This window comes from Xanthomonas sp. LMG 12462, from assembly GCF_009192885.1.
GTDB lineage: Bacteria > Pseudomonadota > Gammaproteobacteria > Xanthomonadales > Xanthomonadaceae > Xanthomonas_A > Xanthomonas_A sontii.
Window position 1 is genome coordinate 1 of record NZ_NMPP01000006.1, and the last position, 57,671, is coordinate 57,671.

Annotated in this window: 43 protein-coding genes and 1 pseudogene (1 of these 44 running past the window's edge); 24 read left to right on the plus strand and 20 right to left on the minus strand. The window is 68.2% G+C overall.

The features are described 5' to 3' along the window. The 5 genes from CEK69_RS02005 to CEK69_RS02025 form a co-directional block, all read right to left on the minus strand. Window positions 1–10,800, minus strand: a 10,800-nt coding sequence (locus CEK69_RS02005; protein WP_152243499.1) for a non-ribosomal peptide synthetase, incomplete at its 3' end; no start/stop codon positions are given. Between the two features lie 15 nt (window positions 10,801–10,815). Beyond that, window positions 10,816–12,522 carry a cyclic peptide export ABC transporter gene (locus CEK69_RS02010; protein ID WP_152243501.1) on the minus strand — a complete coding sequence of 569 codons (1,707 nt, stop codon included), beginning with the start codon at window positions 12,520–12,522 and terminating at the stop codon, window positions 10,816–10,818. After that, the gene (locus CEK69_RS02015; RefSeq protein ID WP_193313863.1) at window positions 12,519–14,972 is read right to left on the minus strand and encodes a penicillin acylase family protein; all 2,454 of its coding nucleotides are present in this window, start codon (window positions 14,970–14,972) and stop codon (window positions 12,519–12,521) included. The genes CEK69_RS02010 and CEK69_RS02015 overlap by 4 nt, the downstream gene beginning before the upstream one ends. A gap of 567 nt (window positions 14,973–15,539) precedes the next feature. Next, window positions 15,540–17,507, minus strand: coding sequence for a S9 family peptidase (locus tag CEK69_RS02020; RefSeq protein ID WP_193313864.1), 1,968 nt, complete (start codon window positions 17,505–17,507; stop codon window positions 15,540–15,542). 211 nt (window positions 17,508–17,718) lie between these two features. Further along, complete coding sequence (locus CEK69_RS02025) at window positions 17,719–18,726, minus strand: LacI family DNA-binding transcriptional regulator (RefSeq protein ID WP_152243505.1); 1,008 nt, start codon at window positions 18,724–18,726, stop codon at window positions 17,719–17,721. Window positions 18,727–18,824: 98 nt separating this feature from the next. Here CEK69_RS02025 and CEK69_RS02030 point away from each other — a divergent pair, with 98 nt between their 5' ends. Genes CEK69_RS02030 through CEK69_RS02050 form a run of 5 tightly spaced genes read left to right on the plus strand, consistent with a single transcriptional unit; the run spans window position 18,825 to window position 23,447 of the window. Further along, window positions 18,825–19,877 (plus strand): sugar phosphate isomerase/epimerase family protein, encoded by a 1,053-nt coding sequence (locus CEK69_RS02030; RefSeq protein WP_152243507.1) that lies wholly within the window; start codon window positions 18,825–18,827, stop codon window positions 19,875–19,877. 27 nt (window positions 19,878–19,904) lie between these two features. Then, window positions 19,905–21,122 (plus strand): nucleoside permease, encoded by a 1,218-nt coding sequence (locus CEK69_RS02035; protein ID WP_148829047.1) that lies wholly within the window; start codon window positions 19,905–19,907, stop codon window positions 21,120–21,122. 11 nt (window positions 21,123–21,133) lie between these two features. After that, window positions 21,134–22,258 carry a Gfo/Idh/MocA family oxidoreductase gene (locus CEK69_RS02040; protein ID WP_152243509.1) on the plus strand — a complete coding sequence of 375 codons (1,125 nt, stop codon included), beginning with the start codon at window positions 21,134–21,136 and terminating at the stop codon, window positions 22,256–22,258. A gap of 19 nt (window positions 22,259–22,277) precedes the next feature. Continuing rightward, window positions 22,278–23,132: a sugar phosphate isomerase/epimerase gene (locus CEK69_RS02045; protein ID WP_152243511.1), complete on the plus strand. Its 855-nt coding sequence runs from the start codon at window positions 22,278–22,280 to the stop codon at window positions 23,130–23,132. Between the two features lie 36 nt (window positions 23,133–23,168). Further along, window positions 23,169–23,447, plus strand: coding sequence for a cytochrome c (locus CEK69_RS02050; protein ID WP_017913243.1), 279 nt, complete (start codon window positions 23,169–23,171; stop codon window positions 23,445–23,447). Between the two features lie 95 nt (window positions 23,448–23,542). On the opposite strand, the gene CEK69_RS02055 is transcribed toward CEK69_RS02050, so the two are convergent. From CEK69_RS02055 to CEK69_RS02080, 5 genes are all read right to left on the minus strand, one after another. Next, window positions 23,543–24,286 carry a DUF1080 domain-containing protein gene (locus CEK69_RS02055; protein WP_193313865.1) on the minus strand — a complete coding sequence of 248 codons (744 nt, stop codon included), beginning with the start codon at window positions 24,284–24,286 and terminating at the stop codon, window positions 23,543–23,545. Window positions 24,287–24,329: 43 nt separating this feature from the next. Next, window positions 24,330–24,902: a gluconate 2-dehydrogenase subunit 3 family protein gene (locus tag CEK69_RS02060; protein WP_152243513.1), complete on the minus strand. Its 573-nt coding sequence runs from the start codon at window positions 24,900–24,902 to the stop codon at window positions 24,330–24,332. Continuing rightward, window positions 24,902–26,587 carry a GMC family oxidoreductase gene (locus CEK69_RS02065; RefSeq protein ID WP_043095703.1) on the minus strand — a complete coding sequence of 562 codons (1,686 nt, stop codon included), beginning with the start codon at window positions 26,585–26,587 and terminating at the stop codon, window positions 24,902–24,904. The genes CEK69_RS02060 and CEK69_RS02065 overlap by 1 nt, the downstream gene beginning before the upstream one ends. A gap of 30 nt (window positions 26,588–26,617) precedes the next feature. Further along, on the minus strand, window positions 26,618–27,514 hold the full coding sequence (locus CEK69_RS02070; RefSeq protein ID WP_152243515.1) for a TIM barrel protein: 897 nt from the start codon (window positions 27,512–27,514) through the stop codon (window positions 26,618–26,620). Window positions 27,515–28,371: 857 nt separating this feature from the next. After that, window positions 28,372–28,899 carry a single-stranded DNA-binding protein gene (locus tag CEK69_RS02080; protein WP_048489408.1) on the minus strand — a complete coding sequence of 176 codons (528 nt, stop codon included), beginning with the start codon at window positions 28,897–28,899 and terminating at the stop codon, window positions 28,372–28,374. A 281-nt stretch (window positions 28,900–29,180) separates the two neighbouring features. Between CEK69_RS02080 and CEK69_RS02085 the strand changes: the two genes are divergently transcribed. Further along, a complete protein-coding gene (locus tag CEK69_RS02085; RefSeq protein WP_150411084.1) occupies window positions 29,181–30,179 on the plus strand; it encodes a polyprenyl synthetase family protein in 999 nt (332 codons plus the stop codon). Window positions 30,180–30,192: 13 nt separating this feature from the next. Continuing rightward, complete coding sequence (locus tag CEK69_RS02090) at window positions 30,193–30,456, plus strand: helix-hairpin-helix domain-containing protein (protein WP_017913939.1); 264 nt, start codon at window positions 30,193–30,195, stop codon at window positions 30,454–30,456. Between the two features lie 206 nt (window positions 30,457–30,662). On the opposite strand, the gene CEK69_RS02095 is transcribed toward CEK69_RS02090, so the two are convergent. The 5 genes from CEK69_RS02095 to CEK69_RS02115 all read right to left on the minus strand — a co-directional run bounded on the left by CEK69_RS02095 (window position 30,663) and on the right by CEK69_RS02115 (window position 37,489). Next, complete coding sequence (locus CEK69_RS02095; RefSeq protein ID WP_152243517.1) at window positions 30,663–31,466, minus strand: dienelactone hydrolase family protein; 804 nt, start codon at window positions 31,464–31,466, stop codon at window positions 30,663–30,665. Between the two features lie 208 nt (window positions 31,467–31,674). Beyond that, the gene (murD, locus tag CEK69_RS02100; protein WP_152243519.1) at window positions 31,675–33,111 is read right to left on the minus strand and encodes a UDP-N-acetylmuramoyl-L-alanine--D-glutamate ligase; all 1,437 of its coding nucleotides are present in this window, start codon (window positions 33,109–33,111) and stop codon (window positions 31,675–31,677) included. Then, complete coding sequence (gene murL, locus CEK69_RS02105) at window positions 33,092–34,447, minus strand: UDP-N-acetyl-alpha-D-muramoyl-L-alanyl-L-glutamate epimerase (protein WP_152243521.1); 1,356 nt, start codon at window positions 34,445–34,447, stop codon at window positions 33,092–33,094. The genes murD and murL overlap by 20 nt, the downstream gene beginning before the upstream one ends. Then, complete coding sequence (locus tag CEK69_RS02110) at window positions 34,444–34,896, minus strand: hypothetical protein (RefSeq protein WP_152243523.1); 453 nt, start codon at window positions 34,894–34,896, stop codon at window positions 34,444–34,446. The genes murL and CEK69_RS02110 overlap by 4 nt, the downstream gene beginning before the upstream one ends. Next, window positions 34,880–37,489 (minus strand): bifunctional aspartate kinase/diaminopimelate decarboxylase, encoded by a 2,610-nt coding sequence (locus CEK69_RS02115; RefSeq protein ID WP_152243525.1) that lies wholly within the window; start codon window positions 37,487–37,489, stop codon window positions 34,880–34,882. Before CEK69_RS02115 ends, CEK69_RS02110 begins: the two co-directional genes overlap by 17 nt. Window positions 37,490–37,569: 80 nt before the next feature. Here CEK69_RS02115 and CEK69_RS02120 point away from each other — a divergent pair. Together CEK69_RS02120 and CEK69_RS02125 are read left to right on the plus strand one after the other, a co-directional pair. After that, window positions 37,570–37,812 (plus strand): annotated as a pseudogene (locus CEK69_RS02120) (PhzF family phenazine biosynthesis protein); the annotation flags it as partial. Between the two features lie 166 nt (window positions 37,813–37,978). Next, window positions 37,979–38,857 (plus strand): PhzF family phenazine biosynthesis protein, encoded by an 879-nt coding sequence (locus CEK69_RS02125; RefSeq protein ID WP_152243527.1) that lies wholly within the window; start codon window positions 37,979–37,981, stop codon window positions 38,855–38,857. Between the two features lie 96 nt (window positions 38,858–38,953). On the opposite strand, the gene CEK69_RS02130 is transcribed toward CEK69_RS02125, so the two are convergent. Both CEK69_RS02130 and CEK69_RS02135 read right to left on the minus strand, forming a co-directional pair. After that, window positions 38,954–39,565 (minus strand): glycine zipper 2TM domain-containing protein, encoded by a 612-nt coding sequence (locus CEK69_RS02130; RefSeq protein ID WP_152237776.1) that lies wholly within the window; start codon window positions 39,563–39,565, stop codon window positions 38,954–38,956. A 232-nt stretch (window positions 39,566–39,797) separates the two neighbouring features. Further along, window positions 39,798–40,229 carry an OsmC family protein gene (locus CEK69_RS02135; RefSeq protein ID WP_017910837.1) on the minus strand — a complete coding sequence of 144 codons (432 nt, stop codon included), beginning with the start codon at window positions 40,227–40,229 and terminating at the stop codon, window positions 39,798–39,800. A 285-nt stretch (window positions 40,230–40,514) separates the two neighbouring features. Here CEK69_RS02135 and CEK69_RS02140 point away from each other — a divergent pair, with 285 nt between their 5' ends. The 5 genes from CEK69_RS02140 to CEK69_RS02160 all read left to right on the plus strand — a co-directional run bounded on the left by CEK69_RS02140 (window position 40,515) and on the right by CEK69_RS02160 (window position 43,412). After that, window positions 40,515–40,913 (plus strand): HU family DNA-binding protein, encoded by a 399-nt coding sequence (locus CEK69_RS02140; RefSeq protein WP_026143706.1) that lies wholly within the window; start codon window positions 40,515–40,517, stop codon window positions 40,911–40,913. Between the two features lie 143 nt (window positions 40,914–41,056). Beyond that, a complete protein-coding gene (locus CEK69_RS02145) occupies window positions 41,057–41,761 on the plus strand; it encodes a tellurite resistance TerB family protein (protein ID WP_152243528.1) in 705 nt (234 codons plus the stop codon). Between the two features lie 4 nt (window positions 41,762–41,765). Then, the gene (locus CEK69_RS02150; RefSeq protein ID WP_152243531.1) at window positions 41,766–42,332 is read left to right on the plus strand and encodes a M23 family metallopeptidase; all 567 of its coding nucleotides are present in this window, start codon (window positions 41,766–41,768) and stop codon (window positions 42,330–42,332) included. A 94-nt stretch (window positions 42,333–42,426) separates the two neighbouring features. Next, entirely contained in the window at window positions 42,427–42,726 is a 300-nt protein-coding gene (locus CEK69_RS02155; RefSeq protein WP_152243533.1) for a DUF3861 family protein, read from the plus strand. An 89-nt stretch (window positions 42,727–42,815) separates the two neighbouring features. Next, window positions 42,816–43,412 carry a DUF1439 domain-containing protein gene (locus CEK69_RS02160; protein ID WP_152243535.1) on the plus strand — a complete coding sequence of 199 codons (597 nt, stop codon included), beginning with the start codon at window positions 42,816–42,818 and terminating at the stop codon, window positions 43,410–43,412. A 136-nt stretch (window positions 43,413–43,548) separates the two neighbouring features. Here the strand turns inward: CEK69_RS02160 and CEK69_RS02165 are convergent, their stop codons facing one another. Both CEK69_RS02165 and CEK69_RS02170 read right to left on the minus strand, forming a co-directional pair. Then, a complete protein-coding gene (locus CEK69_RS02165) occupies window positions 43,549–44,094 on the minus strand; it encodes a type 1 glutamine amidotransferase domain-containing protein (RefSeq protein ID WP_017913834.1) in 546 nt (181 codons plus the stop codon). Between the two features lie 97 nt (window positions 44,095–44,191). Then, complete coding sequence (locus CEK69_RS02170; RefSeq protein WP_010342011.1) at window positions 44,192–44,659, minus strand: SET domain-containing protein-lysine N-methyltransferase; 468 nt, start codon at window positions 44,657–44,659, stop codon at window positions 44,192–44,194. 196 nt (window positions 44,660–44,855) lie between these two features. Between CEK69_RS02170 and CEK69_RS02175 the strand changes: the two genes are divergently transcribed. From CEK69_RS02175 to upp, 9 genes are all read left to right on the plus strand, one after another. After that, on the plus strand, window positions 44,856–45,314 hold the full coding sequence (locus tag CEK69_RS02175; protein WP_017913833.1) for an SUF system Fe-S cluster assembly regulator: 459 nt from the start codon (window positions 44,856–44,858) through the stop codon (window positions 45,312–45,314). A 15-nt stretch (window positions 45,315–45,329) separates the two neighbouring features. Beyond that, window positions 45,330–46,772: a Fe-S cluster assembly protein SufB gene (gene sufB / locus CEK69_RS02180; RefSeq protein WP_017915889.1), complete on the plus strand. Its 1,443-nt coding sequence runs from the start codon at window positions 45,330–45,332 to the stop codon at window positions 46,770–46,772. A gap of 165 nt (window positions 46,773–46,937) precedes the next feature. Further along, a complete protein-coding gene (gene sufC / locus CEK69_RS02185; protein ID WP_017909660.1) occupies window positions 46,938–47,705 on the plus strand; it encodes a Fe-S cluster assembly ATPase SufC in 768 nt (255 codons plus the stop codon). Further along, the gene (sufD, locus tag CEK69_RS02190; RefSeq protein ID WP_152243537.1) at window positions 47,702–48,964 is read left to right on the plus strand and encodes a Fe-S cluster assembly protein SufD; all 1,263 of its coding nucleotides are present in this window, start codon (window positions 47,702–47,704) and stop codon (window positions 48,962–48,964) included. The genes sufC and sufD overlap by 4 nt, the downstream gene beginning before the upstream one ends. Continuing rightward, window positions 48,961–50,211: a cysteine desulfurase gene (locus CEK69_RS02195; protein WP_152243539.1), complete on the plus strand. Its 1,251-nt coding sequence runs from the start codon at window positions 48,961–48,963 to the stop codon at window positions 50,209–50,211. Before sufD ends, CEK69_RS02195 begins: the two co-directional genes overlap by 4 nt. A 161-nt stretch (window positions 50,212–50,372) precedes the next feature. Continuing rightward, complete coding sequence (locus CEK69_RS02200; protein ID WP_017909657.1) at window positions 50,373–50,909, plus strand: GNAT family N-acetyltransferase; 537 nt, start codon at window positions 50,373–50,375, stop codon at window positions 50,907–50,909. Then, the gene (locus CEK69_RS02205; RefSeq protein WP_017909656.1) at window positions 50,906–51,238 is read left to right on the plus strand and encodes a non-heme iron oxygenase ferredoxin subunit; all 333 of its coding nucleotides are present in this window, start codon (window positions 50,906–50,908) and stop codon (window positions 51,236–51,238) included. The genes CEK69_RS02200 and CEK69_RS02205 overlap by 4 nt, the downstream gene beginning before the upstream one ends. Before the next feature lie 331 nt (window positions 51,239–51,569). Next, the gene (locus CEK69_RS02210) at window positions 51,570–53,750 is read left to right on the plus strand and encodes a methyl-accepting chemotaxis protein (protein WP_152243541.1); all 2,181 of its coding nucleotides are present in this window, start codon (window positions 51,570–51,572) and stop codon (window positions 53,748–53,750) included. A gap of 137 nt (window positions 53,751–53,887) precedes the next feature. After that, on the plus strand, window positions 53,888–54,520 hold the full coding sequence (upp, locus tag CEK69_RS02215) for a uracil phosphoribosyltransferase (RefSeq protein ID WP_048489430.1): 633 nt from the start codon (window positions 53,888–53,890) through the stop codon (window positions 54,518–54,520). Between the two features lie 184 nt (window positions 54,521–54,704). Here the strand turns inward: upp and CEK69_RS02220 are convergent, their stop codons facing one another. Then, window positions 54,705–56,435, minus strand: a complete 1,731-nt coding sequence (locus CEK69_RS02220; protein WP_226975006.1) for a glycoside hydrolase family 9 protein — start codon at window positions 56,433–56,435, stop codon at window positions 54,705–54,707. Window positions 56,436–56,622: 187 nt separating this feature from the next. Between CEK69_RS02220 and CEK69_RS02225 the strand changes: the two genes are divergently transcribed. Further along, window positions 56,623–57,671 carry the 5' portion of an efflux transporter outer membrane subunit gene (locus CEK69_RS02225; RefSeq protein ID WP_226975007.1) on the plus strand. 439 nt of this gene lie beyond the right edge of the window, so the window shows 1,049 of its 1,488 coding nt (coding positions 1–1,049); it begins with the start codon at window positions 56,623–56,625; its stop codon lies off the right edge, out of view.

Here is a 57,671-nt window from a genome sequence, read left to right on the forward strand (position 1 = left end):
CAGCAGTGCCTGCGTGGCGGCATTGCCTTGCAGCGGGAGACGCTCGAACGGCAGCGCGGGGGATGCCAGTGCGGCCTGCAACAGGCAAACATAGGCCTGCGCCATGCGCTGCACGGTGACCGCGTCGAACAGTGCGGTCTGGAAGCTCCAGTACATGCGCAGCCGCCCCTCGACCTCGATCGCGGTGACATCGAAATCGAAGCGAATGCTGTCAACGCCAAGCTCGATCTGCTCCACGTCCAGCCCAGGCAAGGACAGATCGCCGGTCTCCTGGGTCTGCAGTACGAACTTGATCTGGCATACCGGGTTGTAGGCCAGCGTGCGTTCCGGTCTGAGATCGTCGACGACCAGGTCGAAGGGCAGGTCCTGGTGCGCGAACGCGGCCAGGGCGCGTTCGCGCACCTGCGCAAGCAATTCAGCGAATCCAGTGCCGGCAGAAAGCTCTGTCCGCAGGGCGACCGTATTGACGAAAAACCCGATCAGCGGCTCGACTTCCTGCAGCGTGCGTCCAGAGACCGGCGTACCGACCACGATGTCGCGCTCGCCGCTCCACCGCGACAGCAGCGCCGCGAGCGCCGCCTGCAACACCATGAAGACGGTGGCGTCATGGGCAGCGGCGAATGCCTTGCATGCCTGCAACAACGGCGATGGCAGCCAGCACTCGACCGCCTCGGCCACGAAGTCCTGCTGCAGCGGTCGCGGCCGATCCAGCGGCAACGCATGCACCGGCGGCACACCCTGCAGACGTTCGCGCCAATGCGCACGCAAGCCCGCAGCGGCATCGGTGCCCAACCAGTTCTGCTGCCAGACCGCGTAATCGGCATATTGCACGGGCAATGGCGGCAAGGGATCGGCAGCACCGCTGCGGAACGCGCGATACAACGCACCGAACTCCCGCACCACTACGCCCATCGATTCGCCGTCGCTGGCGATGTGGTGCAGTGTCAACAGCAACAGATGTTCTTCCACCGCTAGGTCGACCAGCGCGCCACGCAGCATGATGTCGGCGGAGAGGTCGAACGCGGCGGACGCCTCGTCTCGCAGGAGTTGGGCGACGTGCATGTCCAGTTCGGAACGCGCGATCGCGGCCAGATCGAGTCTGGCCAACGGCACGGGTGATGGCGGCAACACCCGCTGCACCGGCTCGCCGTGTTCGACGGCGTACACCGTGCGCAACACCGCATGCCTTGCCACCAACGCATCCAACGTCGCCTGCAGCGCAGCGAGATCCAGGACCCCGCGCAGGCGCAATGCGCAGGGCACGTTGTATTGGGTGCTGCCACCTTCCAACTGGTCGGCGAACCAGATCCGCCGCTGCGCGAACGACAGCGGTGCGCAGACGCGGCCGGGCTCGGCAGCGATGGGCTGCATCGGCTCCACGACCGCAGTGTCCAGATGCTGCGCCAGGCGGCGCACGCTGGGGTGCTCGAACAGCGCCCTCACCGGCACCCGCCGCCCCAACGCCTGGCCGATCTGGCCAGCGAGACGCATCGCCAGCAGCGAATGCCCACCGAGCGCAAAGAAGTCCTGCTCCACATCGATGGACGATCGGCGCAGTGCCTGTTGCCAGATGCCGGCCACCAGCCGCTCGGTCGCGGAAGCCGGTTCTGCCAGGCCATCCGCGGCCTGCGGTTCCGGCAGCCGGCGCCGATCGATCTTGCCGTTGGCGGTGAGCGGCAACGCATCCAGTTGCACGAAGGCTGCTGGAATCATGTAGTCCGGCAGATGCTCGGCCATGTGGGCGCGCAGTTCGGCGGGGGACGCCGCCGCATCGTCGGCGGCCACCCAGTAGGCCAGCAGGCGCTTGTCCTCCGCGCCACCGGACGCGATGACGACCGATGCGCGCACCGACGGATGTGCCGCCAGACAGGATTGCACACCCGCCAGCTCGATGCGGAATCCGCGCAGCTTGACCTGGCCATCCCTGCGCCCGACGAATTCGAGCATCCCGTCTGCACGCCAGCGCGCCAGATCGCCGCTGCGGTACATACGTCCGCTGTCGGCGGCGAACGGATCGAGCAGAAAGCGTTCGGCGGTCAGGTCCGGCAGATTGACGTAGCCTGCGGCGACACCGTCGCCACCGATGTACAGCTCGCCGATGGCCCCGACGGGGACGGGTTGCTGCGCCGCATCCAGCACATAGAGACGGGTATTGCGGATCGGGCGTCCGATTGGGATCGACTGCCCCGGGACAACCGAAGGTATCGCATAGGTCGCGGCAAAGGTGGTCGTCTCGGTCGGGCCGTAGCCATTCAACAACTGCGCGGGCCGGTGCCGCTGCAGGAAGCGAGCGACGATGGCCGCATCGAGCACGTCGCCGCCGATCAGCAAACAACGCAGCGCGCCCAAGGCCTGTCCGATCGCATCGGCATACTGGTTGAACAAGCCGACGCTGAGCCACAGCACCGTGACCGCTTCGCGCTGCAGGAACGCGCCGAAACGCGCAGGCTCCAGCACCGTGTCCCGGTCCGCGATCGCCACGCGACCGCCGTTGAGCAAGGCTGCCCACACTTCCATGGTGCTGGCATCGAACGCCGGATTGGCGGCGAAGGCGATGCAGTCACCAGGGCCGAACTCGGTGTAATCGCCTTCCACCACCAGGCGTCGAATGCCGCGATGGGTGATGGCCACGCCTTTCGGCTGCCCGCTGGACCCGGAGGTGTACATCACGTAGGCGACCGCATCGAGTCCTGCTGCGGACGACGCCCAGGTCGGAACCGGTGCGGCAGCACCCAGCAGCACGTCGATGGCCACGCCCTGCACCGGCATGTCCTGGTCCGTCGACCGCAGCAGCAGACAGGCCGCACTGTCCTCGAGCATGAACGCACGCCGCCGCGGCGGCGCATCCAGATCCAGCGGCACATAGGCACCGCCGCATCGCAGCGTCGCCAGTTGCGCGGCCAACAGCCACGCCGATCGCGGCAGCGCGAGCGCGACCCGACCGCCCGCGCGCAATCCCTGGCCCTGCAGCCGCTGCGCCAATGTGGCAGCGTGTGCGTCGAGTTGGGCGTAGGTCCAACGAAGCTCGCCATCGACCACGGCGATCGCGTCGGGCGCGCGTGCGACCTGCTGCGCGAAACGCTGCTCCAGGCGCAGGGCATCGGCATAGGCGCGCGGACGCCCCGCCCAGTCCTGGAGCAGACGCTGACGCTGCGCCTGCTGCATCAGCGGCAGGGTCTGCACTGCGGCGTGATCGTCCCGCAGCATTGCATCCAGCAGGCACCGCCACGCCGTCAGCCAGCCCTCCACCGTCTGCCGCTCGTACAGGGCCTCGGCGTACTCGATCAGGCCGGAAAGGCCGTCGGCGGATTCGCCGACGACCAGGCTGACATCGAATTTCGCGTCGCCGGCCGCCGCAACAGGCAGCGCCGTGGCCCGCACGCCGGCAAGCTCCAGATCGGCCACATCGCCGTCCTGCCAGGCCACGAACACCTGGAACAACGGACTGTGGGCGAGGCTGCGCACTGGCGCTGCCACCTCCACCACGCGTTCGAGCGGCAGCCGTTGCCGCTGCTGCGCGTCCAGCAGCTGTGCACGCACCTGGGCGAGCCATCCGGCGACGTCCAGGTCGCGACGCATGTCCAGGCGCAGCGGTAGCGAATTGACGAACAGCCCGATCATGCCGGCAACCGCGTCGGCATCGCGATTGGCCGTGGCCGTGCCCAGCACGATCTCCTGCTGCCCGCTCATCCGCGCCAGAACTGCCGCCCAACTGGCGAGGACCGTGGTGAACAGGGTGACCCCGTGGCGACGGCTGAAGGCCTGCAGCGCCTGTGTCTGTGCGGCGTCGAATGCGACCGGCAACGTGCCTGCGGTCCCGCCGGCCTGGGCCGGCCGCGGACGATCCGCTGGAAACGTGGACAACAACGGCGCGCCGTCCAGCCTCTCGGCCCATGCCCGTTCCTGGAACGTCGCCTCAGGACTGCTCAGCCAGTCCCGCTCCCAGACGGCATAGTCCACGTAGCGCAAGGCGAGCGCCGGCAGCGATGCGTCGCGGCCGTCCCGGTGCGCGGCATACAGCGCACCCAGTTCGTCCATCAGCACACGCATCGACCAGCCATCGAACACGATGTGGTGCACGGCGATATGCAGCAGATGGGTGCCATGATCCTCCCGCAACAGCGCGATCCGCAGCAGCGGCCCGTGTTGCAGGTCGAAGCTCCGCTCCAGCACGCGCTCGGCCTCGGTGCGCTGGTGCGCGGTCGCGCCGTCGTGGACATGCCATTCGAACGCGCTGTCGGCCTCTGCATCCGTCACCTGACGCGGCCGACCGTCCTTTTCCGGGAACCGGCTACGCAGCACCGAATGCCGCGCCACGACCGCAACGAAGGCGGACCGCAAGGCGGCGACATCGAGCGTCCCCTGCAGTTGCAGGGCGGCATGCATGTGATAGGCACGGGACGCCGGTTCCAACTGCGCCAGGAACCACAGCCGCTCCTGCGCCGGCGACAGCGGCGCATCGTCGTCGACGGCTGCCCGCGCAATGGCGGGCAGCACGGCGGCGGCGGACGAGGAACGCTCGAGATGCGCAGCCAGGCGCCGCACGCTGGGATGTTCGAAAACCGCGCGCGCCGGGACGGGATGGCCCAGGGCCCGGCTCGCCTCCGCCGCCAGGCGCGCGGCCAGCAACGAATGACCGCCCAATGCGAAGAAATCTTCCTCGACGCCCACCCGGTCCAGCCCGAGCAGGCGCTCCCAGAGCGCCAGCAGGGTCCGCTCGATGGCCGTCTGCGGTGCTACCGGCGACGCCACTTCCGACACCAGCGCGGGCGGCAATGCACGCAGATCGATCTTGCCGTTGGCGGTCAACGGAAACCGCGCCATCGGCACGATCATCGGGATCATGTAGTGCGGCAACTGCTGCGCCAGTGCATCGCGCACGCGCTCCACGACTGCTACAGGCGCGAGGTGGACGTCTGCCGCGACCAGATAGGCCGCCAAGCGCGTCCCGGCAGGATGCTCTACCGCCAGTACCACCGACTCGCGCACCCAGGCAAGCGCGTCCAGCCGCGCCCGGACCTCGCCCAACTCGATGCGATAGCCGCGAATCTTGACCTGCTCGTCGGCGCGGCCAAGGAACTGCAGTTGCCCGTCCTGTGCCCAGCGCACCCGATCGCCGGTGCGGTACCAACGCCCCGGCTCGGCGGCCAGCGAGACGAAGCGCTGCGCCGTCAACACATCGTCGCCAGCGTAGCCAAGCGCCAGCGCGGCGCCGCCCAGGTACAGTTCGCCGGAAACGCCGCGCGGCACACGCTGACCGTTGCCATCCAGCACCAGGCAGCGCACATGCGGCAACGGCCGACCGATGGGCGCCACCGGCACGATCGCAGCAGACGCCGACAACTCGGCCACCGTCGCCGTGACAGTGGCCTCGGTCGGCCCATAGCCATTGAGCAGGCGCAAGGTCGCAGGCATCGCCTCGCACCAGCGCAGGATGCTGGCGGGGCGCACCGCTTCGCCACCCACCACGCACAGGCGAACATGGCGGCTGGCGATTGCCACCGCGTCCTCTGTCAACGTATCGGCCAACAGATGCCAGAACGCGGTCGGCAGATTGAGCACGCTCAGCGCATGCAGGTCCACGAAGCGCCAGAACGCATCGGCCGATTCGGCACTGGCATCGTCGCGGATCACCAGGCAGGCGCCATGGCAAAGCGCCATCAGGCATTCTTCGACGAAGACATCGAAGTTGAACGCAGAGAACTGCAATAACCGGTCCTCATGCGCGATCGCATAGACCTGCTGCAACCCGGCCAGATAGGCCGACAACGCGCCATGCCCGACCTTCACCCCCTTCGGGAAACCGGTGGACCCGGAGGTGAAGATCAGATAGGCAGGATCGTCGGCCCGGACGTGCACCGCCGGTGCCTCGGCGTCCTGCGCCGCCAGAGCCGCCAGGCCCGCCGTATCGTCCACCACCATCACGTGAGTGCCGGCCAGCGCAGGCTGGTCACGCAGATGATCCAGGGTCACCACCGCGTGCAGGGCGGAGGCCTGCACGATCTGCTGCAGGCGGGCCGCCGGCAGCCCCGGGTCCAACGGCACATACGCCGCCCCGGTCTTGAGCGTCGCCAGGACCGCCCACGGCAGCCGCCAGCTGCGTGGCAGGTACAGGCCGATCCGCTTCCCCTGCCCGGCACCCGCACTGCGCAGCCAGTGCGCCAATCGGTTGGACTCGCGCTCCAGTTCCTGGTAGCACACGGTCCGCGCGTCGTCGACGATCGCCACGGCGGTGGGATGCGCGCGTGCGACGTCCTCCACCCGCACGAAGACCGGCGCAGCACCGGCCACGTGGACGCCTTGCCCTTCCAGTTCGCGCAGGGCACCGCGTTCGCTGTCGGCCAGCATCTCCAGTCCGTGCACGGGCGCTTGCGGTTGCGCCAGGGCGGCGGCAAGCAACTGGTGGAACGACTCGGCGAAGCGTGCGACGGTAGCCGCGTCGAACAGTTCCGGCCGGTAGTGCCAGCGCACCCGCAGCGCGTCATCGCGCCGCTCCGCGGCGATATCCAGGTCGAAGTTGAGCGGCAATGGCTGCCGTTCGTCTTCGATCGCGGTCACGTCGAGGTCCGGCAAAGCGAACGCCGGCAACGGTGCGTTATCCAGCGAGAACAGGATCTGGCACAGGGGCATCGCCCCGGGCGTGCGCTCCGGTGCCGCTGCCTGCACCACATCGTCGAAGGGCAGATTGCGATGCGCCAGCGCCGCGAACGTCGCGATCCTGCAGCGATTCAGCAGCTGCTCGAAGGTCGGCATGCCGGACAGATCGGTACGCAGCGGAAGCGTGTTGACGAACAGGCCGATCATCGACTCGGTGGCCGGATGCTCCCGGCAATCCACCGGCGTCGCCACCAGCACATCCTGCTCGTCGCTCCAGCGACCGATGGTCAATGCCAGGAGCGCATGCAACGCCATGAACAAGGTGGTCTCGCAGCGAGCGGCAAAGGCCTCCAACCGTTGCACGGTCGCCGCGTCGATCAGCGTATGGAAGTGTGCGCCCAGGCCGGCATAGCGCAGCGGCCGTGGCCGATCCAGCGGCAGGCGATGCAGCGATGGCGCTCGCTGCAACGCCTCACGCCAGAACGCCAGCGACTGCGTGCGTTCGGCAACCGCCACGTCCTGCCGCTCCCAGGCCGCGTAGTCCGCATACTGCAACGGCAACGCGGGCAATGCCGTCGGGCATCCGCGCACCGCATCGCGATAGGCAGCGTTCAGATCGGCAACCAGCGTGCGCATCGATCCGCCATCGGCGGCGATATGGTGCAGGGTCAGCAACAGCACATGGTCGTCGGGCGCCACTTCGAGCAGGCTGGCGCGCAGTTTCAGCGGTTCGGCGAGATCGAACGGGACCGCCGCCTCCGCACGCCAATGCGCAAAGATCAGATCCGCCTGGCCGGGGCCACCGGCATCGATCACGGGCAGCGTTGGCAGCAGCACCGGGACAGCATGCTGGACCACGTGGCCATGCCTTTCGCGGATACTGGATCGCAACACATCGTGGCGGTCGACCACCGCCTGCAGCGCCGCCTGCAGCGCCGGCAGGTGCAAGGCGCCACGCAGACGCAGGCCGACCGGGATGTTGTACTGCGCATTCGCGCCTTCGACGCGATCGTCCAGCCACAAGCGCTGTTGCAGGAGCGACAGCGGCAGCAGATCGCGTGCCTGTGCGCGGACCATGGCGCGCTGCGTTTCCGCCAGTGGCGCCACATGCTGCGCCTGGGCGCGAATCGAGCGGTGCTCGAACACGAACCGCAGCGTGACATCCCGGGCAAAGTAGGCCGACAGCTCAGCCGCCAGCCGCGACGCCAACAACGAATGTCCTCCCGCCGCGAAGAAGTCGGTGTCGATGCCAACCTGATCCGCACCCAGCAGTGCGCACCAGATACGCAGCACCTGGCGTTCGGCATCGGTCTGCGGCTGCGCGTCCGCGCTGCCTTCCTGATCGGGTGACGGCAATGCGCGCCGGTCGATCTTGCCGTTGGCGTTGAGCGGCATCCGCTGCATCAGCACCCATTGCGCCGGCACCATGTAGTCGGGCAATCGTCGCTGCAATCGCCGGCGCAGTTCGGCAAACAGGGCGTGCCGCGCATCTACACCGGTGGGAGGAGCGACGACGCACACGTACGCGATCACCCGGCGCTGCATGCCCTCTCCCGCTGCGCCCACTGCGGCGGACAGTACTTCCGGCATGGCATGCAGGGCGGCCTCGATCTCGCCCGGCTCGATGCGGAACCCGCGCACCTTGAGCTGGTCGTCCAGACGCCCGAGAAACTCCAGCTGACCGTCCGCCCGCCAGCGCGCGCGGTCACCAGTGCGGTACCAACGCCGCCCGGCCAGGACGCCCTGCCCAACGACGAAGCGCTGTGCGGTGGCGTCGGGCTGACCGACATAGCCGCGCGCCAGGCCGACGCCGGAGATCCAAAGCTCACCGGCCGCACCGATCGGCGCGACGCCACCATGGCGGTCCACGATCCGCAGTTCGGTGTTGGGCAAGGGCGAGCCGATACTGACCTGATCGGACGGACCCAGGAGGGCCTGGCTGACCGCGACCGTGGCCTCGGTCGGGCCATAGGCGTTGAACAGGCGGCACTTCGCCGCCCACGTGCTTGCCAGCGTCGGATCGCAGGCTTCGCCGCCGACGATCAGCGAGCGCAACCGGTAGTGCCGCGACGCATCCACATGCGCCAGCGCCGCCGGCGGAATCAATGCATGGCTGATGGCATGCTGCTGCAGGTAGTCGGAAAGCTGCTCACCGGAGCCACGCACCGTTTCCGGGCACAGATAGAGCGTCGCACCGGCAACCAAGGTCCTGGCCCAGTCCCAGGTCGCCGCGTCGAACCCGATCGAAGAGAACTGCAGCACCCGATCGTTCGCGTCCAGCGCATACGTGTCCTGCAGGGTCAGCGCCAGATTGGCCAGTCCCGCATGCGTGAGCATCACGCCCTTGGGCGTTCCGCTGGAGCCCGAGGTATAGATGATGTAGGCCAGGTGCCCGGCCTCCAGCCCCAGGATGCGCGGATCGGTGTCGGCGGCGGCGTCAGATGCCGACGGCGTCTGCATCGCCTCTTCCAGGACCAGGACAGCTTCCATGCCCACCAGTCCGGCCAAGCGCCCCTCGGTCGATGCCGACACCAGGACCAGCAACGGCTCTGCATCGGAGAGCATCGCCGCGATCCGTGCATCGGGCTGCACCGGATCGATGGGCAGGTAGGCACTGCCCGCCTTCAGCACGGCCAGTATGCCGACCAGCAATTCCCGCCGCCGCTCCGTGCACACCGCGACGGGCCGATCCGGCGCCGCGCCGCGCGCGATCAACCGGTGCGCCAATCGGTTTGCCTGACGATTCAGCTCGGCATAGGAGAGGCTTCCCTGCTCGTCAACGACGGCGATCGCATCAGGTTGGTTACGCGCATGCGCTTCGAACACACGATGCACCAGGACCTCGGCGACCTCCTTGCGGGGGCCACAGGCAAGCCCGGACGCCACCTGCGCTTCCTGCGGCGGCAACGCCGACAGATCGCCCATACGCAGCTCCGGCGCCTGCAGCAGGCGGCTCAGCGCATGCTGGAAGCGGGCTGCGAACCGCTGCGACTCGGCTGGCTCCAGATAGGCCAGGTTGTAGTCGAAATGAAACTCGACCGGCTGCGTCTGTCCGTATTCCCAGACGGTCAACGCCAGCGGCGTCTGACTGAAACCATGGCTCAGGTAGTGGATCGAGGCGGCGTGGCCGCCGATCTCGAAACGGCTATCGAGCTTGAGGTAGTTGAAACTGACATCGAAGACCGTGGCATCGCTTCCGGAAATGCCGAGATCCCGGCACAGATGTCCGACTGGATAGCGCTGATGCCGGTAGTCGGCGCGTTGCCGTTCCGACAGCGCGCGTACCAGCTCGCCGAATGCCATGTGCGGTGCCAGCTCGACGGCCAACGGCATCATGCCGGTATAGACGCCGATGGCCTGCTTCTGGACCTGGCCCCTGCGATTGTGGACCGGCAATCCGATCAGGAAACGGTCGCGATCGCCCTGTGCCCCGGCGCAAAGCGCAAAGACGCCCAGCAACACCTGCGGCACACCAACGCGGTAACGCTCGGCCAAGGCCTGCACCGCGGCATACTCGGATGCCGGCATGGACACCGTCTCGCGTCCACTGGGAATTGCCGTCCCGGACCGATAGCGCGGGCGATGATAGGCCTGCAGCAGAGGCTCGGGCGCCGTTGCCACGCGTGACTTCCAGTGGCGTGCGTCGTCCTGGTAGCGGGGGCTGTCCACATAGCCGACATCGTCGGCCGCCACCGAGTGCAAGCCGGGCGGTCGCTCCGTGACGTCTCCTCGGCAATGGCATCCCAGCTTTCTGGCCAGGTTGGCGAAGCCCCAGCCATCGATGATCAGGTGGTGTGCGATCACGCAGTACCAGGTTTCCTCGGCGGACAAGCGCAGGATCCAGGCCCTGTACAATTCCTGCTCGTACAGCACGAAGGCTTCGCGAAAGCGATCGTCGAGCCATGCCAACGCGGCTGCAGCAGGGTCCAGCGCGTCGGAGAAATCCTTTTCCTCCAGCCGAGTCGTCCGCACCGACGCGACGTACTGCACGATGCCCTCGCGGGTGGCACGGATGCGCAAGCCGAAGGCGTCGTCGCCTTCCACCAGACGCGCATGCGCCTGACGCAGCACCTGCGCGTCCATCGCGCCCATCCGGATATAGCCGCCGATGTTGTAGATCGGATCGTCGGGGTAGCGCTGCTGATCGAAGTAGATGTCCGACTGCGCCAGCGTCAGCGGAAATTCAAGGGTCGCTGCGTCCATTCCGCTCTCCGTACCCTATTGCGCCAGCGCTTCGGGAAGCGCCCGTTCGCCCAGCGGCGCGGCATGCGCCTCGCTCACGATCAGGCCATCGCGCATCACGATCAGCCGATCGGCCTGGCCGAAATAGCGATCGTCGTGGGAAATGGCCAGCACCGTCTTGCCCCGCGCCTTCAGCTCGGGAAGGATCCGTTTGTAGAAGACCTCCTTGAATTCCGGATCCTGGTCGGCCGCCCATTCGTCGAACACGTACATTTCCGCGTCCTCCAGCATCGCCACCACCAAGGCGAGTCGGCGCTTCTGTCCATCGGACAGGGCCAGGGTCGAAAAGCGCCCCTGCGCGAACGACACCTTGCGGTCAAGGGCGAACTCGCGCAGATAGTCCTCGACCATCGGCGCCACGACCTGCGGATCGACGCCAAGCGGACGATCGAACAGGTAATAGTCGGAATAGATCGCGGCGATCCCCCGGCGGTAACCGGAAATGTTGGCGGCATCGACGGGCTCGGCATCGAAGCTGATCTGCCCTTCTGCCGGCAGATAATGCAGCGTCGCCAGCTTGCTGAGCGTGGATTTCCCGGATCCATTGCCGCCCACGATTAAGGTGATCTCCCCGCGCCTGAGCTCGAAGCTGAGTGGCCCGACATGGAAGCCGCGCTCGTCGGCCCGGTCGGGATAGCGGTACACCACCCGGTCGAAACGCAGCGTCGACCAGTCGCGCTTCACCGGCGCGGTGTGGTCGACCTGCTCTTCAGGAATGCGTTCGAACAGCTCGTTGAACTTCTTCAGTGCGATCTTCGCCGTGGTGAACTGCGGCACGAAGTTCAGGAGCGCACCGATCGGCCCGGCGACGTAGAGAAGGGCCATGATCACGCCGCTCAGTTCCTGACTGGTGATCGCATGGTGGTTGACGAAGACGAAACTGACCGAGCCGATCACGAAGAACACGATGAGGCCGCCGTAGTTGATGGCGACGCTCATGATCGAGTGCCCGGTCTTTGCGGTCTCGCGCACCAGCGTTTCGTTCGCGGCCAGGACATGCGCGAAGTAATCCTCGCGCTTGTCGCGGTGCAGCTTGAGCTCCTTGGCGCCATGCACCAGGCCACGAATCGATTCGTGCAGGCCATCCAGGTGACGCCGGGCACGGACCAGGTAGCGCCGACCGATCACCATCGGCAGCTGATAGGTGAGCATGCCGAAAAAGATGCAGCCCAGTACGAACCAGAACACGCTGGAATTGAGATAGAGCAGGAACCCCAGCATCCCGACCAAGGTCACGACATTGGTCAGGACTTCCGGCAACAGCCTGGCGCCGGCGATGATCACGGGAACATCGGAGGTGATCGAGGCGATGAGCCTCGGCATGCCGATGCGTTCGAGCGCGGCAATGGGCGCATTGGCGATGCGCCGGTACATCCGGGTGCGCAGATCCGTGGTCACATCCATCGAGATCCGGGTCAGGATCACCTGCGAGCCGGTCCGCGCCACCAGGATGACCGCGCAGAGCGCGACGAAGGCCAGCGCGTGCCGGTAGTTGGAGATCTGCCAGGAAAACAGGACGCCGATGTCGGGATTGACCTTCGCCAGTTTGTCCTTGGCCGGATCGATCGCATCCAGCACCAGCGGAATGATCAGCGAATAGCAGATCCCGGCGATGGCGCCAAGCACGATCGACAGGAAGACCCTGTTCGGTGCACGCCGTGCGAATGCGCCGAGCAGATTCATCGCGACACCGCTCCCGCCGCAGCGTTCGCCGGAACCAGCTGCAACCGGGTGGTCGCCTGTCCGGACTGCGGCCAGCGCGACAGCTGCCCGTCGCGGAAGTGTTCGACCATGTCGTCGTAGTGCGTGCTGGCCACATTCCCCGACTGACCGGTGGAATTCATGTACAAGTGGACATCCGGCGCCTTGCCCATGCCGATCACCTGGCGGAAGCCAGGCCCGAAGTCCTGGATGAACCGCCCCGACTTGTCGTAGCTGTAGGACGCGACATTGACCGTGTCGGGCGAACCGCCGTTGCCGATCCTGCGCTCAAACACGCTGCGGACCACGTTGATGCCGCTGAACGGAGTGTGCCGGTACACCGTGGCGTGCAGATCGCCCCACTTCCACCCATGCATGTCGGTATCGCCCGCCATCTTGCGTAGATCCCACAGTGCGTCGTTCAGCGATGCATCGATCACGTCGTCGCAACGCTGGGCCGGCATCTCGGTATCTCCGCACCAGCTGTGCGGACCGTCCACCAGCAGCCGACCGAGCGCATCCAGGTCCAGGTTGTCGGCGATGCTCTTGACGTAGCGCCCCTGGGTCTCTTGGTTGAAGTCGGTACGCAACTCGTCTGCCATCAGTTCGCGGCGGAGCGTGCGCACCCAGGCATTGAAGATCGAGGCGGCCTGGCTGGATCGCGCCATGTCGCCGTTCCAGCCGCGCAGAAAGACGAAGGCGTCGCGTTGCTGCTGATTGCTGGGATGGTGACGCAGCAGCCGCGCGAGCAGGCGCCGCGCGGGCTCGCTGACGGTGTCGTTCTGGATGCTGCCCATCGCCTCGGCGGTGACCGGCGTCCCGTGCGCGATCAATGCCTTGAGCCGCTGCTCGATCCGCCGAGCGCGATCCGGCTGCGCCCAGTCATCGCCGATGTAATGGGGATAATCTTCGCCGAAGAACCTCTCGTTGGCCGACACGAGATAGCCGTCGGTCGGGTTGTAGCGGCTTGGCAACTGCTCGGGCGACAGATGGCCGATCCACTCCCGGGTGGTGTTCCATCCAGGCGCCGGCAGATCGCCGCGGCCGCTGCGCCGCACCGGGACACGCCCCGCCGCGACGTGCCCGATGTTTCCATCACGGTCGATGTAGAGCAGGTTCAGGGCCGGCGCGACGAGCGCGCCCGCCGCATCGCGAAACGATGCCCAATCGTGCGCATAGTTGAGCTTGTAGAAGCTTTCGTAGGACGTGTCGTCCTTGTCCAAGGCAGTCCAGCGCAAGGCCACCGGCTGGTCGAATACCTTGAACAGGTCGCTCACGACCGGCCCATGCCGCGTGCGACGCACATGAATGCGCAGCGGACGCAACGGCGATCGCAGGAACGCCGGAAAATCCTGGCGCACCTGGATCGATTCCACCGAGGTGTCGAATCGCTCCCAGCCGTGCTCGGTGAGGTAGCGCCCCGTGTCGTCGGGATCGACCTGTTCCAGATACAGATCCTGCGCATCCGCCATGAAGTTGGTGCCACCCCAGGCGATGTGCTGGTTACGCCCGAAGATCACCAGCGGCAGCCCGACCAGGGTCGCGCCGCGTGCATCGATCCTGTCGCCCTTGATCTGCGCCATGTACCAAAGCGATGGCATCTGCAGGCCCAGATGCGGGTCATTGGCCAGCATTGGATTGCCGTCGGCCGTCAGACGCCCGGACACGACCCACGCATTGCTGCCGACATATCGCCCGCCCAGGCCCAATCGGCGCTGCAGATCGTCCTGGAACCTGAGGAAGTGCAACAGGGGGGCCGGCGCCGTGGCCTTGCCGAGATCTTCGCCTGCTGCCGCGCCGGCAGGATACAGGGCCGCGTACTTGTGCGGCTCCAGGATCTGCCGCGCCAGCATCCGCTCGATTTCCTCGCGATAGTTGCCGCCGAGGTTGAGCGCAAAGACCTTGATCCAGGACAACGAGTCGTAGACCGTCCACGGTTGCGGCTTGATCTGCAACAGGGCAAATTCCGGCGGCAGCGACGGATCGCGCTGCAGCCATGCATTGATGCCATCGGCATACGCCTGCAGCGAATCCTGCGCCTCCGGACTCAGTGCATTCCAGGCGTCGTGTGCGGAACGCTCCAGGCCCAGGGTACGGAACCAGATGTCCTGTTCCACGATTTGCTTGCCGAAGATCTCGCTCAAACGGCCATACGCGATGCGGCGCTGCAACTCCAGTTGCCACATGCGGTCTTGGGCGTGGGCATAGCCGAGCGCGAAGAATGCGTCGTGATCCGTGCGCGCCACGATGATCGGAACGCCATCCTTGTCGCGTCGCACGTCCGCCGGCGCTCGCAGATCCACGACATCGACGCGTCCCTGCAGCGTGGGCAAGCTGCTTCGGACCTGCCGCACTCCCCACCATCCCGCGACAGCCAGCGGCAGAAGCAGAAACACCAAGAACCGCGAAGACAACGGAAACCGTTTGAACATCGTTGCACGCTTCCCTGCACGAGCCATCTACATTCGCCGCAGGAGGACACGGGTGGCGATCTCGGGATGGACACTCTCGCCAGCGACGGATGGCGGCAACACAGAGCCGCGCGAATGCCGAGCCGCCAGCAGCTCTACCAGTCCCGAAATGCGTTATCCGGTTTTCCTCAGCTACATCCCCGGCGCCCGCCCCCCATGGCTGGCCGGTGTCGCTTCAAACATCGTCTTGCAGAATCTTTCCTGGCGCGGGTGCCAAGCACTTAACCAAGCATGAATCTGGCCAACCGATGGTGGCAGATTCAATGAGGCAAGAAAAGCCGGGATCTGTAGACAAAACGACGCGACGTTCACGTGGCACCGTTGTGACAACACGCGATGTAGGCGGCACGACCGTCGACTTCTGCAACGACAAGGACGCACAGGCTGCTGCGAACGCAACGGCGTCGCCGAACGGTGCGGTGAATCGTCATCCCTGAGCAATGCAGGGACGACCGTGAAACGCACTCTTATGAATGCACCGCAGCAACCGCCCGGCGTTCGGGCGGCGCCGCGGCAATGGTCACGATGCTACGGCTTGGCCTGCGCACCGCCCAGCGACTTGCTCAGGAACGCCAGCAGCCGGGTGTAGAACTCGCGACGATGCTCCTCGGTGTAGAAGCCGTGGCCTTCGGTCGGGACATACAGCGTCTCCACCGGTACGCCCGCCTTCTTCAGGGCGGCTTCCATCTTCTTGGAGTGCTGGATGGGCGCGCGCTCGTCCTCGCCACCCGCCGCCAGGAACACGGGCACCTTGATCTTGTCGGCCAGATTGACCGGCGAGATCGCGGCCAGTTCGCTGGTCGACCCCAGCCACTCGCGCAGATAGGTCTGACCCCCATCGCGTTGCTTGATATCGCCTCTTGCGTACATCATCGGCAGGTCGTAGACACCGACATAGCCTGCCGCGCAGCGATACAGCGTCGGCTCCTTGGCCACGCCCATCAACGACGCATAGGCGCCATAGCTGGCACCGTACATGCAGATGCGCTGCGGGTCAGCGATGCCTTGGTCGATCGCCCAGCGCGTGGCGTCAGTGAGGTCGTCCTGCATCTTGCCGCCCCATTGGCCGGCGCCGGCCTGCTGGAACGCGCGCCCGTAGTTGCCGGAACCCCGATAATTGACCTGCAGCACCGCGTAACCCGCGCTTGCCAGGATCTGCGCATCGTCATCGAACATGCCCTTGTCGAACTCGCCGAACGGGCCACCATGCGGCATCACCACCATCGGCACCTTGCCCGATTTGGCCGCCGCCGGCAGTGTCACGAAGCCGTGCAGCGCCAGACCATCTCGCGCCTGCAGCGCAATCGGCCGCACCTCCGCCAGCTTCGGCACCTGCAGTGCGGCACGGCGCGCGAACACGAAATCGGCCTTCTTGGCGACGGTATCGAACAGGTAGAACTCGCCCGGATTGCGACCGGACTGTACGTTGACCAGGTTGAGCCGGCCGTCGCGCGTGCTGGAAGTGACGTAGACCGCCTGTCCCGGGAAGGCTGCTTCGAGCGAACGCTGGGTCTTTGCTTCGGGCGAGGCGTCATCGAAAAACAGGCTACGCGGTTTGTCGCCCAGCACCTCGATCCCGACCGGGACACGGGTGCCATGGCGATACATGATCCGATAGGGATCGGCCAGTGCATCGCGCGCCACCACCTTGCGTTCCCCGCTGCCCACATTCCAGGACTCGATCACGTCGCTCCCCTTGGCCTGCTCGACCCGTAGGTAAGCGACATTTCCATCCTCGGAAAAGCCGATCGGCGTCTCGATGTGAGCGCTGACGTTTTCGTCGTTGATCAGCTTCCAGTCGCCGCCCTGCGCATCGCGATAGAACAGCTTCTTGGCATTGTCGGCATCTGCGCCCAAGGCGAAGCGCACCTTGCCTTGCTCATCGCTGTAGAAATCCGCGCCGCGCACCTTGGGCGAACCGGTCAGCAAGCGCCGGCGGCCGCTATAGACGTCCATGATTTCGGTGCGACTGTAAGGATCCTGGCTGGTGCTGAACGGCTGCGCCTGGATGATGACGTTGCGGTCGTCGCCGGGCAGCGAACCAACGAAATACGCGGCAACCTTCTCCACCTTCTTGGTCTGGATCAGCGTGCCCGGCCCGTTGCCGGTGACGCGCTGGCCCACCAATAGCTCGGCCGCCCCGCCGTCGGCGTTGATCGCAAACAGCTCTCCGGTGCCCCAGGGCCGGTCCCGCTGCCCGATCTTCTGGACCATGTTGAACAGCACGCGCGTGTCGTTGGCCCACACGAAATCGGAGACGTGCGTGTTCTTCTCCATCGAGAAGCTGCCGACGATCTTGTTGTCGGATCGGCGCATGATCGCCAGCGCGGTCCGATCCTCCAGCGGCACCGTCGCCGCATAGTATTCGCCAGTCGGCGACAATTTCAGTGTCTCGACCTGCTCCTTGACCAGATACGGCGCCAGATCCACCTGCGCCCATGCATTCCCCGCTCCCAGCAGACACAACAACGCGACTGCGCGCAGTCCCCTCTTCATTCCCTGTTCCCCTGTTCCTGTTGGCGTGACGTTCGCGTGAAGTCTAATCCAGACGCTTGTCCGATGGCCTACCGGAAGCTGGGTGCCGACCTCCGGCGACGTCGGGGCTGGAAACTGAAAAAGCGCGCTGACCGGAGGCCGCACGCCCGTCATCTGCCGCGGAAACGGCGGCGCGCACCGATCAGGCGCATCGCCGCCGCCCTGCCGTCACCTACTCTCTCGGCGCGCCGGTCGACCCGCGCACCATCAAGCTGAAATCCAGCGTCTGCTGCAGCGGCACGTCCACCCGTTCGATGATGGCAAGCAGCAGGTTGACCGCGCGGACACCGATCTCCCGCATCGGCTGCCTGATAGTCGTCAATGGCGGCGTGAAGTAACTGGACGAGGCCAGGTCGTCGAAGCCGACGATGGACAGGTCGTCCGGCACGCGGATACCCAGGTCCCGGCAGGCCGCCAGGGCACCCAGTGCCATCTGATCGCTGAAGCAGAAGATCGCGGTCGGCGCGGGTGTACGACCCAACAGCGTCATCGCCGCCGCATGGCCGGATTCCACGGAGAAGTCGCCCGGCACGACGGTCAGGTTGCGCAGGCGGCCGCGCGCCTTGGCGCAGGCGCGAACCCCTTCCAGTCGCTGCTGATGCAGGGGATTGTCGGGCGGACCGCCCACCACGGCGATCCGCGCGTGCCCCAGTCCATACAGGTGGTCCATCACGGCGCGCGCGGCGGCCGCATTGTCGATGTGGACGCTGGGAATCCCCAGCGCCGGGTCGAACTCGCAGCCGTTGACCACCGGGGCGGCGCCGCCCTGCTGCTTGACGATCTCACGCGCCGTCGGCGGCAAGCGGTGCCCCAGCACGATCAGGCCGTCCGCCTCGTTGCGTGGGAGCATCTGCGCGTAGCGCTCCTCGCGGTCGGGCTGGTGCTGGGTATCGCCCAGCAGCACGGCGTAGCCGACCGCCTGCGCGGCGTCCTCCGCCCCCTGCAGGATCTGGGCGAAGAAGGGATTGGCGATGTCCGGGACGGTGACCAGGAGCTTGCCGCTGCGCTGGGTCTTGAGCGTCCTGGCCACCGTGTTGGGGACATAGCCCAGCGCGGCGGCGGCCTGCTCGATGCGCGCGCGCGTGGCGGGCAGGACTTTTTCCGGCCGGGAGAGCGCCCGCGACACCGTGCCCGCGGTGACGCCGACGTGCTTTGCGATGTCGTAGATGGTTGTCGCCATGAACTGAACTCTTCTTCTTTTTGCTGTGCAGTGCACAACGGGTCTTGCGGGAGGCCCATGCTAGGATGATTCAATCGATTGCATGAGGGCGAATCACGTTGAAGACGCTCAAGGGTCCAGCGCTGTTCCTGGCACAGTTCATCGCCGACACACCTCCCTTCAATCGCTTGGACACGCTGGCCGAATGGGCCGCGGGCCTGGGCTATTCTGGCCTACAAGTACCGACCAGCGCGCCCCACCTGTTCGATCTGGCCCAGGCCGCGCACAGCCAGGCGTACTGCGACGACCTCGCCGGCATGCTGGCCGGGCATGGCCTGCAGATCACCGAGCTGTCCACCCACCTGCAGGGACAGCTGGTCGCGGTGCACCCCGCCTACGACAGCCTGTTCGACGGCTTCGCACCGCCGGACAAGCGCGGCAACCCCGCCGCCCGCCAGGCCTGGGCGGTGGAGCAGCTGCAGTTGGCCGCCAAGGCCAGCCAGCGCCTGGGACTGACGGCGCATGCCACGTTTTCCGGCGCGCTGGCCTGGCCCTACTTCTATCCCTGGCCGCAACGCCCGCCCGGACTGGTGGAAGAAGCCTTCGCCGAACTCGGCCGGCGCTGGCGTCCGATCCTGGATGCCTTCGACGCCTGCGGCGTGGACCTGTGCTTCGAGATCCACCCGGGCGAGGACCTGCACGACGGCGCCACCTTCGAGCGCTTCCTCGACGTGGTCGACCAGCACCCACGCGCCAATATCCTGTACGACCCCAGCCACCTGCTGCTGCAGCAGATGGACTACCTGGGTTTCATCGATCGCTACCACGCGCGCATCGGCATCTTCCACGTCAAGGACGCGGAGTATCGCGCCAGCGCGCGCAGCGGCGTCTATGGCGGCTACCAGGACTGGATCGATCGTCCGGGGCGGTTCCGTTCGCTCGGGGATGGCCAGATCGATTTCAAGGCGATCTTCTCCAAGTTCGCGCAATACGATTTCCCGGGCTGGGCGGTGCTGGAGTGGGAGTGCTGCCTGAAGCATCCGGAAGATGGGGCGCGTGAGGGGGCTGCGTTCATTCGCGACCACATCATCCGCGTGACCGAACGCGCCTTCGACGATTTTGCCGGCAGCGGCGCCGATCCGGCGTCGCTGCGCCGCATGCTGGGAACCTGAGTCATTACCGCCCTGGGAGGGGACGCCATGACGCACACCATGTCGCGCTTGGGCGCGATGATGTTTCTGCAGTTCTTCATCTGGGGGGCATGGTTCGTGACCCTGGGAACCTATCTGGTGCAGGGGCCGCTGCACGCCAGCGCGAGCCAGGTGGCGACGGCGTTCCTCAGCCAGTCCATCGGCGCCATCGTCGCGCCGTTCCTGGTCGGCCTGATCGCCGATCGCTACTTCGCGGCGCAGCGCATCCTGGGAGTGCTGCATCTCGCCGGCGCGGTACTCATGTGGCTGGCATCCACGGCGACGAGCTTCGGCGTGTTCTTCGCCTGCGTCATGGGCTACATGCTGCTGTTCATGCCGACGCTTGCGCTGGCCAACAGCGTGGCGATGCGGCACATGCAAGCGCCGGAAAAGCAGTTCCCGCCGGTGCGCGTGGCCGGCAGCGTCGGCTGGATCGTGGCCGGCGTGCTGATCGGCTGGCTGGGCTGGGAGCAGGCGCATCGGCTCGAGCTGACGTTCCGGATGGCGGCGCTGGCCTCGCTGGCCCTCGGCCTGTACGCCTTCACCCTGCCGCACACGCCGCCGCTGGCGCGACAGCGCGATGCCGGGCTGGGACAGATCCTGGGGCTGGACGCGCTGCGGCTGCTGAAGTCGCGCTCCTATCTGGTGTTCTTCCTGGCCTCCATCGCCATCTGCATCCCGCTGGCGTTCTACTACAACTTCACCAACCCCTATCTCAACGACCTGGGCGTGCGCGGCGCGGCCGGCCTGCAGTCGCTGGGCCAGGTGTCCGAAGTCCTGCTGATGCTGGCCATGCCGTTCCTGTTCGTGCGGCTGGGAGTCAAGACGATGCTGGCGGTGGGCATGGCGGCGTGGGTGGTGCGCTATGCGATGTTCGCCTTCGGCGATGCGGGCGGCGGCTTTTCCCTGCTGGTGATCGGCATCGTGCTGCACGGCATCTGCTACGACTTCTTCTTCGTCACCGGCCAGATCTACACCGATGCGCATGCCGGCCCCGCCGCACGTAGCAGCGCACAGGGCTTCATCACCCTGGCCACATACGGCGTGGGCATGCTGATCGGCACCTTCCTGTCCGGCGCGGTGGTGGAGCACTACACCACCGCGGCGGGCCCGGACTGGCGGCAGATCTGGCTGTTCCCGGCCGGCGTCGCGCTGCTCGTGCTGGTCGCCTTCCTGCTGCTGTTCCGCGACCGGCCCGCCGTCGCGGCCGCACGCTCCGCACCTTGAGGATCCCCCCGATGCCCAAGCTTGGAATCGCCATCGTCGGCACCGGCATGATCGGCGCCGTACACCGTCGCGCGGCGCTGCTGGCCGGCGCCTCGGTCCGCGGTGTCGCCGCCTCGTCCCCACACCGCGCACGCGAGGTGGCGCAATCGTGGGATGTCCCGCATGCGTATCGCGATATCGAGGAGGTGGTCGCCGATCCGCAGGTGCAGGTGGTACACGTCTGCACACCCAACCATCTGCATCGCGCCATGGCGCAGGCGGCGCTGGACGCCGGCAAGCACGTGATCTGCGAGAAGCCGCTGGCCACCACGCTGGAAGATGCGCGGGCGCTGGCGGCCCTGGCCCGCGCGACCGGACTGGTCGCCACGGTGCCCTTCGTCTACCGCTACCACCCGGTGGTCCGCGAGGCGCGCGCCCGCATCGCCCAGGGCGAACTGGGACCGCTGCGCCTGATCCACGGCAGCTATCTGCAGGACTGGCTGCTGGATCCGGCCAGCAACAACTGGCGCGTGGACCCGTCGCTGGGCGGCACGTCGCGCGTATTCGCCGACATCGGCTCGCACTGGTGCGACCTGGTGGAATGGGTGAGCGGTGAACGCTTCGCCGAGGTCAGCGCGGCGTTCGCGACGGTGATCGCCGAACGCGGCACCAATACCGGACAGAGCTTCACCACGCCGGCGGCGGGCGGCGCGATGCAGGCGGTCTCCAGCGAGGACGTGGCCATGGCGATGCTCCGAACCGGTGCGGGCACGCTGGCCTCGTTGACGGTCAGCCAGGTCTCGGCGGGGCGCCGCAATCGGCTCTGGTTCGAGATCGATGGCGCCCAAGCCAGCGTGGCGTTCGACCAGGAGGACGCCGAACGTCTGTGGATCGGCCGGCCCGACCAGCGCGAGGAAATCTTCGTGCGCGGACCGGGTGCCGGCAGCGCCGAACAACGCCGGCTGGCGACGCTGCCGGCCGGGCACGCGCAGGGCTACGGCGATTGCTTCGAGGCGTTCGTCGCCGACACCTACCGCGCCATCGACGGCGAGCGGCCGGACGGCCTGCCCACCTTCGACGACGGGCTGCGCTCGGCGCTGATCGTCGATCGCGTCATCACATCGGCCAGGACACGCGGCTGGACATCCATCGATTGACTCCCGGGAGGACTTCCTGATGAACACAGCGACACGCAGAACCGCAACCCTCGCCCTGTTGCTCCTCGCGGCCCTGCCCGCCTTCGCACACGACACCACGGGCGCGCAGGCCCCCATCGCGGTGCAGATGTACTCGCTGCGCAACGCCGGCACGCTCGACCAACAGTTGAAGATCGTCCATGACGCCGGCGTGGGCGCGGTGGAAACGGTCGGCACGCAGAACATGAGCGCGGTGGAACTCAAGCAATTGCTGGACAAGTATTCGATCAAGGCGATCTCCTCGCACGTGCAGTTGGCCGACCTGCGCAAGGACCTGGACGGTGCGGTGGCCTTCAACCGCTCGATCGGCAACACGACGCTGGTGGTGCCTTACCTGGACCAGAAGGAGCGGCCCACCGATGCCGCAGGCTGGACCGCACTGGGCAAGGAGCTGGGCCAGCTCGCGACGCGGGCACGCGCCAAGGGCATGCGCCTGGCCTATCACAACCACGATTTCGAGCTGGTCGATTTCGATGGCAAGACCGGCCTGGAACTGCTGTTCGCCGCGGCCGGCCCCGATCTCAAGACCGAGCTGGACCTGGCGTGGGTCGCGCGCGCGGGCTACGACCCGGCGACGATGCTGGGCAAGTTCAAGGGCCGCATGTTCGCGGTCCACGCCAAGGACAACGCACCGAAAGGCCAGGCCCAAGACGAAGGCGGCTTCGCCGCGGTCGGCAAGGGCGTGCTGAACTGGAACGCGATCCTGCCTGCCGCGGCGGCGAGCGGCGTGCAGTGGTACATCATCGAGCACGACCAGCCGCGCGACCCGGCCAGCGTCGTCCGGACCAGTGCGGAGTACCTGCGTGAACATCTGCCCGCCAGCACACAGCGCTAGCACGCAAAGGAGTTCCGCTTGAAAACGATCACGACGATGGCCGTGGTGCTGCTGGGGGCGACGCTTGCGCCCAAGGCCTGGTCCAAGGACGACCCGGCGGCCGGCGCGCAGCTCTATGCGAACCATTGCACGGCCTGCCATGGCGCGAATCGCGCGGGCGTCCCGCCCACCTTCCCCGCGCTGACCGACGTGGGCAAGCGCCTGCAGCCCGCGCAGATCAAGGAGAAGATCCGCAACGGCGGCGGGCTGATGCCGCCGTTTTCGCAGCTGTCGCAACAGGAGGTCGACGACCTCGCCAGCTTCCTGGCGCAGTAGGGCGCGCCCTCCATTCCCGAGTATGCCGCGTTGGGCGCGGCATACCCGGGATCGCCGACACGCCCCAGGCGATCGGCGCCGACTGCGCGCCGGCGCTACAGCTCGCGCACCCAGATGTTGCGGTAGCTGACCTTGGAATCGTGCTCCTGCAGGAAGATCGGCGCGCATCCATGCGGCGCATACGACGGCGCGCCGATGTATTCGGTCTTGCCCGCCAGCACCGTGTCGTTCTGCACCAGCACGCCGTTGTGCAGGACGGTGATGCGGGCGGGTGACGTGAGCCCGCCGCCCTGCGAGAAACGCGGCGCCTTCCAGATGATGTCGTACACCTGCCACTGGCCCGGCGCACGCGAGGCATTCACCAGCGGAATGGCCTGCTTGTAAATCGCACCGGCCTGGCCGTTGGCATAGGTCGGGTTGTCGTAGCTGTCGAGCACCTGCAACTCATACAGTTCCTGCAGGAAGATGCCGCTGTTCCCGCGCTGCTGGCCGTCGAATCCACGCGTCGCGGTGGGCGTACGCCATTCCACGTGCAACTGGATGTCGCAGAAGCCTTGCTTGGTGCGGATGCCCTTGCTGCCCGGCACCACGGTCATTGCGCCGTCGGCGACGCTCCAGGGCACGCGTCCGCCCTGCTCCGACTCCCAGGCCGACAGATCCTTGCCATCGAACAGCACGATCGCGTCGGAGGGCGCGCCGCCCGGGGGCGTGGCCACGGTCGCGGGCACGGGCTTCCACACTTCGGTCTTGGCAGGATCGCGTGCGGGGTCGCCGTCGGCCTGCGCGACCGCAGGCGCCACGGCCAGCAGGCAGGCCGCCATCAGCAGGGATTTGGTCATCGTGTTTCCAGGAAAAGGAGGAAGGGCGAAGCGTGGCGCTCCATCAGCCGGTGGCCCAGGCGGGCGTGCCGGGAACGTAGGTGATGTCTTCATAGCGGCCTGGCACGGCGACGTAGCGCAGCACTTCGGTCGCGCCGACCTCGGAGGTGAAGAAGCCGAAGATGGTCAGCTGCTTGATCATGGTGAAGGGATGCGGCATCGCGTCTGCCGCGTCGGCGGTGCCGGTGTCGGTCACGTCGATGGCCTTTGCCCTGGCCTCCGCATCCAGGGTGCGCAGCAGTTCGGCGCGCGCCTGCGGGGTGAGCGACACGAATCGGCCGCCGGCACGTTTGTCGATCTCGGCCAGGCCGGCGCGGAACGTCGCCTGCTGCCGCGGGGTGTAGCAGTCGGTGACGAATTTCGCCATGAATGCACCGGCACCGGCGTCCTTCGCCCCCGGCGTCTTGGTCCGCGGCAGGATGGTCTCGGCGATCTCGTCCAGCGTGCCGATCTCGGCGGCGGAGAACAGCACCTTCGTCCCCGCGGCCGACGCCTGGCCATGCACGAGCGCGGGCAGGCCGACCATCGCCGCGCCCGTGGCGGCAAAGATCATCTTCAGCAGTTCGCGACGTTCCATCACAGGTTCCCCGCTTTCAGTTCGCGCACGGCATGATCGGCGGCACGTGCGGTCAGCGCCATGTAGGTCAGCGAAGGATTCACGCAGCCGCTGGAGGTCATGCAGGCGCCATCGGTCACGTAGACGTTCGGTGCGTCCCACACCTGGTTGTACTGGTTCAGCACGGAGTTCTTGCGATCCCGGCCCATGCGCGCGGTGCCCATCTCATGGATGCCCTTGCCCGGCGCGTAGTCGCCATCGTGCATCTTCACGTCCTTGACGCCGGCCGCCTCCAGCATCTCGGCGGCATCGGCGGCCATGTCCTTGCGCATGGCCTTTTCGTTCTCGCGCATGGCAACGTCCATCGCCAGCACCGGCAGCCCCCATTTGTCCTTGCGCTGCGGATCCAGGCGAATCGTGTTGTCGTGGTGCGGCAGCATTTCGCCGAATCCGGTCATGCCGATGCTCCAGTCGCCTGGCACGGTCAGCGCCTCCTTCAGGTCGGCGCCGATGTTCAGCTCGGCGATCTCGCGCGACCAGCCGGTGCGGCTCGCACCGCCCTGGTAGCCGAAGCCGCGCAGGTAACCGCGCTTGTCCATGGCGACATTGCGGAACCGGGGGATGTAGAAGCCGCAGGGACGGCGGCCGAAGTAGTACTTGTCCTCGTAGCCCTCGACCCGGCCGGAGGCACCGGCGCCGAAATGATGGTCCATCACGTTGTGCCCGAGCTCGCCCGACGACGATCCCAGGCCGCCGTCCCAGACGTCGGTGGCCGAGTTCATCAGCAGCCAGGTCGAATTGAACGAGGACGCGTTGAGGAAGATGACATTGGCCGTGTACTGGTAGGTCTGTCCGCTCTCGGCGTCGATGATCTCCACGCCGCGCGCACGCTTGCGATCCTTGTCGTAGAGCACCTCCTTGACGATCGAGAACGGCCGCAGGGTCAGGTTGCCCGTCTTCATGGCCGCCGGCAGCGTGGCCGCCTGGGTCGAGAAATAGGCGCCGAAGGGACAGCCCAGGATGCACTTGTTGCGATACTGGCAGTTGACGCGGCCCTGCTCGACCTTGGGCTGGGTGATGTTGGCGGTGCGCGAGTGGATCAGGTGCCGGGTACCGCCAAAGGCCTTCTTGATCCGCGCGGCGACGTCCTTCTCGACGATGTTCAACGGGATCGGCGGCAGGAACTCGCCGTCCGGCAACACGTCCAGTCCCTCGCGCGTGCCGGCGATGCCGGCGAACTTCTCCACGTGGTCGTACCAGGGCGCGAGGTCGGCGTAACGGATCGGCCAATCGGTGGCAATGCCGTCCTTCAGGTTCGCCTCGAAATCCAGGTCCGACAGGCGATAGCTCTGCCGTCCCCACATCAGCGAGCGGCCGCCCACGTGATAGCCGCGGAACCAGTCGAATCGCTTGATCTCGGTGTAGGGCGATTCCTTTTCGTTGGCCCACATTCCCTGCAGGTTCTCGACCAGGGCGTAGTCGCGCATCAGCACCGGATAATCGGCCTTCATCGCCTGGGTCGGGCGGTTGCGATGCGGGAAATCCCACGCCTCCTTCATCGCGTTGACGTAGTCCTTGACGTGCTCGATGTTGCGTCCGCGTTCCAGCATCAGGACCTTGAGTCCCTTCTCGGTCAGCTCCTTCGCCGCCCAACCGCCACTGATGCCCGAGCCAACGACGATGGCGTCGTAATGATTGTCTGCCATGGGTTCTACTTCACCTCGGTGGATAGCGTTTCAGACATCGCAGAGGCGGATCGCCTCGCGCAGCGAGCCGACGGGATCCGGCGCGGTAGGAATGAACTCCTGCGCCAGATAGCCATCGAAACCGGTATCGCGGATCGCGCGACAGATGGCGGGATAGTGGAGCTCCTGATCGTCCCCGATCTCGTGCCGGCCCGGGACGCCGGCGGTGTGGTAATGCTTGAAGCACGCGTGATGCTTGCCGATGGTGGCGATGATGTCGCCCTCCATGATCTGCATGTGGTAGATGTCGTACAGCAGGCCGAAATGGTCCGAGCCGATCCGCTGGCACAGCTCCACGCCCCAGGCGGAGTGGTCGCACAGATAGTCGTGATGATCGACCTTGGAGTTCAGCAGCTCCATCACCAGCACGACATCGCGCTTCTCGGCATGGCCGAGGATGCGCTTGAGCCCGACTTCGGCGTGGGCCATGCCCTCCTGGGGATCCATGCCATTCCGATTGCCGGAAAAACAGATGAGGTTGCGATAGCCGGCGTCGGCCACCAGGTCGATGTGCCGCGTGTAGCGCGCGACCAGCTCATCGTGGAACTGGCTGCCGGCGAAGCCCTTGTCCAGGCCGAGTTCCGCGCCATTGCACATCGCGCTGTACACGCCATGCGCCTTCAGCGTGGGCCAATCCGCCGGGCCCACCAGATCGATGGCGGCGAACCCCAGGCCCTTCACCACCTGGCAAAGCTGTGCGGTCGACAGCTGCGGAAACGTCCAGCGGGCGACAGACTGCTTCAGGTTGCCCTTGAGCGGCGTGGCCGCCGCAAGCGCTGGCAGCATGCCCATTGCACCAAGGCCAAGGCTCCCGGCGACCGCCATGCGCAGCGCCTCGCGCCTCGTGAAGCCCGAGGCCGGCGCCGGTCCGATCGAATGGATAGACATCCACCTTCCGGCCTCCCAACCGGTCTCAAACGCTGACGATTCGCCGCGATTCAATCGATTGAACCATAGAGCAGTGAATCGCGCTTTTGCAAGACGCACTGCACGAAACCACATGCTGCAGGGCACAACGCCTGTGGCGTCAGTCGTCATGATGGCGATGGAATTCCGGTGACGTACGGAGTTGTGCAGCGGGACGTAGAGCGACAAACAAACGGGTATTTGGTGAACCTGCTCAAGCAGGCGACGCATGGCGAGATACCAACGGACCCGTGGTTCCTCCCTGGGACTAAGGCGCTAAATCGCCTGCAAGGCGGCGGGGATGGGAGGTCGGACCTGGAGCTTCAAGACACCTCCGCCGCGTTGCCATGCGCATTCATGTGGTGAGGATCGTGGTGTGGCGGCGAGCGACGCCAATGTGCTTTCCGCAGAAGCGGCTTTAGCCGCGATGGCTTTCATCGGAAAGCCTGTCGCCGCTAAAGCAGCCCCTACGACACCTTCCCCGTTGCAGCGGGGTCGGCCGGCGTTGAGCGATAGCATGGACTCGGCACGAAAGCCGCGCCAAGGCGTTGCCGAGGCGACCGGGCACGACGCGACGCTTGGCGACCGACCCAGTTTTGAAGGCAAGAACAGCGGGGCACTCGCCGCTTGCACGCACGCTCCGCCCCCAATCGCCAGCGGTGAAAAGCACGGTACGTGCGACCACTCCAGTCGACCGATACCGTCTGGCTTCATATCGCCTGCGTTGGAGGACCGGACAGACTCGCGCTAGAAAGGAAAACACCTCGCCAAAACAGAAAAAACCCCGGCAAGCACAATGGCTTACCGGGGTCTGTTTGCATCGCAGGAACGACGAAAGATCAGAACGGGATATCGTCGTCCGCGAAGTCGTCCATCGGCGCGGACTGCTGCGGGGCCGGCTGCTGCCGGCGCGGCGCGTAATCCTGCCCGCCGCCACCACCGCCGCCACCGCCCATGCCGGAGCGTTCCTGGCGCGGCGGCGCCGAGCGTTGCGGACGGTCGCCGCCGCCCATGCCGCCGCCACCGCCCTCGCCGCGGCCGCCGAGCATCTGCATCTCGTCGGCGACGATGTCGGTGGAGTACTTCTCCACGCCGTCCTGGCCGGTGTACTTGTCGTAGCGGATCGAGCCTTCGACGTAGACCGAGCTGCCCTTGCGCAGGTACTCGCCGGCGATCTCACCGAGCTTTCCGAAAAACACCACGCGATGCCACTCGGTGCGTTCCTGCTGGTTGCCGTCGCGGTCCTTGCGCACGCTGGTGGTGGCCAGGCTGATCCGGGTGATGGCCATGCCGGCCTGGGTGTACTTGGTGTCGGGATCGTTGCCGAGGTTGCCGACGAGGATGACTTTGTTGATGCCGCGGGCCATGAGCTGCTTCCGTCTGGGGTCTCCGCGGCCAGGGGGCACGCAGAGCGGTAAAGAAGATTTCGGGGAGCAATCCTAACATCGCCGGGCCGGACCGGCCTGCGCCAGGCGCCCGCGGGCGCCCCGGAAAACGCCGCATTGGGCTGTCGGAATCCTGCCGGCACGCCTCCCGCCGGGCGCTGCAAACCCAGGCACGGCAAGCTCTCCGCCCCCTGCCCCGGCCCACAACGGGACGGATGTGGCCGCGCAGCCTATACTTTGCGCACGTTTCCAGTCCTGTCCGCATGAGCATCGCCGAATCCCCCAGCTCCGCCCTGGGCCTGCCCCAGATCCAGATGCTCGCCGCGCCGGACATGGCCGAGGTGGACGCCCTGATCCGCCGCCGCCTGTCCTCGGACGTCGTGCTGATCAACCAGATCGCCGACCACATCGTCTCCGCCGGCGGCAAGCGCCTGCGGCCGATGCTGGTGGTGCTGGCCGGCCGCGCCTGCGGCGCCGGCGGGCCGATGCAGCACCAGTTGGCGGCGATCATCGAATTCATCCACACCTCGACCCTGCTGCACGACGACGTGGTCGACGAGTCGGACCTGCGCCGCGGCCGCAGCACCGCCAATGCGCTGTGGGGCAACGCGCCCAGCGTGCTGGTCGGCGACTTCCTGTATTCGCGCAGTTTCCAGCTGATGGTGGAGCTGGACAGCATGGCGGTGATGCGCCTGCTGGCCGACACCACCAACCGCATCGCCGAGGGCGAGGTGCTGCAGCTGCTGCACGTGCACAACCCCGACACCGACGAAGCCGCCTACCTGCGCGTGATCGAGCGCAAGACCGCGGTGCTGTTCGCCGCCGGCACCCGGCTTGGCGCGCTGGCCTCCGGTGCCAGCGAGGCGGTGCAGGAGCGCCTGTACGACTACGGCATGCAGCTGGGTTATGCGTTCCAGATCGCCGACGACGTGCTCGACTACACCGCCGACGCCGCCGACCTGGGCAAGAACCTGGGCGACGACCTGGCCGAGGGCAAGGCCACGCTGCCGCTGATCCACGCCATGGCGCATGCCGACGACGTCACCCGCGCGCGCCTGCGCCAGATCGTCGAACAGGGCGACGCCAGCGCGATGCCCGAGGTGCTGGCCGCGATCGAAGCCAGCGGCGGCATCGACTACAGCCGCCGCCGCGCGGCCGACTACGCCGCCGCCGCCGAGCGCGCCCTGGACGGCCTGCCCGAGAACGAGGCCGTGGCCGCCCTGCGCGGCCTGGCCCGCTACGCGGTCGAGCGCAGACACTGAGCGCTGCCCGGGCATGATCGCCTTTGACGCCGAGGACCGCGCCGTACTGCTGGCGGTGAAAGGCGTCGGTCCCACCGTGGTCGCGCGCCTGGAACAATTGGGCGTGCACTCGCTGCAGGCGCTAGCCGCTTGCGATGCACGGCAACTCACCGAACAGGCCGCGGCGCTGCTCGGCTCCACCTGCTGGCGCAACAGCCCGCAAGCGCGCGCGGCCATGAGCGGCGCCATCGCCGCGGCGCAGGCGCACTTGCTCAAGCACTCCGCCAAGACACCTTAAGGGCCTATTGGGCCCATTTAGCCGCCATCGGCGCGCAGCCGCGCGCCGGAGGGGATTGGTGATTCGGGATTGGGGATTCGCGACGGCGGCTTGGTTGACGCCCGAAGCGCTACGGGCTCGCCACACCAACCGATCAGTTGGGCGGCACCGACGGTCCGCTTTTACCAATCCCCAATCCCGCCAAGCGCGCAGCGCGAGGCACCTCCCTACTCCCGCCCGAACCGCTCCTCGAAGAAATCCTCGAGCATCCGGTAGGCACGCTTGGCCGCACGCGGGTTGTACTGGCAGCCCGGCGGGCTGTTGGCGTCGGCTTCGGCGAAGCAATGCACGGCACCGCTGAAGTTGACGAACTGCCAGTCGGCGCCAGCGCCGTTCATTTCCTGCTCGAAGGCGGCGATATCGTCGCGGCTCACGCTCTTGTCGTCGGCGCCATTGAGCACCAGCACCGGTGCCTTGGCGCTGCCTGCGGCTGCCGGGGCCGCCGTGGCCAGGCCACCGTGCAGGCTGACCACGCCGGCGAGCGGCGCACCGGCGCGGACCAGTTCCAGCACCGTGGTGCCGCCGAAGCAGAAGCCGACCGCGCCGATCCGGGCCGGATCCAGCGGCGCCTTGCCGGCCTGCGCCTTCAGCGCCGCCACCGCCGCCAACGCCCGCGCGCGCAGCGTGGCCGGATCCTTCTTCAGCGCACCGGCGAACTGCCCGGCCTCGGTATCGTTGGCCGGTCGCTTGCCCTTGCCGTAGACGTCGGCCACCAGCACCACGTAGTCGTCGCCGGCCAGGCGCTTGGCCTTCTCCACCGCGGAGTCGTTGACGCCGCGCCAGTTCGGCACCATCACCAGGCCGGGGCGCGTGTCGTGGTCGGCATCGTCGTAGACCAGCACGCCGCTGAAGGTGTCCTTGCCGACCCGCCACTCCACCGGCTTGGCCTGCATCGCCGCCCAGGCCGGCAGCGGCAGCACCAAGGCCAGCCCGAGCAGACCGGCCCACCGCAGCATCGATCGTATGCGCATCGCCCTTCTCCCGTGGAAACCAGGCGGCAGTCTAGAACCTGCCATGCACGTCGAGGTGAGGGCGACGGCGGCCGGCGATGGCGATGGGACAAGGCGCACAGCGCCGTCGCATGGCGGCCCGGCGAATGCTTCCGGGCATGCTCTTTCCGCAGCACCCACGACGGACAGCGACATCAGCGCACCGCGTGCGCCGACGCCGCGCCGAGGCTCAGGCGATGCCCAGCCCCGGAATGGCGCTGATCGCATCCGGGTCGAACCCGGCCAGCGCGGCGAAATGGCGGCCGCGCGCCACGTAGTCGCGATAGGCGCCGAAGCTGGGCGCACCGGGCGACAGCAGCACCACGCCGCCCTGCTCGCCCAGCGCCGCGCGTGCCAGCGCCACCGCTTCCGCCAGGTCGGCCGCGGCATGCAGGCCGAAGCCGGCGTCGGCGGCCAGCGGCGCCAGCAGCGCGTGGATGCGCGGGCCGTTGGCGCCCAGGGTGACGATCTCGAGCGGTGCCCCACCATCGCGCATATGGTCGGCGAAGTCCTGCCAGTCCAGGCCGCGGTCGTGGCCGCCCACCAGCAGCGCGATGCGCCGCCCGCGGAAGCACTCCAGCGCCGCGAGGCTGGCATGCGGGGTGGTGCTGATCGAGTCGTTCACATAGGTCACGCCATCGCGCGTGCCCAGGGTCTGCAGCCGGTTCGGCAGCGGCCGGAAACGATCGGCCGCCGGCGCCAACGCCGCCGCATCCAGGCCCAGCGCCTCGATCGCGGCCAGCACCGCGCACAGGTTGCCGCGGTTGTGCCGGCCCGGCAGCGGTGCTTGCGCGCTGTCGTACACCGCGCTGTCGCCGCGGTAGACCACATCGCCGCGCATGTGCCAGCCGTCCTCGCGGTTGAACCAGCGCACCTCGCTGTCGGGCAGCAGCAGGGCGGCCAGTTGCGGATCGGCGGCGTTGAGCAGGGCGATGCGCGGCCGCGCATGGGTGACCAGCTCGAGCTTGTCGGCGATGTAACGCGCCTGGCTGCCGTGCCAGTCCAGATGCTCGGGAAACAGGTTCAGCACCAGCGCCAGCTGCGGCCGTGCGCCGCTGCGGGCCACGTCCCCGGTCTGGTAACTGGACAGTTCGATCGCCCAATACTGCGGCGGCGGCATCGGCGCCAGCACTTCCAGCAGCGGCACGCCGATGTTGCCGACCAGGCCGGTGCGATGGCCGCCGGCGCGCAGCAGGTGCGCCAGCAGCGCGGTGGTGGTGCTCTTGCCCTTGGTGCCGGTGACGCAGACGCTGCCGGGCACCACGCCGTCGGCGCCGGCGTGTTCGGCGAACCACAGGGCGGTGCCGCCGATGAAGCGCGTGCCGCGTGCCGCGGCAGTCTGCGCCTCGGGCCGGTAAGGACTGATCCCGGGCGACTTGATCACCACATCGAACGCGGCCAGGCGCTCGGCGGTGGCCTCGGTCTCGACATGCAACGCAGGATCGTGCAGCGCGGCGATCTCCGCGGCCTCCTCAGCCGAACAGAACACCGTCAGCGGCAGCGCGCGTCGCGCTTCCCCGTTCCCGATTCCCGCTTCCCAGCCACGCACGGCCGCATACGCCGCACGGCCCTCGCGACCCCAACCCCACAGCGCGACGCGCTGCGCCTCAAGCTGCGAAATTCGCACGCACGCGTTCCCACAGGTCGGCCGGGATGCGGTGCTGCGCGTCCAGTTCCAGCAGCGGCTCCACGCGCAGGTCGGCGGGGTCGAGCTGCGGCTGGATCTCGCGGATGAAACGCGCCACCAGCGCGTCCTCCTTCCATTCCGCACGCGCCGCCAGCGCCGCCATCGCCGCGCGCGACTCGCGGCCTTCGCCGACGCACTCGAACGGCTTGTGGTCCTGGAACTCCAGCAACGCGTCGAAGCCTCCGGCCTGGCCGGCGTCGTCGAGCAGGTTGCGGCCGAAGATCCGCACCAGCCGCGTCTTGGGCATGAACGGCGCCAGCGCCAGGAACACGAAATGGCACTTCGGGCAGACCCCGCACCAGCGGTGCGCCGGGCGCTCGCCGAGGATGTGGAAATTGCGGTTGCAGCTGGAGAAATGCGCGTCGTAGTGATCGGTCTTGGCGAACTGCCGCGCCACCGCCAGTTCCGACAGCGGACGCAGCAGCGAGTAGTAGCGCAGGTCCGCGGCCACGTAGCGCTGCACCTGCTCACCGAAGGCCTGCTCGAAAGCCCAGCCCTTGGACCATTGGTGGTTGACCTCGCCAGTGCCGGCGATCTGGCTGCCGTAGCTGGCCGAGTGCTCGTTGGAGAACACCACCTGGCCGGCGTCGTGCAGCACCGCGGCGAACACCAGGATCGCCGAGTTCACCGCGGTCACCGGGATGTGGCCGTTCCACGCGCCCTGCCGGTTCAGCTCGAACAGCTCCGGCGCCAGCGTGCGACCAATGTTCAAGGTCGGCAGGCCGGTACGCTCGGCGCAGGCGCGGATCAACTGCGAGCCGCCGATCCAGGTCACCGTCTGCGCCACGCCGGCCGCGCGCAAGGCCTCGATGCTGACCAGCGAATCCTTGCCGCCGCCGATCGCCACCAGCGCCTGGTCGCGCAGCCCCAGCGCCGTGGCGTCGGCCGCCTCGGCGTCCGCGGCCGGGAAGCGGATGCGCCCGCGCAGGTCCAAGCCATTGCGATAGGCGAACTCGCCCAGGCCATGCAGGTACACGCTGTCCAGCAGCGCCGCGGTCTCCGCATCGATGGCGTAATCGTCGATGACGATGCGCGGCGGCACCGCCGCCTTGTAGTAGCTGACGCCGGCGATCAGGTGCAGCAGGCGCAGGGCGCGCTGCGCCGCCTGCGCGCGCGCCGGGTCGAGCGCGAACGGTGCGCCGGGCACGGTGATGGTCTCCACCAGCTCCGGGCCGTCGTCGAACGCATAGACCAGGCGCGCCACGCCGCTGTCGGCGTCGAAGCCGCAGCGCACGAAGCGGAAGGTGGCGATCTGCTGTTTGTCGAAAGCGGTCATGGACGTCCTGCAAGCACACGGGTGTGCCGCAGATAGCGGCGGCACAGAAGAAATTCGAGCATCGAAAACGGCAAGGCGGCCCACAGCAGCGGCAGGCAGCCGAACACGAAGGCCATCAGCAGCAGTTGCCAGTGCTGTCCGGCCGGCACCGACGCGGCGGAGGCCAGGACGGCCACCAGCACATACAGCGCCAGCGCCGGCAGGTAGGCCAACGCGGCCAGGAGCGAGGTGCGCAGGGCCAGCGCGCCGATGCTTGCACCGGGCGCGCGGCGCTGCCAACGCAACGCCAGCCACGACCCAGCCGCGGCCGCGGCCAACGCCGGCAACGCCCACTTCAGGCTGTCGGTCCACGGCAGCGACGTACCCGACTGATCCACCGCGGTGGCAGCCACCATCGCAAGCGCGCCGGCCGCGGCGCTGCCCGCGACGAACTCAGTCCGTGCGCGCATCGATCGCCTCCTCGCGGGGCAACTCGCGCTGGTTGTAGGTGCTGGCCATGCTGTAGCCGTAGGCGCCGGTGTCGGCGATCAGCATCACGTCGTCGGGCGCGGTGCCCGCCGGCAGGCGCCGGCGCTTGCCGAACACGTCGCTGGATTCGCAGATCGGCCCTACCACGTCGAACACAGTCTCGGCCGGCTGTTCCAGGCGGCTCAGGTTCGCCACGTCGTGCCAGGCGTCGTACAGCGCTGGGCGGATCAGCGTGTTCATGCCGGCATCCAGCCCGACCCGGCGGATGCCGTCCTTCTCGATCACCTGGGTGGCGCGGGCCAGCAGCACGCCGCATTCGGCGACCAGATAGCGGCCCGGCTCGATCGCCAGGCGGAACGCCGGATGCACGGCCTTGGCCTCGGCCAGACCCTGGGCGAAGGTCTCCAGGTCGAACGGTTCGTCGTCGGCGCTGTACGGGATCGGCAGGCCGCCACCGATGTCGATGACCTCGACGCTGCCGATGCGCCGGGCGAAGCCGGCCAGCTCGTCGCACATGCGCCGCCAGTGCTGTGCGGTCTCCACGCCGCTGCCCAGGTGCGCGTGCAGGCCGACGATGCGGATGTCCAGCGCGCGCGCGGCCTCCACGAACTCGTCGACGCGGGTCGCCGACAGGCCGAACTTGGAGGCCTTGCCGCCGGTGTTGACCTTCTCGTGGTGGCCGTCGCCATGGCCCAGGTCGATGCGCAGCCACAGGCTGCGGCCACGGAACAGTTCCGGCCAGCGCTGCAGCGCCTCGACGTTGTCCACGGTGACGGTCACGCCCAGCGCGAACGCGGCTTCGTACTCGGCGCGGGGCGCGAAGCTGGGGGTGAACAGCACGCGGCGCGACGACAGCTCCGGCACGATCTCGAACACCCGGCGCAGTTCGCCGTGCGAGACGCACTCCAGGCCGAAGCCTTCCTCGACCAGGGTCTGCAGGATCGCCGGATGCGCGTTGGCCTTGATCGCGTAGTAGCGCTGGTCCACCGCCGCGATCGCCTTCAACGCACGCGCGCGCTCGCGCAGGGTCGGCAGGTGATAGACGTAGCGCGGCGTGCCGGCCTCGGCCAGACGCAGCAGATGCGCGCGCTCGCCCTGCCACCACGGCACCGGCCGCGGCCGCACCGTGCCAGCGATCTCGCGCCAGCGCGGGCCGAACACCTCGGTCTCTTCCACCGGCATCGCGCCGCTGTCGATCAGTTCGGCGTGCAGGATCGGCAGCAACCCGTCGGCGTCGGTCTCGTCGATGACGAAGGTCAGGTTCAGGTCGTTGGACGACTGCGAGATCATGTGCACGCGCTCCTTGCCGAACGTGGCCCACACGTCCGAGAGCTTGTGCAGCAGTGAGCGCATGCCGCGCCCGACCAGAGTGATCGCCGCGCACGGCACGATGATCTTGACCCGGCAGATCTCCGCCAGGTCGGCCGACAGCGCGGCCAGCACGTCGGTATTGACCAAATTCTCGCTCGGGTCCAGCGACACGGTGACGTTGGTCTCGGCCGAGCCGATCAGGTCCACCGACAGCCCGTGCTTCTTGAACAGCGCGAACACGTCGGCCAGGAAGCCGACCTGCTGCCACATGCCGATGCCTTCCATCGACACCAGCACGATGCCGTTGCGGCGGCTGATCGCCTTGACCCCGGGCACGGTGCGGGCGTTGCCGTCGATACTGGTGCCGGGCAGCTCCGGGCGCTCGGTGTCCAGGATCGCCATCGGCACGCCGCCGTCGCGGCACGGCTTGATCGAGCGCGGGTGCAGCACCTTGGCGCCGGTGGTGGCGATTTCCTGCGCTTCGTAATAGTCCAGGCGGGTCAGCAGGCGCGCGTCCGGCACCTCGCGCGGATTGGCGCTGAACATGCCCGGCACGTCGGTCCAGATCTCGACCCGGCTGGCGCCGAGCAGCGCGCCGAAATACGCCGCCGAGGTATCCGAGCCGCCGCGGCCGAGGATGGCGGTGCCGCCGTCCTCGTGCCGGGCGATGAAGCCCTGGGTGATCAGCATGCGCGTGGGCTGGGCGACGAAGCGCGCCCGCCACTGCGGATCGGACTGCCACTGGCACGACACCGACAGGCGCCGCGACCAGGCACTCTGGTTCGGCTGCGGCGGCAGCGCGTCCAGCCACTGCCGCGCATCCATCCAGCCCATGTCCAGGCCGTTGGCGCGCAGGTAGGCCGCGCCCAGGGTCGAGGACAGCAACTCGCCCTGCCCCAGCACCTCGGCCTGCCAGTCCAGCGTGCGCTCGGCCGCGCGCGGATCGGCGAGCAGGCCGCGCAGCGCCGCCAGGCGTTCGCCCAGCACCGCCTCGGCATCCAGCTCCAGTTCGGCCAGGAACTCGCGGTGGCGCTGCTCCAGCGCGGCCACGCGCTGCGCGCTGTCGGCGCCGCCGTCGGCAATCGCGGTCAGTTCGTTGGTGACCCCGGACAAGGCCGACACCACCACCAGCACCCGCGCACCGGTCTCCTCCGCGCGTTTTTTCGCCAGCCGTCCAATCGTGTCCCAGCGATGACGACGCGACACCGAAGTGCCGCCGAACTTGAGGACGATCCAGCGATCGACAGGAGAGGAAGCTGACATGGAGTGGGGGTGTCTGGAATGTGGGGAAAACGCCTGCATGCGCGGGCGGAACCCCCGATTCTACTGCCAACAGAGCGCCGATGAGCGAGCGCCGCTACCTGCACCTGGACGCCTTTTCCACCAGCCCGGCGCCAGGGCGTGGTGCTCGATGCCGCCGACCAGGACGCACCGCGCCTGCAGCGCCTGGCGGCGTGGCTGAACCTCTCGGAGACGGTGTTGTTCCTGCCGCCGGAGGCGGGCGCGGGCTACCGTATCCGCATCTTCACCCCAAGGGCGAACTGCGATTCGCAGGCCACCCCAGCGTCGGCGCCGCCTGGGCGGCGGGCGCGACGTCGCCAGCCAGGAACGCGAACTCGGGCGCGACGGCCGCGTCGAACTCCAGGTCGATGGCGAAGAGCTGTGGAGCGGCGGCCTGGTGCAAGCGGTGATCGCTGGCAAGATCGCTTGGTAAGCTCCGGCCTCCCCCACCGCAGTCCGGAGTTCCCCCTCATGGCCGCACGCCGCTTCTTCCAGGTCGATGTCTTCTCCGCCCGCGCCGGCAACGGCAATCCGTTGGCCGTCGTGCTCGATGCCGATGGCTTGGACGCCGCCATGATGCAGGCCATCGCGCGCTGGACGCGCCTGCCGGAAACCACCTTCGTGTTCGCGCCGACGCGGCCGGATGCCAGCTACGGCCTGCGCATGTTCAGCCCGCAGAAGGAAGTGCCGTTCGCCGGCCATCCCAGCGTCGGCACCGCGCACGTCGCGCTGGAAGCGGGCATCGCCAGCCCGCGCGACGGCGTCCTGACCCAGGACGGCATCGCCGGCCTGCTGCCGCTGCGGGTCGACGTGGATGCCGGAGTGCGCAGCATCGCCATCCGCACCCCGCGCGCGCAGGTGGCCGAGATCGCCGATGCCGCGGATCCACGCCTGCAGGCGGCGCTGCGCGGCTGGACGCTGGGCGCGCTGCCGCCGGTGCGCATGGACGGCGGCCGCTGCTGGTGGCTGGTCGAAGTGGCCGACGAAGCCGCGCTGCGCGCGCTGGCGCCGGACTGGGATGCGATCGCCGCCCTGGCCGAAAGCACCGCCAGCATGGGCGTGTTCGCCTACGCGCGCGCCAGCGGCCAGGCCTATGCAGTGGCCGTGCGCGCCTTCGTCGGCAACGGCCGGCGCTTCGAGGATGCGGCCTCCGGCGCGGCCAATGCGGTGCTGGCGGCATGGCTGGATCACAGCAAGGCCCTGCCCGGCCACGGCGGCCGCTACGTCGCCAGCCAGGGCCGCGAGGTCGGCCACGATGCGCTGCTGACGCTGTGCGTCGACGAGGCCGGCGAGGTGTGGTCCGGCGGACAGGTGCAGACGGTGATCGAAGGCCGCATCGACTGGCCCTGATCGCCGGCCGCCGCCCCGCACCGCGGGCGCGAACGCACGCGCAAAAACAAAGGGCGCCTCGCAAGGAGGCGCCCTTTGTTTTAGTCGGGCAATACGTCAGTCGGGCAGGACGTCGACGCGGACGCGGATGCGATCGCCCGGAGGCGAGGCGGTGCGGGTGTGGTAGTAGCGGCCGCCGTATTCGTAGGTCACGTCGTAGCCGTCGACGCGGTCGTAGCGTTCGGTCCGATACGACACCGGGTCGCATTCGCGGACCACGCCGCCACCGTAGCCGCCGCCGTAGCCGTAGCCGCGGGTATTGGAGTCGTAGATCGAGCGGCCTGCCAGGCTGCCGAGCATGGTGCCGACGGCGGTACCGACGAAGCGGCCATTGCCGCCGCCGACGCGGCTGCCCAGCACGGCGCCGGCGATGCCGCCGACCACCGACGAGGCGGTGCGGCCGCCATCGGTACCGCGGTAACCGTAGTCGCTGGCGTAGCTGCCCGAAGCCGGGCGGTCGTAACAGCGCTCGGTGGTCTCGCGCGGGCCGTTGACCTGCACCATGATCGGATCGGCGCGCACCACGCGCGCATATTCGTAGGTGCCGGACGCGTAGCCACGGTCGCGGTAGTCGTCGTAGCGGGTGTAACCGTAATCCTGCGCGGCGGCGGAGCCGATGACGCCGACAGCGAGCGCAGCGGTCAACAGACGGGTCGAGAGCTTGTTCATGGCGATGGTTCCAAGCGCGTGGATCGCGCGACTGCATGCTCGATCCGATGCGGTGAAACCAGACTGAATAGGGACGGCTGTGGCGCGCACATTTAGTGGCGCGACAGCTAGCGATCGATCGAGCCACGCGGGACGGTGCAGAGGCGCAACGCGTCTGGCCTGCCATCGGTAGCGCCGCAGGTGCGCCGCACGCGCGCGGCCCGGCGTGCCGCCGGGCCGCGCCGGGGATTCCTCAGCCCAGTTCCGCTTCCAGGCTGATCGGCACCGCGCTCAGCGCCTTGGACACCGGGCAATTCTGCTTGGCGTCGTCGGCCACTTCGCGGAAGCGCGCGGCGTCGATGTTGGGCACCACGGCCTTGACCTTCAACCGGATCTGCGAGAGCTGGGGGCCGCCTTCCATCGACAGGTCGACATCGGCGCGGGTATCCAGCGCGGTCGGCGGGAAGCCGGCTTCGGTCAGCTTGGCCGACAGCGCCATGGTGAAGCAGCCGGCGTGCGCGGCGGCGATCAGTTCTTCCGGATTGGTGCCCTTCTCGTCGCCGAAGCGGCTGTTGAACGCATAGCGGGTGTTTTCCAGCAGGCCGCTCTGCGGCGTGTTCAACCGGCCCTGGCCGGTCTTGAGATCGCCTTCCCAATGCGCGGTGGCGTGACGCGAAATGCCCATGCGAGGCTCCTGTCGGTGAGTGGAGCGCGGACCATAGGGGAGGCGGCGTTACGGGCTTGTGCTTCCGCGCGAAGGCGGCGGCGCCGCGCGGCAGCGAAAATGCCCTGGCGCATCGCCGCGGATGTGCCGGCATCGGCGCCGTCCTCGGCAAAAAAGGCGTCGGTCGCGGCGAATATTCGCGTTTTTTGCTTCCGGCCTATTGGCGCGGCGTAGCACATGCCCTACATTTCGCCATGCCGACGGGGTCGGCGCGACCCAAACCACCAAATACGGAATCAGGACATCATGGCAAAGACCGCAAAAAAGGCTGCCCCGAAGAAGGCAGTGAAGAAGGTAGCGACCAAGGCTGCCGCCAAGCCGGCCGCTCCCAAGCCGATCAAGGACGTGCTGAGCAAGTCCGCGCTCGTCGCCCACATCGCCGAAACCAGCGGCGTGATCGCCAAGGACGTGCGCGCCGTGATGGCCTCGCTGGAGCACGCCGTGGCCGGTTCGGTCAGCAAGAAGGGCGCTGGCTCGTTCACCCTGCCGGGCCTGCTGAAGATCACCGCCGTCAGCGTGCCGGCCAAGCCGAAGCGCAAGGGCATCAACCCGTTCACCAAGGAAGAGCAGTGGTTCGCCGCCAAGCCGGCCACCACCAAGCTCAAGGTGCGCCCGCTGAAGAAGCTCAAGGACGCCGCGCTCTGAGCAGCGTCGCCTGATCCAGGCAAGCACACCGACGAGACGGCCCCGGCCGTCTCGTTTTTTTTGTGTCTGCTGCGCATTTGGGTTGACGGCCCGCTAAGGCGACGGCCGCTATACCGGTGATTCCCTTCGACAGGATCACCTGCATGAAACTACAGGGCTTTCTCGACCAACTGCTGCAATCGGCGCAGGGCGCCGCCGGCCAGGCCATGGGCAAGACCGGCACCGGTGCTCCTGCCGCACCGGCGCACGCCGGCGCCGGCGGCCTGGGCGGCCTGCTCAACGCCGACTTCGGCAAGGGAGCCCTCAGCGGCGGCGCACTCGGTCTGCTGCTCGGCAAACACCGCACCACCCGCAAGCTGGCGACCTACGGCGGCCTTGCCGCGTTGGGGCTGATGGCCTATCGCGCCTACGGCGACTACCGCCGTCAGCAACTCGGCGCCGCCGCGCCCGAACCGCAGACCCTGGACCGGCTGCCGCCGCTGGACGTCGAGCAGCATAGCCAGGCGGTGCTGCGCGCGCTGGTCGGCGCGGCCAAGGCCGACGGCCATCTCGACGAGCACGAGCGCCGCCTGATCGAAGGCGAGTTCGCCCGCCTCCACGGCAACGATGCCGACGTGCAGCAGTGGCTGCATGCGGAACTGGAAAAGCCGCTGGATCCGGCCGAGGTGGCGCGCGCGTCGACCAGTCCCGAGATGGCCGCAGAAATGTACCTGGCCAGCTTGCTCGCCGCCGACGAACAGGGCTTCATGGAGCGCAGCTACCTGGACGAACTGGCGCGGCAGCTCGGCATCGACGACGCCCTGAAGCAGCGCCTGCAGCAACAGGCGGCTGCCCTGCACGCGGACTGAGCGCATGGCCGCGACGCCCACGCTTTCGCCAGCGCAACGCCTGCGCCGCGACCTGCTGCGTGCGGCGTTGCTGGCTGCGCTGGCGCTCGCCGCCGCCTGGGCCTGGCGGCATCCGTGGGCGCAGCGCCTGCGCGTCGGCTGGGAGTTGGCGCGCGCGCCGGCGCCGACGGCCCTGCACATGCCGGTCGAAGGCGTGGATCCGCGGCGCGTGGCCGCCACCTTCGGCGCGCCGCGCGGGCGCGACCGCCAGCACGCCGGCGTGGACATCTTCGCCAGACGCGGCACGCCGGTGGTGTCTGCGACGCGCGGCATCGTCGTGGCCATCGCCGACCGCGGCCTCGGCGGCCGCCAGGTCTGGGTGCTGGGCCCGGCCCGGCAGCGGCACTACTACGCGCACCTGCAGGCGTGGGCACCGGGGCTGCAGGTCGGCGACCTGGTGCAGCCCGGCGACCCGCTGGGCGCGGTGGGCGACAGCGGCAACGCGCGCGGCACGCCGCCGCACCTGCACTATGGCGTCTACGCCGAGGGCGGCGCCTATGATCCGCTGCCGCTGCTGCGCGCGGCTCGCTGAACGGACGCACTGGAACAGAGCGTCGCGAGCGACAGGCTCGTGGTGCCGCTCGCGCGCGCCTATCTTGGAGGCACACCCCGCGTGCGCCACTGCCATGACCGCCTCCCAACGCTATCGCGTCACCGTCACCCCGATCCAGGACGACGGCCTGCCCTGCCAGGGCCGCTGCACCATCGAACTGGAGGCGCGCTGTCGGCAGGACTGGATGCGCCTGCTCGAGGCGGCACAGCGCCAGCCCGGACTGCGCGGCGACGAGCGCGCCGCACTGATCGTCGGTACGCAGTTGCTGCGCGGCCTGGGCGAGCGCAGCGGGGGAGAGGCGCGTGAACTGCTGGCGCCGCTGCAGCCGGCGCTGGACGCGCTACTGGCACGGCTGGCGCTGCCGGCCGCCTGAGCGACGACTCCCGCGCCGCCGGTTCCGCTAATCGCGCATTCACCGGCCACCGTTATGGTGAATTCCTCTCGTTCGCCCAGGGCTTCCCGATGATCTTCCGCAAGTTCACCCTGCGCGCGGCGGCGCTGCTGGCGCTCGCCGTCGCCACCCAGGCCCAGGCCGAGCCGACCATCCAGGGCCACCAGGTCAGCGTCGGTGCCGCCGACGTGCAGCATTACCTGGACAGCAGCTTCCCGCAGACGCACAAGGCGTTGGGCGGGCTGCTCAAGATGACCGTCCGCGATCCGAAGCTGAGCCTGCCGCCGGGCGACCGCCTGAAGATGCAGTTCGACCTGAGCATGGCCACCGGCGGCGGCACGCCAACGCCACTGGGCCAGGTCCTGCTGACCAGCGCCCTGCGCTATGACCAGCAGAGCCAGAGCTTCCACCTGCAGTCCCCGACCATCGATGATTTCCGCCCGGCTGCCAATGGCGGCAAGCTCGACGCCAATACGCGTGAGCTGCTCAATGCCTGGCTGGAGGATTACGCGCGCAAGGAGCCGATCTACAAGCTCGATCCGCGCCTGACCGCGATGCTGGGCGATGTGCAGATCCAGTCGGCCGGCGTGGAAAACGGTTCGCTGGCGGTGCGTTTCAACCAGGACATCGGCAAGCTGGTGCCGGCGGGCATGCTTCCCGCGCAGTAACCCACGCGACGTCCGGGGTGCGGCGGCAGCCGCCACCAGCAGCGCACGTAGAAACGGCGGCCTCGGCCGCCGTTTCTGTTTCTGGGGGGCTCCCGCATCCGCCACCATCGCGGCGGCGCAGGCGAATCGCCAGGCCTCAGCCCAGCGCTTTGGCCACCGCCTGCGCGAACGCCGGGATGTCGTCCGGCTTGCGGCTGGTGATCAGGTTGCCATCCACCACCACCTCCTGATCCGCCCAGCGCCCGCCGGCATTGGACAGGTCGGTCTTCAGCGACGGCCACGAGGTCACCTGGCGGTCGCGCACGAGCCCGCTTTCAGCCAGCAGCCACGGCCCGTGGCAGATCGCCGCCACCGGCTTGCCGGCGCTGGCGAAGGACTGGATGAAGGCGATCGCGGTCGGCTCGGTGCGCAGGCTGTCCGGGTTGATGACGCCGCCCGGCAACACCAGCGCGTCGTAGTCGCCGGCCTGGGCCTGCTGCAGGCGCTTGTCCACCGGCACGCTGTCGCCCCAGTCCTTCTTGTTCCAGCCGCGGATGCTGCTCGCGTCGCCCGGCGCGATCACGTCGACCTGGGCGCCCCAAGATTCGAGCAGACGCTTGGGTTCCTGCAGTTCCGACTGTTCGAAACCGTCGGTGGCCAGGACGGCCACTTGTTTGCCGGCAAGGGAAGGCATTGCGCTCATGGGACACTCCTCGAGTAGGGGAGCCCCACCGTAGAAACGCGCCGGTGGCAGTGCCGTGAACCGCGCGTCGGCGCGGCGTGCACGGCTGGACGCGACCTCAGCGCTTGGGCTGCAGCATGGTGCCGGTGCAGTTCTTGGCGCCGCAGCGGCATTCCCAGATCTTCTTCAGCCGCGGCGTGTGCCGCTCGGCCAGGGTGATGCCGTAGTTGTAGGTGAGTTCTTCGCCGGGCTTGATGTCGCGCAGCGCCTCGATCACCACCTTGTCCTTGCGGCGGTCATCGCCCTCGGCCTCGACGATCACCGCTTCGCAGTTCGGCGCACAGCTGTGGTTGATCCAGCGCGCGTCGTTGCCTTCGTAGTTGGCGTCGATCACGTAGTCGTCGCTGAGGGTGAACAGGAAGGTGTGCCCGGTCTCGACGTCGCCGGCCTCGTCGCGGTCGACCTCGGCGTGGCTGCGGCGGCGGCCCTTGTACTCGATGACCCGCTCGCCTTTCTTGAGCGGCAGCACGGCGAACACGCCGTTGCCATGGATGCGGGACTTGCGGGCGGCGATCTTGCGGGGCATGCGGCGATCCGGACAGGAAAGCCTAGATTCTGGCGCACATCGCCCGCGATCCCAAGTCCGCGCCTCCCGGTCCGGCGACCGCGGCCGCCGCGATCGCCCAATCGCCGCGATCGAAAGAAAAGATGAATGGCCCGGTTGGACGCTGCGGCGCAAAAGAGTACAATTTCGGTCCGCATTGAAAAACCACCGCGTCTCCATGCTCCGCGTCACCAAGCTCACCGATTACGCCACCGTCGTGCTGACCGTGCTCGCCGCGCGTCCGAACGAAGTGCTGAGCGCGACCGAACTGGCCGAACAGGCCGGGCTGGAGCCGCCCACGGTCAGCAAGCTGCTCAAGCCGTTGGCCCAGGCCGGCCTGGTCGAGGGCCTGCGCGGCGTGCGCGGCGGCTACCGGCTGGCACGCCCGGCCGACGCCATCACCCTGATCCAGATCGTCGAGGCGATGGAAGGCCCGCTGGCGATCACCGAATGCAGCCACCACGGCAGCCAGTGCAGCATCGCCCAGACCTGCGGCGTGCGTTCCAACTGGCGGTTGATCAACGACGTGGTCGCCGATGCGCTGCGCGGCGTGACCCTGGCGCAGATGCTTCACCCCCTCCCCCCCTCCGGCGATCCGAAACGGCGTCCCATCGCCGTGCGGTTCGCGACCACCTGACCTGTAGGCAGCCCCATGGCCACCGAAAACGCTGAAATCCTGGAACGGCTGGGACGTCGCTACGACGCCGGCTTCGTCACCGACATCGAATCCGATTCGTTCCTGCCCGGCCTGAACGAGGACGTCGTGCGCGCCCTGTCCGTGAAGAAGGACGAGCCGGAATGGATGACCGAGTGGCGCCTGGCCGCCTACCGGCACTGGCTGAAGATGCCGATGCCGCACTGGGCCAAGCTGGACATCGCGCCGATCGACTTCCAGGCGCTGAGCTACTACTCCGCGCCCAAGGGCCCGAAGTACGCCTCGCTGGACGAGGTGCCGAAGGAGCTGCTGGACACCTACGACAAGCTGGGCGTGCCGCTGCACGAGCGCGCCAAGCTGGCCGGCGTGGCGGTGGACGCGGTGTTCGATTCGGTCTCGGTCGGCACCACCTTCCGCAAGGAACTGGCCGAGAAGGGCGTGATCTTCTGCTCGATGTCCGAGGCGATCAAGGAACACCCGGAGCTGGTCAGGCAGTACCTGGGCAGCGTGGTGCCGGTCGGCGACAACTTCTTCGCCGCGCTCAACTCGGCGGTGTTCTCCGACGGTAGCTTCGTGTTCATCCCCAAGGGCGTGCGCTGCCCGATGGAGCTGAGCACCTATTTCCGCATCAACGCCGGCCACACCGGCCAGTTCGAGCGCACCCTGATCGTGTGCGAGGACAAGGCCTACGTGTCCTACCTGGAAGGCTGCACCGCGCCGATGCGCGACGAGAACCAGCTGCACGCGGCGGTGGTCGAGCTGGTGGCGCTGGAGGACGCGGAGATCAAGTACTCCACCGTGCAGAACTGGTACCCGGGCGACGAGGAAGGCCGCGGCGGCATCTACAACTTCGTGACCAAGCGCGGCGAATGCCGCGGCGCGCGCAGCAAGATCACCTGGACCCAGGTCGAGACCGGTTCGGCGATCACCTGGAAGTACCCGTCCTGCGTGCTACTGGGCGACGACTCGGTGGGCGAGTTCCACTCGGTGGCGCTGACCCATCACCGCCAGCAGGCCGACACCGGCACCAAGATGATCCACGTCGGCAAGCGCACCAAGAGCAAGATCGTCAGCAAGGGCATCAGCGCCGGCCGCGGGCAGAACACCTACCGCGGCCTGGTCAAGGTGGAGCGCAGTGCCGAGGGCGCGCGCAACTACACCCAGTGCGACTCGCTGCTGATCGGCAAACAGTGCGGCGCGCATACCTTCCCGTACATCGAGGTCAAGCATCCGACCGCGACCGTCGAGCACGAGGCCACCACCTCCAAGATCAGCGACGACCAGTTGTTCTACTGTCGTGCCCGCGGCATCGACCAGGAAAACGCGGTGTCGATGATCGTCGATGGCTTCTGCAAGCAGGTGTTCCGCGAACTGCCGATGGAGTTTGCGGTGGAAGCCAAGAAGCTGCTGGAAGTCTCGCTCGAAGGCTCGGTCGGCTGACGCCTTTCCTTCTCCCTCTGGGAGAAGGTGGCGCGAAGCGCCGGATGAGGGTACGTGCGCAGCCTCGCACACCCAAACCCGCGAGATGCTTCGCACCGCACCCTCACCCCAACCCCTCTCCCGGTGGGAGAGGGGCTACATCAAAGAATTCTGACGGACCATCCCATGCTCACCATAGAAAACCTCCACGCCTCCGTCGCCGGCAAGGACATCCTCAAGGGCCTGTCGCTGCAGGTGAAGCCGGGCGAAGTGCACGCCATCATGGGCCCCAACGGCGCCGGTAAGTCCACCCTGGGCAACGTGCTGGCCGGCCGCGACGGCTATGAAGTCACCAACGGCAGCGTGCGCTTCGACGATGCCGACCTGCTCGAACTGGAACCGGAGGAGCGCGCCGCTGCCGGCCTGTTCCTGGCCTTCCAGTACCCGGTGGAAATCCCCGGCGTGAACAACACCTACTTCCTGCGCGCCGCGCTCAACGCGCAGCGCAAGGCGCGTGGCGAGGCCGAGCTGGATTCGATGCAGTTCCTCAAGCTGGTCCGGCAGAAGCTGGCGGTGCTGCACCTGAAGGACGAACTGCTGCATCGCGGCGTCAACGAGGGTTTCTCCGGCGGCGAGAAGAAGCGCAACGAGATCTTCCAGCTGGCGGTGCTGGAACCGAAGCTGGCGATCCTCGACGAGACCGACAGCGGCCTGGACATCGACGCGCTCAAGACCGTGGCCGAAGGCGTCAACGCGCTGCGCTCGCCGGAGCGCGCGTTCGTGGTGATCACCCACTACCAGCGCCTGCTCGACTACATCAAGCCGGACGTGGTGCATGTGCTGGCCGACGGCCGCATCGTGCAGACCGGCGGCCCCGAGCTGGCGCTGGAGCTGGAAGCGCACGGCTATGCCTGGCTGAAGGAGCGCGTGGCGCCCGAGGCGGCGGTGCAATGAGCGCCCTGCTCGACTCGCTGGCCGCCGCGTTCCACGGCGATGCCGCACGCCGCGCGCCGCTGGAGCAGGCGCTGCGCGACGGCCTGCCCGGCACGCGCAGCGAAGCCTGGAAGTACACCTCGCTGCGCGCACTGGAACGGCGCAGCTTCGCGCCTGCACCGCAGAACGCGCCGGCGGTGGACGCGGCCTTGCTCGACGGTATCCCGGCGCCGCGCCTGGTGTTCGTCAACGGCCGCGCCAGCGATGCGCTGTCGGATCTGAGCGACCTGCCGGCCGGGGTGGAGCTGCAGCGGCTGTCGACCATCCTGCGCAGCGGTGACGATGCCATGCGCTTCCTCGGCCGCCGCTTCGAACGCAGCGACGAGGTGTTCGCCCAGCTCAACGCCGCCCTCGCCGACGAAGGCTGCGTGCTGCGGGTGGACGCCGGCGTGCGCGTGGAGCAGCCGCTGCACCTGGTCTTCGTCTCCACCGCCGCCGAGGCCGACCTGGCCTGGCACCACCGCCACCTGATCGAACTGCGCCAGGACGCGACGCTGGCACTGGTCGAGCATCATCTGCATGGCAGCGATGCCGCGCACCTGAGCAACAGCCTGGCGCACGTGCACCTGGCCGCCGGCGCGCAACTGAGCCACGCCCGCGTGCAGGACGAGGCGGCCGGCGTCACCGCGCTGCTGCGTACCGATGCGGTGCTGGCGCGCGACGCGCAGTACCGGCGTGTGGACCTCGAACTGGGCGGCGCGCTGGCCCGGCACGAACTCAACGTGCGCCTGGAGGGCGACAACGCCCGACTGGTCGCCAACGGCGTGCTGCTCGGCAACGGCCGGCGCCAGCTCGACACCCGCCTGGGCATCGAGCACATCGCCCGCGACACCGCCTGCGAGCTGCTGTGGCGCGGTGTCGCCACCGGGCGCAGCCGCGTGGCCTTCCATGGCGGCATCCGCATCCGCCACGGCGCCGACGGCACCGACGCGGCGCTGTCGAACAAGAACCTGCTGCTGTCCGCCGACGCCGAGATCGACACCCAGCCGGTGCTGGTGATCGATGCCGACGAGGTCAAGGCCGCGCACGGCGCCACCGTCGGCCAGCTCGATGCCAATGCGCTGTTCTACCTGCGCTCGCGCGGGCTGCCGCAGGAACGCGCGCAGCAACTGCTGACTGCCGCGTTCTGCCGCGAGCCGGTCGGCGCGCTGGAACCGGCGCTGGGCGAAGGCCTGCTGGCGCGGCTGGAGCGGGCGCTGAGCGACGCGGGCGTGGCATGAACGGGCCCGCCGTGCACAGCGCCACGCCGCAGGCGCCGGACTGGGATGCGGTCCGCCGCGACTTCCCGCTGCTGATGCGGGAAGTGCACGGCAAGCCGCTGGTGTACTTCGACAACGCCAACACCGGGCAAAAGCCGCTGCAGGTGATCGCGGCGACCGATGCGTTCTATCGCCGCCACAACGCCAACGTCAGTCGCGCGGTGCACGCGCTCGGCAGCGAGGCGACCGAGGCCTACGAGGGCGCGCGGACCCGGCTGGCCCGCTTCCTCAACGTGCGCGCCGACGAGCTGGTGCTGTGCAGCGGCGCCACCTTCGCGCTGAACCTGGTGGCGTACTCGTGGGCACTGCCGCGGCTGCGCGCCGGCGACACCATCCTGGTGTCGCGCATGGAGCACCACGCCAACATCGTGCCCTGGCAACTGGTCGCGCAATGCACCGGCGCCACGGTCAAGGTCGCCGAGATCACCGCCGACGGCGCGCTGGACCTGGACGCGCTGCGCGCGGCGATGACAGCCGACGTCAAGCTGCTGGCCCTGGCGCACGTCTCCAACGTGCTGGGCACGGTCAACCCGGTGCGCGAGATCTGCCGCGAGGCGCGCAAGCGCGGCATCGTCAGCGTCATCGACGGGTCGCAGGCCGCGCCGCACCGGCCGCTGGACGTGGCCGCGATCGGCTGCGACTTCTACGCCATCACCGGCCACAAGATGTGCGGCCCGACCGGCACCGGCGCGCTGTGGGCGCGGCGCGAGCACCTGCAGGCGATGCCGCCGTTCCTGGGCGGCGGCGAGATGATCAAGGAAGTCAGCTTCGACGGCACCGTGTTCAACGACCCGCCGCACAAGTTCGAGGCTGGTACTCCGAACATCGCCGGCTTCGTCGGCCTCGGCGCGGCGGTGGACTATCTGCAGGGGATCGGACTGCAGCACGTGGAAGCGCGCGAGGCCGAACTGCTCGCGCACCTCACCGAGGAACTGCAGCGGATCGACGGCCTGCGCCTGTTCGGCACCGTACCGGGCAAGGCCGCGGTGGTCTCGTTCCTGATCGAGGGCGCCCACGCCCACGACCTGGCCACCCTGCTCGACCTGGAAGGCGTGGCCGTGCGCTCAGGCCAGCACTGCGCGCACCCCCTGCTGCAGTTCTACGGCGTCGCCGCCACCTGCCGCGCCTCGCTGGCGTTCTACAACACGCACGCCGAGATCGAGCGTTTCGTGGCGGCGTTGCGGAAGGTGCGGGCGCTGTTGGGGTGATTGAAGCTGAGAATCGGGAGCAGGGAATCGGGAATCGGCAAAGCGCTCCACGTACGGACTGTGCCTAGCGGGCAAAACGTGTCCTCGCCTCCTTGAGAGCGCGAATTTCGATTCCCGATTCACCATTCCCCATTCCCGGCGGCACGCCCTAGAATCGGCCCATGCACACCCTCACCTTCCGCACCGCCACCGTCGACGATCTCGACGCCATCGCCGCCCTGGTCACCTCGGCCTATCGCGGCGACAGCAGCCGCGTCGGCTGGACCACCGAAGCCGACCTGCTCGACGGCAACCGCATCGACCGCGAGGTGCTGCGCGCCGACATCCTGCGTCCGCGCAGCCTGGTGTTGCTGGCCGAGCGCGATGGCGAATTGATCGCCTGCGCGCATGTCGCCGACGAGGACGGCGCCGGCTATTTCGGCATGTTCTCGGTGCAGCCGCAGGCGCAGGGCAGCGGCCTGGGCAAGACCGTGCTGGCCGAGGCCGAACGCATCGCCTGGCAGGAATGGCGGTTGCCGCTGATGCGGATGACCGTGATCGATCTGCGCGAGGAACTCATCGCCTTCTATGAGCGCCGTGGCTATCGTCGCACCGGCATCAAGAAGCCGTTTCCGTACGGCGACGCGCGCTTCGGCCTGCCAAAGCGCGACGACCTGCGTTTCGAGGTGCTGGAAAAGCCGCTGGGCGGTGCCGCATGAGCGAGACCTGGACCTTCGTCTGCGCCGACGGCGAACTGGCGCCCGGCGAAATGAAGACGGTGTGGGACGAAGTGACCGACACGCCGATCGTGGTGTTCAACTTCGATGGTCAGTTCTATGCGCTGGAAGACCGCTGCAGCCACGAGGACTACGAGCTGTCCCCCGGCACCTTCGACCCTGCTGCCGGCAGCATCGAATGCGTGCTGCACGGCGCCCGCTTCGACGTGCGCGACGGCCGCGCCCTGTGCGCGCCGGCCTACGGCCCGGTGCCGAAGTTTCCGGTGAAGTCCGAACACGGCGGGCTGTGGACGCGCGACGACCGCGGTTGAAGCCGCGCGTTTTCGTCGCGACCCGGCGCTGACCGCGTCCTTCGCCATCTCTGCAGCGCCGCTCACGGCGATCGCCACATCAAGCGCCCTTACCTGCAGCAAGCGCAACGCTTGCTGGCACGTTGTGCGTGCGCGCCGGCAAGGCGGCAACCGGGATGGAAAGGCCATCTCGATCGATCCGATTCAAGATCCCGATCCCTCGGCCGCTAGGGGAGACGATGTAGACGGATATGCAACTTCGTCACGATTACGTGAAATATCCGTTGCATTTCGTATCGGTTATTTATGCGACCACCCCTGGTACTCCCATCCCCCTTGCTAGGACCAGAGCATGACCGCTCTTCTGCACCGCTTTAACGTCTCCAGACGCCTCTCCATCGCGTTCGGCCTGCTCATCCTGCTGTCCTGCGGGCTGGTGGTCGGCGGCCTGGTCACCCTGTCGCAGGCGCGCAGCCAGTTGGACACCGTCGCCCGCCGCACCGTGTCCAGCATCGTCTATACCAACGAAATGCTCGATGCCAGCTCGGACATCGGCATCCAGTTGCGCAACATCGTGCTGCCGACCACGCAGGAAGAGAACATCGCCTTCGCCAAGATCATGGTGACGGAACTGCGCCGTTATCGCGAATACTGCACCAAGCTGTTCGCCATCCCCGCCACCAGCGCGCGCGATCGCGCCTTGCGCGAGCAGATGAACCGGACCTACGCGCAGGCGAGCGAGGTCAACCAGCAAGTGCTGGAACTGGGCCTGACCTACAAGTCCGACGACGCGATGAAGGTGCTGCTGCAGCAGGCGGCGCCGGCCACCCAGCGTTGGCGCGAAGCGATCGGCGCCTACGCCGGATGGCAGCGCCACAACGGCGAACAGGCCTATGCCGACGCGACCGCGGTGATGGCACGCGGCCGCTTCCTGCTGATCGCCGGCGGCCTGGCCGTGGTGTTGGTCAGCAGCCTGCTGGCCTGGCTGATCACCCGCAGCCTGACCGTGCCGCTGGCCCGCGCGACCCGCGCCGCCGAGGCCATCGCCGAGGGCCGCCTGGACAACGACGTGGCCACCGACGCGCGCGACGAGCCCGGCCGCCTGCTGCTGGCGATGGGCCGCATGCAAAACCAGCTGCAACGCTTCTCCCGCGAGACCGTTCTGATGATCGAGCTGCACGCCGACAAGGACATCAGCCACCGCATGCCGCAGGACTTCCCCGGCGTGTACGGCGAACTGAGCAAAGGCATCAACACCATGATGTTCGAGCACCTGGACGCCATCGTCGAGGCGGTCGAGATCCTCAACGAATACGCCAACGGCGATCTGCGCCGCGATGCGCGCCGGCTGCCCGGCAGCCGTGCGGTGCTGCACGAGTCGATGGATGCGGCCAAGGCCAGCCTGCTGGCGATCAATACCGAGATCAAGCGCCTGGCCGCCGCAGCGGCGGCCGGCGACTTCAGCGCCCGCGGCGATGCGGCCAGTTTCCAGCACGACTTCCGCCTGATGGTGCAGGACCTCAACGCGATGATGGAGGTCAGCGACGTCAATCTGGGCAAGCTGTCGGCGTTGCTGCAGTCCATCGCTGCCGGCGACCTCACCACCCGCATGCATGGCGACTTCCACGGCGTGTTCGCACGGATGCGCGAGGACGCCAACGCCACCACCGACCAGTTGACCGGCATCGTCGCGCGCATCCAGACCGCGGCCAGCAGCATCAGCGCCGCCGCCGGCGAGATCGCCAGCGGCAACGACGACCTGTCGCGCCGCACCGAGCAGCAGGCCGCCAGCCTTGAGGAAACCGCAGCCTCGATGGAAGAGTTGACCTCGACCGTGCGCCAGAACGCCGAACACGCCCGCCAGGCCAACCAGTTGGCGGTCGGTGCCGCCTCGGTGGCCTCGCAGGGCGGCATGGTGGTGGGCCAGGTGGTCGAAACCATGAGCGGCATCGAGGCCTCGTCGAAGAAGATCGCCGACATCATCTCGGTGATCGACGGCATCGCCTTCCAGACCAACATCCTGGCACTCAACGCCGCGGTCGAAGCCGCCCGCGCCGGCGACCAGGGCCGCGGCTTCGCGGTCGTCGCCACCGAAGTCAGGACCCTGGCGCAGCGCTCGGCCAACGCCGCCAAGGAGATCAAGACGCTGATCGACGAGTCGGTCGGCCGCGTTGCCGAGGGATCTGCCCTGGTCGACCAGGCCGGCAAGACCATGCAGGAGATCGTGGGCTCGGTGCAGCGTGTGACCGACATCATGGGCGAGATCTCGGCGGCGTCGCAGGAACAGTCGGCGGGCATCGAGCAGGTCAACCAGACCGTCACCCAGATGGACGAGGCCACCCAGCAGAATGCGGCACTGGTGGAGGAAGCCACGGCGGCGGCGCGCTCGATGGAAGACCAGGCCGGCCAACTCACCCAGGCGGTGGCGCTGTTCAAGATCGAGGCGGGCGGCAACGCGTCGCCGGGCATGGCGCGCACCGTGACCGTGCAGCGCGCCCGAGCGCACGCCGAGGCGCTCGAACCCGCGGCCTGAGTGGTGTCTCGGCATGGCCTGCGGCGCGCACGATCGGCGCGCCGCAGGCCATCTTCGCGGCATGCGCTGGCGCCCACACCTGGCGGCGCCGGAGCCGGCTGCGGCACACTGTGCGCCTCCCCCTTGCGAGCGCGCCCATGAAGATCGTCGAAGTCCGCCACCCGCTGGTACAGCACAAGATCGGCCTGTTGCGCGACGCGGCGCTGAGCACCAAGGGCTTCCGCGAACTGGTCACCGAGCTGGGCACCCTGCTCGGCTATGAGGCCACCGCCGACCTGGAGACCGAGACCCACACCATGGACGGCTGGGCCGGCCCGACCCAGGTGCAGCGCATCGCCGGCGCCAAGATCACCCTGGTGCCGATCCTGCGTGCCGGGCTGGGCATGCTGCCCGGCGTGCTGGCGCTGATTCCCGCGGCACGGGTCAGCGTGGTCGGCCTGCAGCGCGACGAGGAGACGCTGCAACCGGTGCCCTACTTCGAACGTCTCACCGGACGACTGGAGGAGCGCGACGCGCTGATCCTGGATCCGATGCTGGCCACCGGCGGCACCCTCATCGCCACCGTGGACATGCTCAAGCGCGCCGGCGCGCGGCGGATCAAGGGCATCTTCCTGGTCGCCGCGCCGGAGGGCCTGCAGGCGCTGGAAGCGGCGCATCCGGACGTGGAGGTGTACACCGCCGCCATCGACGACCATCTCAACGAGAAGGGCTACATCCTGCCAGGCCTGGGCGACGCCGGCGACCGCATCTTCGGCACCCGTCTGGGCTAGGGCGTGTCATCAATCCCCGAGCATGCCGCGCCGCGGTTGCGCATGCCTGTGGCAAGGAAGAACGAGGAAGTGGATGTGCGTCCACGCCCGAGCGATAACGCGGCCATGGGCGCGCGCAATCGCGGCGCGGCATACTCGGGAATCGGTGACACGCCCTAAGCGGCGCCATCCGCGCCGTCCAGCATCAGCGCTGCAGCACCTGCAGCGCGGCACTCACGTACACCAGCGGCGCATTCCAGTTGATCGCCACTTCGTTGGTGGCGTAGCTGCATTCCTTGTCCAGGTACGACAGCGCCGGCAACGACGACGTGTAGGCGTGCTTGCACGCGTCGGCGTCCTGCTGCCCCGGCTGCGGACCGCCCACCAGCCATCCCGGCACCGGCGTGGCGACGCCGTCGGCGATGGAGATGCGATGGTGGATGTGCATCGGCGAGCGCGCGCCGATGCCGGTGACGAAGGACATGCCCAGCGGGTTGCGGCCGAGCACGTAGTCCAGCTGCGACTGCGCGGCCTGCAGGTATTCGGGCTTGTGCTGCAGCTGGTAGGCCTGCAGCAGCATCATCGCCTGGTTCATCGCGGTGGCGTTGCTGCCCCAGTGGAAATCGGCGTCGCGCATGGTCACGCGCCAGGCCGAGCCCTGCCACACCTGCACCAGGTGATCGGCCAGACCCTCGATCTCGTCGGCGATGCGCGCCTGGTCGGCACGCGGGGTCAGCCGCGCGCGGTGCTGCGCCAGCGACATCCACGCCAGCCCGCCGACCTGGCGCCAGTCGGGCACGCTGGCCGGCACCTTGCGCGCCATCGCCGCCTCGTAGAAGGCGTCGTCGGCGGTGGCCAGGTACAACTCGGTCGCGGCCCAGGCGAACTCGTCGTCGAACCGGGTGTCCTCGTAGGCGCCGGTATGCACGTCGGCCGGTTGCTTGTAGGTCACGTCCGGATGCGCCTGCGCCCACGCCCAGGCGCGCCGCGAGGCCTCCAGCATGCGCGTGGAGATGCCGCCGAACTGCGCATCGTACGGCGCGTAGATGCGGCTGGCCTGGGCCATCACCGCGGCGAAGTCGAGCGTGGCGGCGGTGCTCTTCTGCACCACGTAGCGCGGCGCGCGCGCCTGGTCCGGCATCTGCATGCCGGCGAAGTCCAGGTTGGTGAGCTTGTGGTACACGCCGCCGTCGTGCGGGTCCTGCATCGCCAGCAGCCACTGCAGGTTCCAGTCGACCTCGCGCAGGATGTCCGGCACGTCGCCGCCGCTGTCGGGAATGCCTTCCGGGTGCGTGCTGAAGTAGGTGGGGAACTGCTCGTAGGCGGCCAGCAGGGTATAGACGGTGATGCCGGAGCTGACCACGTACTTGTTGTAGTCGCCGGCGTCGTACCAGCCCTTGGGCGCGGCGATCACGGTGCCGGCCGGGCGCTCGGGCGAGGCCGCCGAGGCATGCACCAGCACGTGGTCGTCGGGATGGCCGGCAGCGCGCGCGTGGCGGCCGGCGTAGGTGCCGTCCAGCGCGGTGCTGGCGCGGTTGTAGTAGTAGGCCTTGAGCGCGGCGCGCGACAGCGCGTTGTAGGCGTCTTCGCCGATGGCGAAGCTGTCCGAGGGCGGCAGGCCGTCGACCTGCAGGCGGTAGCGGCCCGGCGTGCGCAACGCGGAGAAATCGGCGATGCGCACGGTCTGTTGCGCCGGCGGCCACGCCGCGGCGGCGCCGAGGGTGCCGCGCAGCACCACCTCGTCGCTGTCGGCGCGCACAATTGAGAACGCGTCGCCATGCCCATCCGGCACCACCGCCAGCTTGCTCGCGGCAGGCAGGAAACCGACCTGGTTCAGGCGGATCGGCGACGGCACGGTGGTGTCGGCATGCGAGGTGCAGCCGCCCAGCAACAGGCAGGCGAGGAACAGGCAGGACAGGGCATGGGGCAGCTTCATGCGCCGATACTGGCCGGCCATGATGACGGCTGCAAGCGCCACGTTGCGGACGCGCTGGCAGCGGTTCAAGACGCGGCGTTGGACGGCCGCATGCTGCGTTTCTGACAGCGCCGTCAGTGAGGCGTCAGCGTGGGGTCGCCATGCGGCTCCTACGGTGACGGCCTGTCCCCGCTGCCGGCGCCGCCCCGTGACCGCCCTGCCCCCACCGCCCGTTTCCCGTCGCCTGGCGCCGCTCGTGCTGCTGCTGAGTGTGCTGCTGCTCGGCGGCTGCATGGCCGGCCCGGACTACGTGCGCCCGGCGCCGCCGGCCGCCGCGCAGCAGCCGTTCGAAGAGGCCGACGGCCGCTGGACGCCCGCCGCGCCGGCCGCCGCCGACCCGGCGGTGGCATGGTGGACCCGCTATGGCGATCCGCAGCTGGACGCCCTGGTCGAACAGGCCGACAGCGCCAACCAGACCCTGCGCCAGGCCGAGGCGCGCTATCGGCAGGCGCAGGCGCTGGTCGGCAGCGCGCGGGCGGCCGAGGCGCCGACGCTGGGCGTGCAGGCCGCGGCCACGCGCGAGCGCAGCGTCACCTCCAAGCCGGGGCTGCGCGACGCCGATACGCTGGGGTTCAGCGCCAGTTGGGAGCCTGACTTCTGGGGCAAGGTCCGGCGCAGCGTCGAACAGGCCGGCGACAACGCCCAGGCCAGCGCCGCCGATCTGGCGCAGGCGCGGCTGTCGCTGCAGGCCGCGGTGGTCGCCGATTACCTGCAGCTGCGCTTCGACGACCAGACCCTGGCGCTGTACCAGCGCACCCTGGCCGGCTATCGCGACGCGCTGCGGCTGACCCAGGCCCGTGTGCGCGCGGGAGTCGCCAGCGCCGCCGATGTGGCTGCGGCCGAAGCCACCCTGCACAGCACCGAAGCCGCATCGACCGATCTGGCGCTGTCGCGCCGGCAACTGGACCACGCGCTGGCGGTGCTGCTCGGCCACACCCCCGCCGAATTCTCGCTGGCGGCCAGCGACGCACCGTTGCCGGCGCTGCCGCCGACCCCGCAAGCGCTGCCCTCGGTACTGCTGCAGCGGCGCCCGGACATCGCCGGCGCCGAGCGGCGCATGGCCGCGGCCAATGCCGGCATCGGCATCGCCGTGGCGGCCTGGTTCCCGACCCTGTCGCTGAGCGCCAGCGGCGGCTACGACGGCGCCGGGCTGGCCTCGCTGCTGAGCGTGCCGAACCGGGTCTGGGCGGTGGGCGC

Bases quoted from the DNA above. Each gene is read 5' to 3' on its own strand.
- CEK69_RS02200 (WP_017909657.1), top strand. From the start codon at position 50,373: ATGCACACCCTCACCTTCCGCACCGCCACCGTCGACGATCTCGACGCC.
- CEK69_RS02055 (WP_193313865.1), bottom strand. From the start codon at position 24,286: ATGACCAAATCCCTGCTGATGGCGGCCTGCCTGCTGGCCGTGGCGCCT.
- CEK69_RS02095 (WP_152243517.1), bottom strand. From the start codon at position 31,466: ATGCGCATACGATCGATGCTGCGGTGGGCCGGTCTGCTCGGGCTGGCC.
- CEK69_RS02040 (WP_152243509.1), top strand. From the start codon at position 21,134: ATGCCCAAGCTTGGAATCGCCATCGTCGGCACCGGCATGATCGGCGCC.
- CEK69_RS02025 (WP_152243505.1), bottom strand. From the start codon at position 18,726: ATGGCGACAACCATCTACGACATCGCAAAGCACGTCGGCGTCACCGCG.
- CEK69_RS02050 (WP_017913243.1), top strand. From the start codon at position 23,169: ATGGCCGTGGTGCTGCTGGGGGCGACGCTTGCGCCCAAGGCCTGGTCC.
- CEK69_RS02085 (WP_150411084.1), top strand. From the start codon at position 29,181: ATGAGCATCGCCGAATCCCCCAGCTCCGCCCTGGGCCTGCCCCAGATC.
- CEK69_RS02175 (WP_017913833.1), top strand. From the start codon at position 44,856: ATGCTCCGCGTCACCAAGCTCACCGATTACGCCACCGTCGTGCTGACC.
- upp (WP_048489430.1), top strand. From the start codon at position 53,888: ATGAAGATCGTCGAAGTCCGCCACCCGCTGGTACAGCACAAGATCGGC.
- CEK69_RS02080 (WP_048489408.1), bottom strand. From the start codon at position 28,899: ATGGCCCGCGGCATCAACAAAGTCATCCTCGTCGGCAACCTCGGCAAC.
- CEK69_RS02090 (WP_017913939.1), top strand. From the start codon at position 30,193: ATGATCGCCTTTGACGCCGAGGACCGCGCCGTACTGCTGGCGGTGAAA.
- CEK69_RS02135 (WP_017910837.1), bottom strand. From the start codon at position 40,229: ATGGGCATTTCGCGTCACGCCACCGCGCATTGGGAAGGCGATCTCAAG.
- murL (WP_152243521.1), bottom strand. From the start codon at position 34,447: ATGACCGCTTTCGACAAACAGCAGATCGCCACCTTCCGCTTCGTGCGC.
- CEK69_RS02140 (WP_026143706.1), top strand. From the start codon at position 40,515: ATGGCAAAGACCGCAAAAAAGGCTGCCCCGAAGAAGGCAGTGAAGAAG.
- CEK69_RS02115 (WP_152243525.1), bottom strand. From the start codon at position 37,489: ATGTCAGCTTCCTCTCCTGTCGATCGCTGGATCGTCCTCAAGTTCGGC.
- CEK69_RS02195 (WP_152243539.1), top strand. From the start codon at position 48,961: ATGAACGGGCCCGCCGTGCACAGCGCCACGCCGCAGGCGCCGGACTGG.
- CEK69_RS02020 (WP_193313864.1), bottom strand. From the start codon at position 17,507: ATGAAGAGGGGACTGCGCGCAGTCGCGTTGTTGTGTCTGCTGGGAGCG.
- CEK69_RS02110 (WP_152243523.1), bottom strand. From the start codon at position 34,896: ATGCGCGCACGGACTGAGTTCGTCGCGGGCAGCGCCGCGGCCGGCGCG.
- CEK69_RS02205 (WP_017909656.1), top strand. From the start codon at position 50,906: ATGAGCGAGACCTGGACCTTCGTCTGCGCCGACGGCGAACTGGCGCCC.
- CEK69_RS02045 (WP_152243511.1), top strand. From the start codon at position 22,278: ATGAACACAGCGACACGCAGAACCGCAACCCTCGCCCTGTTGCTCCTC.
- CEK69_RS02010 (WP_152243501.1), bottom strand. From the start codon at position 12,522: ATGAATCTGCTCGGCGCATTCGCACGGCGTGCACCGAACAGGGTCTTC.
- CEK69_RS02060 (WP_152243513.1), bottom strand. From the start codon at position 24,902: ATGGAACGTCGCGAACTGCTGAAGATGATCTTTGCCGCCACGGGCGCG.
- sufB (WP_017915889.1), top strand. From the start codon at position 45,330: ATGGCCACCGAAAACGCTGAAATCCTGGAACGGCTGGGACGTCGCTAC.
- CEK69_RS02155 (WP_152243533.1), top strand. From the start codon at position 42,427: ATGACCGCCTCCCAACGCTATCGCGTCACCGTCACCCCGATCCAGGAC.
- CEK69_RS02165 (WP_017913834.1), bottom strand. From the start codon at position 44,094: ATGAGCGCAATGCCTTCCCTTGCCGGCAAACAAGTGGCCGTCCTGGCC.
- CEK69_RS02070 (WP_152243515.1), bottom strand. From the start codon at position 27,514: ATGTCTATCCATTCGATCGGACCGGCGCCGGCCTCGGGCTTCACGAGG.
- CEK69_RS02035 (WP_148829047.1), top strand. From the start codon at position 19,905: ATGACGCACACCATGTCGCGCTTGGGCGCGATGATGTTTCTGCAGTTC.
- CEK69_RS02130 (WP_152237776.1), bottom strand. From the start codon at position 39,565: ATGAACAAGCTCTCGACCCGTCTGTTGACCGCTGCGCTCGCTGTCGGC.
- CEK69_RS02210 (WP_152243541.1), top strand. From the start codon at position 51,570: ATGACCGCTCTTCTGCACCGCTTTAACGTCTCCAGACGCCTCTCCATC.
- CEK69_RS02170 (WP_010342011.1), bottom strand. From the start codon at position 44,659: ATGCCCCGCAAGATCGCCGCCCGCAAGTCCCGCATCCATGGCAACGGC.
- CEK69_RS02160 (WP_152243535.1), top strand. From the start codon at position 42,816: ATGATCTTCCGCAAGTTCACCCTGCGCGCGGCGGCGCTGCTGGCGCTC.
- CEK69_RS02125 (WP_152243527.1), top strand. From the start codon at position 37,979: ATGGCCGCACGCCGCTTCTTCCAGGTCGATGTCTTCTCCGCCCGCGCC.
- CEK69_RS02015 (WP_193313863.1), bottom strand. From the start codon at position 14,972: ATGTTCAAACGGTTTCCGTTGTCTTCGCGGTTCTTGGTGTTTCTGCTT.
- sufC (WP_017909660.1), top strand. From the start codon at position 46,938: ATGCTCACCATAGAAAACCTCCACGCCTCCGTCGCCGGCAAGGACATC.
- CEK69_RS02065 (WP_043095703.1), bottom strand. From the start codon at position 26,587: ATGGCAGACAATCATTACGACGCCATCGTCGTTGGCTCGGGCATCAGT.
- CEK69_RS02150 (WP_152243531.1), top strand. From the start codon at position 41,766: ATGGCCGCGACGCCCACGCTTTCGCCAGCGCAACGCCTGCGCCGCGAC.
- CEK69_RS02220 (WP_226975006.1), bottom strand. From the start codon at position 56,435: ATGAAGCTGCCCCATGCCCTGTCCTGCCTGTTCCTCGCCTGCCTGTTG.
- sufD (WP_152243537.1), top strand. From the start codon at position 47,702: ATGAGCGCCCTGCTCGACTCGCTGGCCGCCGCGTTCCACGGCGATGCC.
- CEK69_RS02145 (WP_152243528.1), top strand. From the start codon at position 41,057: ATGAAACTACAGGGCTTTCTCGACCAACTGCTGCAATCGGCGCAGGGC.